The sequence below is a fragment of the Nocardia sp. bgisy134 genome (assembly GCF_057708325.1).
Genome location: NZ_JBYIRW010000002.1, coordinates 402,130 through 459,800 on the forward strand (window position 1 = coordinate 402,130; position 57,671 = coordinate 459,800).

A 57,671-nucleotide genomic window follows, 5' to 3' on the forward strand; every position below is an offset into this window, starting at 1 on the left:
CCTCACCCGCGAATCGGGCTACGACGCCGTCACCAACACCCTGGTGCTGCCCTTCGGCCGTGGCTCCGTCTCCCATGCCGAGCAGTTGGTCGTCGCGGCGCACCTGGCGCAGGCGACGCGCTCGGATGGTGACCCGCTGGTCCTGCTGACCGAGGGCCGTGACAGCTACGTCACGGCGATGCTGGACCTGCGCGCCGAGGCCGAGGCCCGCCGGTTCCACCACCGCCGCGAAGTGCACGGCTACAGCCGCTACACCGGCAGCCCGCTGGCGCAGGCCTACCATGCCGCCTACGACCACGCCGAAAACCTGCTGCGCAACGTCTATTCGGTGGAGTCGAAGTACGACGGCCTCCGCAACGACAACCAGGTGCCGCAGGCGGCGACGCACGCGGTGGCCTACCGGTTCGCAGCCCGTACCGTTCGGGAGCAGCTGGCGGCGCTCGGCCCGGTTGTCGACGGCGTCGACCTGAAAACCTTCTTCGATTCGGAATGGGATCGCGCGCACGCCATTCCGCCGACGGCGGACACGCCCGCACCGGAAACCGTCGCCCCGCCCGCGGAGCAGACGGATGCGCTGCTGGACCTGTACGCCGCCCGCTTCGTCGAGGCTATTCAGGAGCTGCGCGCCCAGCGCGCCCAGGGCGCGTTCGTACCGCTCGGCCCGGCCGAGCAGGCCTACCTGGCCGCCGAGGACAGCGCGGCGGAGCGGCTCGCGGCGGTGCGCGCCTATCTGGCCGGGACCGGTCTGGTGGATGCCCAGATCGCCCTGGATCTCGCCCGTTTCGCCAGCGGGGACCTGAACCGTCGGCTGCCGTGGGACATCGAGGAGGACTCGGCCGCTCAGCCCGCGCTCGACGCCCTGACGGCCGCGATCGAAGCGGCCACCGCCTCCGAGCTGGAGACACCCGGTCTCGACTCCGGTGTGTTCGGCCGGGAGCTCGACCGCGTGCTGGCCGAAAACCCAGGCGCGCAACGGGTTGTCGACGAGGGCCCGCTCGCGGATCGGTTCGCCCTGCTCCCGCCGTATCCGGGCAGCGACAATCCGCGGTTGCTGGTGCTCGCCGAACCGGGCGAGCACGTCGATCTGCTGCGTGATCTCGAGCTGGAGCAGCCCGATTTCGACGGCGTGCTGTGGCGGGGATCGCACGAACTCGAATACCTGTCGGTCACGCGGGGACCCGACGGCGAGGTCGTCGTCGCGGACATGCTGCAAGACGACGCCGAGGGCATGTTCCGCGCGCCGCGCTACGACGAGGTCGCGCCGGTGCTGCTGGATCACTATCTGCGCTATCGGCTGCGCAGCGAGGTGGATCCGGACTTCACCTTCGATCTCGATCTCCGGCAATGGCTCGAGCTGCTCGGGCCGGATGCCTTCATCGCCGCGGGTACCGCCCATGCCGAAGTGACCCACGGGTTCGAGCGCGTCGGCTTCCGGATGGTGCAGGCGGACCCGTCGATCACCGAGCCGCATCCGGCCGCGGTCAGCCACCGGCTGGTCACCCGCCAGATCCCGCTCCCGATCCGGGATTTCAGCGATCGGCCCGCAGGCAAATTCGTCGACACGAACCTGCCCATCGGAGCGGTGTCCTGCACGCTGCGGTTGCACGCCGACGGTGCGGGTGGCTGGCGGGTCGCGCCGCCGAATCACGCCGGTCACCCCACGGATGTGCTGTCCCGGTGGTTCCAGGGCATGACCGGCGCCAGCCCCGACCAGGTGGCCGAGCGTATCGCCCAGCTGCTGCTGGACGGGTCGGCCCGGATCGCGCCGCTCGTCCCGGCCGCGCTCGTCGAGCTGCACACCCCGAATCCGGAGATCGACAGCACGCCCACCGCGGCTGTCGAACCGCAGGCCGAGATCGAGGGCCGCTCAGCGGAACCCGAGAGCCCCGCGGCGAAGCGGAGTTTCCTGCGGCGTTTCGCCGAGCGAATCCGCCGTCCGGGTGCCCCGGCCGCCGGTCCGGAACCGAGCGGCCAGGTACCCGGCCCGCGCGCGGCCTCGGACACTTCGGATGGCGGGACGGGCTTCGACCTACCCGAAGCCGGTGCGCCGCTGCCGAATCCGCGGCCTGCCGAGGACTGCGTCCGGCAAACCATGCGCACCGGCCGCGCGGCCGGGCTGGATGTCACCGTGCCCACCGAGGCGAAACTGTCCGGTCGGACCGCGCTCGAGGTCGAGGAACAGTACGCGCACGGCCGGATGCGACCCGCCGATTCGCGAGACGCGATCGCCGCGCGCCTGACCGACCCCGACGACCCGGCCACCGCGATGCTGATGGTCGAGGAGTACTCGATCGGCGGCATGAATGTCGCGCACCTGACCCTGTGGCGGCTGGTCGACGGCCAGGTCATGGTCAGCGATCCCAATGTCGACGACGGCGCGTGGCGCGAGCACGTGCCCGGCACGGTCACGCCCGGGTCTCGCAAGATCTCCGCGATCGCCTACGGCGCCGATGGAAGGGCGCTGTTGCCGAGCGCCGAGCACGCCGCCGCTACGGAGGCCCACCCCGATGCGCTGATCACCCACCGCGATCTCACCCCGCGGGAAGTCGAAGTGCTGGACCTGGTGGCGGCGGGCCTGACCAACAAGCAGATCGCGGAGCGGTTGACGCTCGCGGACTACACGGTGCACACCCACCTGACCAGCATCGCCGTCAAGCTCGGCACCGGCGATCGGGCCGCGATGGCGGCGATCGGCGTGCGCAGCGGGATCCTGCCGTTCTCGGATCCGGATGTCGCCATGAAGCTCGAGGGCGGGCTGCACCCGGACGCGCTGGACGACATCCAGCTCGAGGTCCTGGCTCTGGTCGCGGACGGGTGGTCGAACAAGGAGATCGGGCTGGCCCTGGACACCACCGAGTCCGTGGTGAAGAACCACCTGGTCCGGATCGGCCGCGCGCTGGGCATCAGCGGCCGGGCAGGCATGGTGACGACCGCGCTGCGGGCGGGCATCCTGCCCATGGACGCCGAGTTCGCCCTGCGGCCGCAGTCCGGCGAGGGGCGTACCGCGTTGAGCCCCCGGGAAACCGAGGTGTACACGCTGCGTACCGCGGGGCGGTCGAACACCGAAATCGCCGCGGCGCTGGAGATTTCCGAGCACACCGTAGCCACCTATCTGGCCAGGATCGCGCACAAGCTCGGGGTCGGCGAGGTGGCCGGGTTGGTCGCGGGGGCCGAGACGATCACCGCGATTCCCACGCCGGGTACACCCACTCCGCCCCGGTCGGTCACGCCTGCGGCGCCGCACGAGCCGACCATGATCGACACGAGCCCCGCCGTCACGGAGCCGTTCGACCAGGCGCCGACCATGATCGGCATCGAGCAGCCGCGCAGCACCGAGTCCGAGGTATCCGCGAACCAGCAGGTGTCGGAGCCGTCCGCCGAGGTGAGCGAATCGAGTCTCGGTGGGCAGAATCGGGCGACGCCGACCCAGATCGTGCCCACCACCGAGGGGCCGGAGTATCTCGGTGACGATCCGTCGCTGCCGGAAGCGCTCGTGCCGGGCCGGGAGGTCGAGGGGCCGGAGTATCTGGGTGGGGACCCGTCGCTGCCGGAAGCGCTCGTGCCGGGCCGGGAGGTCCAGGGGGCGGAGTATCTCGATGGCCAGCCGGAGACCGACGAGCCGGAATACCTCGAGCCGGCGCAACCGCGCACCTCCGCCCTGCCCGACGGCTACAGCGAAATCATCGAGGGCATAGGCAACTTCGACGGCAACGGCCGCATGGTCGACGACGGCGTGCTGACCCCGAAACTGGCCAGGCAGGCGATCGCGAACATGCTCCGGGCGATCCAGCCGGTCGAGACCGGCTGGCACCGCGACGGCCACTTCCTACTGCCCGACGGCCGACAGGTGCACGTGCGGGTCGAGAGCAGTTTCGAGAGCGAAGTCGGCAGCTTCCAGCTGCGTCCCGGCGGTGCCGCGTTCGACGTCATCCTGTCCGACCGACTGCGCACCAGGGACGTGGCCCGTGCCGTCGCGCACATGCTCACCCGGATCCGGCAGCTGACCGACCCCGAATTCCAGCACCCCGGTCCGCGCTTTGCGGAACTGAAAGTGCTTGCCACCCAGCTGGACCAGTCGATCTTCGACCCCGCCCGCAGCAAGCTGACCCCCGAGATCCGGGCCGACTTCGACGACCTGATCGCGCACCTGGGCATGGACGTGGACCCGGCCGGTCCGGCGGCGGAAGCGCTGGCCGCCCACGATCCGGAACTCTCGCGCCGGATCAGGCTGGAATACGGTGGCGCTGTCGCCTTCCGGCCCATCTTCGGGAAGACACTGACCGACCCGGCGTTCCACGAGGCCGCGCTCACCCACCTCGGCCAGCTGTCCCGCTTCCTGACGGGCGAGCACGCCTCCGAAGTGCTGATGGCGGAACAACTTTCGCTCAATGCCAGGATGCGCGAGGAGCAGTGCCGCCGCCTGTTCGAGCCGATCTTCGCCAACCGTGACGTCAGCACCATCCGCAAACAGCTCGAAGCGGCCGAACTGTTCAGCGCCGACGACCTGGTCGCCGCCCTGGCTCCGATCAAACGCGCCTTCAACGATCCGATGCCGCCGGGTTGGCGGGCGGCCGCACTGGACGCCGCGATCACCGAGGTACAGCACACCCCCGGCCACATGCAGCAGATCAATCAGGCCATCGACTTCGACCGGATGCGCCAGGCGGCCCGCGCCTACGCCCAGATGCCCGACCGGGTCGGCGGCCTGCTCGATCGGTCCACCGGTGAGGTGTACTTCCCGGCCACCGCCACCCATCCGGGCGGGCAGACCATGTCCATGCTCGACTTCTTCCACGCCATGGACCGGGCCAACCGTGGCGCCGAAGCGGCCGGCCTGGACATCGAATACGTCGTGGTGATCCATGACGAGGCCAACGGCCGGTCCTCGGTCGACGTGCTCTCCCGTCCGCGCGCGCAGTATCGACTGCCCGCCCAGCAGAGCCATCCGGTGCGGTTCGTGCCGCGCCCGTCGGTGCCCGCGGCGGTCGAGGGCGGCCACACCGTGGACGTGGGTGTCGGGCGCGGTGGGTTCGCGGTCGAATTGACGCCCGCACGGGACACCTCCGGTCGCGGCCTCATCCTGCAAACCGAACTGCCCATGGATTACGCCGACGCAGGCCAGCGCCGCCGCAACCTCGGCATCCTCGACGCCGGTCCGCTGACCCGCCCGGGTTCGCTCATGGTGTGGGCCGACTTGCTGCTGCACGGCGCGGTGCTCAATGTCGGCGGCAACGGCGGCGTGGCGCGCTACTACATCAACAATGTCAGCGCCCACTACGGCGACACCGACTACGACACCCTGGCCCGGCAATTGCCGCACACCCTGGTGCCCGGCGCGCACATCGAAATCCAGTGGGACATGAAGTCGGAACTGGTGGAGGGTGGCGAACCCGGCGACCGCGGGCATATCCAGGGCGACGAGCTCATGCTCGCCATCAGCCGCGTGCTGCCGCCCTCGCTCGCGGCCGCCTTCGAGGTGGTCGAGCACACCGAGTTCGAGGGCGACGGCAGCGACGAATACCTGTTCACCATCGACACCGGAGCCAGCAATGTGATCAACCCGGACGCCATGGCCAAATACTCGCCGCCGCAGCCCACCGACCGTATGGTGATCGTGTACAAGCCCGCCGGTTACCGTCCGGCAACGGCTGGTCTCGAAGGTGGTGCACGGTAATGGCGGAGATCGAGGGCGTGCGCGAGTGGCTGGACCGCTCCGCCGAGTTCCTCCGCGGCCAGATGCGCTGGTTCGGTGCCCAGCTCGTGCCCGGGTCGGCACCGTACGTGGTCATCCCGAAGCATCCCAGCCAGGTGGACTGGGCCGATCCGCCCCGTCACCGGTTCGAGGCCCTCGCCAACCTGTCCGGCCCACCGGATCCGTCCCGCGCCGACCGCGCCGCCCAGGTGCTGCACACCGCGGGCTGGGCCGTCCAGGTCCAGCGTGATCCGCAGGCCCCGACCGTCGTCATCGTCCGCGGCGATCGCGAGGGCTACTGTCTGCAAGCCCGCATCGAGGACGGCTACGGCGGCATCGTCCTGCTCGGTGAAACCCCCAACATCCAGCTCTACCAGCCGGATCCACCCCCCGACCGCCCCGCCCCGGCCGTCACCCCGGACACCGTCAGCGACGGCGCCGTCCTCTGCTACGAATGCGACGGCCAGGGCCTGTGCCCCACCTGCCACGGCACCGGCTGGACCAAGGCGCCCACCGCCACCGGTCGCCACCGCTGCCGCACCTGCCAGGGGTCACGGGTGTGCCCGATCTGCGGGGGAGCGGGCGAACTCCGGATCACCGAGTTGTCCGACGACGACCGCATCCACTATCCGCATATTTCCTAACCGTTCCTTAGGAATTTCCTTGGCGGTCACCATGTTCGGATAGCAACGAACGAGCGATAATGTGCGAACCGCTCGGACCTCTTGCGTTGCTTGGGCTTACGGGTCGTCCGTATATGTTCGGGCAGTGATTCCGTGACAAGATGGACGTAAGACGGCACACGGGCGCACGTGACAGTCCCGGAGTTTCGGAGATAGTCAAGGAGTACGAGGCATGCCACCTAAGGAAGATGACGGCGGGGGCTCGGGACCTTCGATCCCGGAGCTCCCGCTACCCAACAATCCCTGGCCGGACATCAAAAAACGTGCGGGTGACGCGGGTTGGATCAAGTTCGATCCGCAGGCGGCGATCGCTGTGGGGCAGGCGATCTCGGATCTCCAATGGAAGTTGTTCTCCCTGTGGGGGAATGCCACGGCAGTCTCGTCCATGATCGACCTGTCCACGCCCGCCATATCCTCGGGTCCGGAGCTCGCCAAGGTGTTCGGTAAGCAGGGCCAGGAGATGTATCGCATCCTCGGCGCGCACCACAAGATCCTCGATGACATGCTCGACTCCGTCGTTGCGGCGGGCAAGAACATGGCCAAAACCGAGGAGGGCAACGTAGAGGATCTCCTCCGTCAGTTGGACGGGATTACGACCCCACTCCAAGACACGCACTACGCCGACGGAAAGGCTCCGGGTGCCCTCACGCAGCGCGAGGGTGATCACGGCAAATATCGCAAAGGGTGGAATTATGATGAAGACGGGATGCCGACCACCCGAAAAAAGGCGGCTAGTGACTATGAGAGTGGATTTCATGTAAAGGATAACCGGAAGCAGCCGGATATCAAGGGCACTCGGAACGCGGGTATCGGGGAAGTCCAAAATAAACCTTGGGCTACTCTTTATGCGAACCGGCAGTACCTGGAGGGTGGCGTCGTCGCGGATATGGTCGCCGATGATGCTGCTGAATGGGAGCATATCGGAAAAAAAATCCAAGAGTGGAGTGTGGAGTTTGGTAACAAGATTGTCAATCACCTGAACCCGGCTGCGGGGGAAAAGGTCTGGGAGGGTGAAGGTGCACAGGCGATCAAAACTGCCCTGAACAACTATCGCCTCTCCCTCGAACCGCTCGCGACATCCGCCGCACAGCACCATTCCCTGCTCGAGCACGTCTCGCAGTTCCTACAGGATACTCACTATTGGGCCCCGCCCTACAAGACGGAAGATGAAGACCCCACTTACTGGTTGACCGACCGGCAGCAGATGTTCGGCGAAACCTATGTGCGCGGTGTCAATTTCACGTCCAAGAGTATTCCGAACCTTGTTTACCCGACGGATGCGTTCAAGGACGTCCCGCCGATCTACGATCCCCGGGATACGAACAAAGACGGCAAGATCGATGACAAGGAAAAAATCCCGGGGGACACGAACAACGACGGCAAGCTCTCCGAGGAAGAAAAGCAGGCGCTGGCGAAAACCCAAGCCGGCGGTCCTGGCGGCCCCGGTCCCGGTCCTGGCGGCCCCGGTCCTGCCAGAGCCAAGGCAGGCCCCGGCCCCGGTCCCGGTTTGACCGCGGAGCAGAAGAAGGCACAGGCGAACGCAGCGGACGAGCAGCGGAAGGCCGCGCAGTTCGCCGAGCAACAGCGCAAAGACGCGGCCCGGCGCGCGAACGAACAAGAGGCCTACGAGAAGACGCAGCGGGCCGCCAACGAGCGCCGACAGGCCGAGGCCGAGCAGCGCGCCAAGGACGCGGCCGCGGAGCAAGAGGCCTACCAGAAGCAGCAGCGGGCGCAAGCCGCTGCGAAGGAAGCCACGTCGGCGGCGCAGCAGGCCGCTCAGCAAGGTTTGCAGGCCGCGCAGCAGGCTGTGCAGGAAGCCCTCCAGGGTGGCCAGAAGGGTGCGACCGAGGCGCTGGCGGCCGCGCAGCAAGCCGCGCAGAACGCGTTGGCCAACGGGATGCCGAAGGTGGGCGACCTGGCGTCGAAACTCGGCGGCCCCGGGCCTGGCCCCGGCTCCCTGGCAAAGGGATTGGGTCTGACCGAAGCCGCGAAGCTGTTCCCCCGCGCGGGCGCCGCCACGGCGGCGACCGCCGCCGGAACAGGTCTCGGCTCGCTCGGCCGGGCCGGGGCAGCCATGCAGGCGACGCCCGGTTCCCCCGGCCCCGCCGGTGCGGCGGGTCAGGGTGCGGGCCAGGGTCAGCAGAACTACAAGCGCCCTGCCTACCTCGAATCCGACCAGCACCTGGACGAACTGCTCGGTGAGGCGCCGAAGGTGGTCAGGCCGGTGGTCGAACAGTGAGTCGCACTTGGAAATTCACCGACACCGAGTTCATGGCCCTGTGGTCACGGTCCGGGGGCACGATTCTCCCGCATCCGTTCACCTACATCTGTGAAATGCAGACCACCGATGAATACGAACGTGCGTTGCACCTTGTTCGGGAACGGTGGCGGGGCACGGACGATCGGGTGCTCGATGAGATTTCCGAGGCCGTGTTGCAACCGGATATCGCTCTCGAAGTGCGCGGATTCGACGAGCGGGAGTACGAGCGCGCGGAAGGCTGGGTCCGGGTGCTCGCGGTCCGGCGTGGCGACCGCGGGTACGTGCTGAAGCAGGTGACCGGCAAGACCTTCGAGCACGCCGCCGGTTTCACCGTCACCGAATGCGAGCCGCTGGCGCTGGCCGACGCGGTGGTGGCTGAACTGCCGAAGGTCGAACCGGGAAAACAGGGCAGTATCAAGTTGCCGGTGCCCAAGAGTGAAGAAATGGTCGACACGAGTAGTTCCGGCCTGTGGGACGACCCCTACGGCGGCGGCTCCACCCCGGTGTCCGGGGAACGGTTCGAAAAGACGGTCGCGGCGTCGCGCGGGGTGGTGCGCGTGAGCCAGGGTTATTCGGTGTACGGTCCGCGCGGGCGGCTCACCCTCGAGCTCAAATGGCGGGATCTGCCCGATGACGGCAGATATCTGATCGCTCCGGACCTGCCGCCGGTCGCGCAACCCGTCGACGAAAAGAAGTTTGTGATCATGATCAACAAGGAGATCGCGAAGGTCGTCCAGACCATCAAGGACGAGAGACTTTCGCACCGTGCCTGATTCGGCTCGATACGCCTGACCACGTTGATCAACGCCGAGATCGCCGAGGTGGTCCGTGCGATCGAGGACGAACCGGTATGGACCCCGGCGGCGGGAACATACACTGAGCGACAAGCGATGAGGGGTTGATGCGATGTCCACAGCGGCGAACATCAGCGGCACGATTTCGGTGCGGACCACCGAACAGGGCCTGCCGCTGGCTATTTCGGTGGAAGCGGATGAGCTGCGGCGGGATCCGGCCGAGCTGGCGAATCAGATCATGCGGTTGTGCAGGCAGGCGGCGAACCGGGCCGGGCTGGCGCGGCGGGAGGAGTTGCAGGCGGCGGGGTTGACCAATCAACAGCTCGCGCTGACCGGGCTGCCGAAGCCAGAGGATGTCGCGGCGCAGGAGTGGGTCGAGGAAGAAGAGTACGACGAAGAGCCGCAGAGCTGGTTGAGGGAAGCCTGACATGAGCGAACGCAGAGAGCGAATCATGTGCCAGTGTGCGGTACGCATGCTGGAGCCGAGCGTCAGCGAGGTGGAGGCATGAGCGAACGCAGAGAGCGAATCATGTGCCAGTGTGCGGTACGCATGCCGGAGCCGAGCGCCAGCGAGGCGCAGGCATGAGTACCAACCCGGTGATGGACGAGATCGAGGCGCGGGCGCAGCGGGCGCTGAACCGGTTGCGCGATCTCGGCGACGAGATGGCGAAGGTGCGCGCGCAGGAGTCGTCGGAGGACGGTGCGGTGACCGTCGAGGTCGACGGCAGCGGAGCCTTGCGGGACATGCGATTCACCAGTGCGGTGTCGCGAATGTCACCCGGTGAATTCGAGCAGGCGGTGGTTTCCACGGCGCATCGCGCGGCGGCCGAAGCCATGGGGCGGATGGGTGAGCTCATCACCGAGTTCAATGAAGAATCCGCAGCTCAGACCTAGTGGCCGCACCAAATATTTACTCTCCCTTAAGGTTTTCCACCCGAATATTTACTGCGCGACTCATCCTGTGATCCGGTATATTCGGTCTGGACCTTCCAATCATTTTCGCGCAGAGGGTGTTTCCGATGCCTAACGGTTTTGACATCAATCCCTGGCCGCATGTGGCCGCCGAACCTGACGCGATTCGGGCCTACGCGGACACGGCTGCGGCGTGTGCCGCCAGCGTGGCGAGCGCCGGTTCGGTGAACCAGGCGGCCACCATGGCCGCGGCCATCCCGGTGTTCGGTTTGATCGGCCAGGATTTCCTCGCCTCCTTCGCGGTGGCGCAGGCCAATCACCTCACCTCGGTCGCTGAACTGGCCTACGTGCACGGCATGACGGCGCTGACCTGCCAGCAGGCCGCCACCGAATACCAAGTGACGGACGGGCTCTCGGGCTCCGATATCGACGCGGTCGGTCGCGCCTGATGTCGGAGCTGGTCGATCAGTCGGTATTGGACATGCTGCGCCAGAGCGCGGTGGGTCCGATGTTGGACCGGCCGGTGAACGATGTCCTGAAGGACATGGGCCTGCCGCAGCTGCCCGAAATTCCGCTGCTGCCACCGATTCCGGGCCTGCCGCCGCTGCCGGTGATCGACCTGTCCCTGCTGGCAAAGCCGCTGACCGATCTGGCCGCCACCTTCGGCACCGGCCAATTCCCGGCTCCCGCACCGGCCGCCGCGCCGGTGGCCAATGGTGATCCGGCCGCGCAGCCCGCGGCGAATCCGGCCGCCGCGCCCGTCGTCGATCCGACCGAGGTACTGAGTCAGGTCTCCAGCGTCGTCTCGACGGTGGTGCAGCTGGGCAGCACGGCGCTCACCATGGCGATGCAACTGTGGCAGAGTCAGGCCGCGGCCGCCGCCGAGGAAAAAGGCAAAGAGGCGCAGAAGGACGGCGGCAAGATCGCCACCCAGGCCGCGCAGGAGTCGGCAGGCGTCGCCTCAGCCGCGACCTCGGTCGCCATCGGCGGCGCGACGATGGCGGCCATCATCGCCAAGTACATGGCACAGGTCGCCGCCTCCGCGCCGTTCCTCTCGACCCCGGGTGGCCAGGCCTTCCTGGTCGCCTCGACCGTCGAGACGATGGCCGAGGCCACGGCGACGGTGGCGAAGACGCGCGGCGAAATGACCGTGCACAGCGCGGAGATGACGGCCACGGGCCAGAAGGTGCCGGTCACCGATGCCCCCAAGGGCATGGACCAGATGCAGATGCTGAGCATGCTGATGCAGATGATCCCCACGCTGACCACCGCGGTGAAGTCCGGCATGGAATCGGCTGTCTCGCTGCACAAGACATTGAACCCGGTGGCCTCCACCAACCCGGCACTGGAAAAGGACAAGGCCGAGCAGGCGGAGCTGGGCAAGAGTGCCGCCAAGCCCGGTGCGGGCGGCGGCGGTTTCGGTGGTGGCGGCGGTGCCGTGGCCGCCGCGGCGCGCCAGCTCAGCCCGTGGGTCGACGGTCGCACGGTCGGCAATCTGGGCGCGGCAGGCGCGAACGGCGTCGGCAACCCGGCCTCGGCGATGCAGGCCGGCGCCAGTTCGGCGGCCCGCAGCAACACCACGGCGGCCACCTCGCCGGGCGGCATGATGCCGATGTCGCCGGCGGCCGCCGCGGGCATGGGCCGTGGCGCGGAGGACGCCGCGAACGGCTTGCGCGGCGAACTGGTGTCCGCCTCGCACGGCAACGAGGTGGTGGGCGATATCGAAGGCGCCTCGCTGCCCGTCGTCGGCGCGGCCAACGCCGATGGACTCAACGAACCGCCGGACCAGGCACTCACTCTCTGATAGGAGGACGGCATGGAATTCGATCGCGCCGGGGCAATCAAGTCTGCCACCGCACTCGACGCCCTCGCGGACCGGCTGGAAGCCGATCTGAAGGCCAACACGCCCGCCCTGGCCGTGGAAGCCGCTGGGCTGGACGAAGTTTCACAGCGTGCCGCGCAGACCCTGCGCGGGGTGGCCGCCTCCTACGACGAAGCCGCGACCGCAGGCGTTCTCGAACTACGCAAACTGGCCGCCGCGCTGCGCTCGCAGTCGCAGTCGCTAGTGGTGATGGATACCGAGAACGCCGCTGGTCTCGGGGCGTCGGCCTAGCGCGAGGCGGGGGACATATGGTCGAACCGCCGATCCCTGGTTTCACCGGCGTGGTCTGGGAAGCCAGGCCCACGGAGAAACTCGCCCAGGATCTGACTACCGGTCGCGGCGCGGCGCCGATGGCCGAAGCGGCCCAGGCGTGGACTCGCCTTGGCGTGAGTTTCGGCGCCGCCGTGCCCGAATACGACCAGATCGTCAAGGCCATCGGCGAATCGTGGCGTTCGGAGACGAGCCCGGAGATCCTGGACCGGATCACCACACTGCGGGAGTGGCTGCTGGAGGCGGCCGGTTCCGCGGCCCAGAACGCCACCAAGACCGGCTCGCAAGCGCTGGCCTACGAGGTGGCCAGGCTGGCCATGCCGCACGTCGCCGAGATCGCCGCCCTGGAAGAGGCAAAGAAGTCGGTGGAGGCGATCGGCGCCGGGTTGGGTGCGCCCCTGGTGGGCGCGGCCGCCGATATCGACGCCGAACAGGATCTGGCCAAGGTCAACGCGGCCCGGGTCATGCGTGTCTACGAAGAGGCGACCAAGCCGCTGGAGACGCCGTGGACGCAGACCACGCCACCGGTCATCGCCAATAGTGCTGCGCTGGAGGCCGAGCGGGCCGCGTCCGAGGTGCGTCCCACAGCCGTGCCCACGACCGCCTTGCCGACCTCGTTCGCTGCGGCGTTCGCCCGGGCCACACCGCCGCCGCGGGCGAAGACGGCGTTCACCACGCAGGCCGTGGCCGCCGCCGGGACCGCCGAACCGACCCCGCTGCCCGTGGAAACGACTCCGGTGGCCGGAGATTCGTCGTCGGCGAGCCGCATGGGCGCCCCGGCCGCGATGGCGCCCGCAGCCGCCGTGCAGGACGACGACCGTACCCTGCGGGCCGGCGCCGCCTCCGCGCAGCCGGACAAGCCGTTCGAGGTCGACGCCGGATTCGCCGCTGCCCCAGCGGTAATCGGCGGCGCCGCCGAACCCGCACCGAAGGCGACCGCACCGGGGGCGCCATGACGACGATGACCAACGATGGACTCCTGGCGGTGTCCGACCTGCTCGGCGTGCAGACCCTGCCGCTGGTGCTGGGGGTCGGACCGCAGCAGGATTCGGTCGATGCCTGGCAGGCCGCGCGCGACCAGGCGATCGCCGACCTGCGCGCCGCCGGGTTGGTCAACGCCTACGACGATGTCGCCGCCGACCTGACCGACGCGCTGTTCATCCTGGCCAACCCGGAGCGTGAGCTCGCGGCCCGGATCTACACGGAGTCGGGGATTCGACAGGTCTGCGTGGCGCGCAAGGGAGCTCAGCACGCGCTGGCCACCCGCACCGGCGACACCTTCGACGTGGGCACCATCTGGTGCGACGGCGGCGGACAAGCGCTGGCGCGGCCGGTGCTCGAAGCGCTGGGCCGCGCCCCGGCCGCCGATATCCCGAGCATCAGCGCCCCGGTCGAAGATCTGCGCGAAAGACTGGACGAGGCAACGAGATCCAGCGACTACTCCGATATCTTCTACGCCCGCGGTGTGGCCGAACGCGATGCCATCGAGTTCGGGCTGGCCATGTCCAGCTGCCACGCGCACGCCGAGATCGTCGCCTACGCCTACGACGACGGCATCACGACCAGAACGTCCGGAGCGGTAGCGGTTTACGACACCTCGCGGGGTCGTATCGCCGCCAGCCCCGGCGCTGCGCCGGACCTGCGGGTCTGGTCGACCTTCACCCCGGGAACCGATCACCGGATCGCCCAGGCGATCTCGGCGCTGATCGAAACCTTGCCCGGAGGAAGGTGGATGCCCTAGTTAACGCATCGGAACTCACGAACCGACCGAACCACCGCGGCCCCTGCGCAGCGGAAAACCAAGTACCCACCGACATGATGAGGTGAACAATGTCCGGACAGACCAGTTATACAGAGGCCGAAGCTGCTGCGGTCGTCGACGAATACATGCAGGCCGTCGAGGGCATCAAGAAGACCATCTCGGCCGTGCAGGAAACCTTCGACGCGGCCCGCTCGGGCTGGGAGGGTGACGCCGCCGTTGCGGGACAGAAGGCTTCCACCGCTTGGCAGGAGGAGACCACCCGTATCAACACCAAGATCGACGAGATGAATCAGACCATCTCCGAGGGCAACACGACCCTCGGCAACGTCGATCCGGAAAACGTGGACGCCCTGACCAACCTGATCTGACACACCACTCGAAAGGAGACGGCCATGAAGTACACCAAACAGGTCCACGACCAGCTGATCAGCGAAATGGACCAGTACTACAAGGATCTCGACGGCTACAAGGACGCCTTCGTCGCCGCCAAGGACAAGCTGGTCACCAAGGGTTGGGAAGAGAGCGAGGCGCTGGAGTCCTTCACCGTGAAGGCCAACTCCCTGCTCGAGGAGCTCAACGACACCCACACCAAGATGCAGGCCCTGCGCAACGCCATCGACGGCGCGTTCAACAACGCGTTCGCCGCTGACAAGAAGGTCTACAACTCCTTCTGATCCGGGTTGGCAACGAGAAAGCCCCGGTCACCCTTGCGGGTGGCCGGGGCTTTCCGGTACTCGGTTAGCGGGCGGCGGCCAAAGCCGTGTGCAAGTACTGCATCTCGTCCGGTGTCGCCACCATGTGCACGCGGGTGGTCACACCTGCCGTGCGCACGGTGACGAGGTTGGCGGTCTCCGGGTCCTCGGCGAGGGTGACGTCGGGGTCGAAGTGGTCCTCCATGGTCGCCGGGGCATTGCGGAGCAGCACGGTGGTGGCGTCGGAGTGGTGTCCCGTCGGCGGAATGCCGTCGTAGACGATCACAGTGGCGGAGCGGTGCGCGCTGGCCTGCTGCCCGGCCGCGGACCAGGCCGCGATGGTCAGCGACTGGGGCACACCCACGTCGGCGGCCATCTGCCGCCACGCGTCGTGACGGTTGGTGTGCACCACGACCGAGGCGCCGAGCGCGATGGCGCGCAGGATCATCTGCTGGGCGACCAGCAGCGACCCGATCACCTCCACGCGCCGCACCTGGTGCCCGACCAGGGGCAGGGCCACGCCCTGTCCGGAGGTGTCGGCGCCGATCAGCTGCCCGCAGCCTGCGATCGGCATCGGCAGTGTGAGCAGCGAATCCGGCTTGCCCAGATAGGTTTCCGGGGTGAACTGACGGCCACGCTGTGCGATCGGCAGCGTGTACAGCAGGGCGCGGAACTGCTTGCCCGGCAGCGGAACCAGGCCCTCGGCCTTGACTACGGCGGGCTTGTCCGGGGTATCGAAGCGCACCACCGCGGTCACTTCGATGCCCGCGGCACCGGGTGTGGCGGCCTGGTCGCGCGGTGACTGTGCCGCGGCGCGCTGAAGACGCATGGTGACGGTGGTCGCCAGCGTCGGAGTGGACCACACTGCGGCGAAGCCCTGCGGTCCCAAAGCTTCCGGCGCCATCCGGTAGGTGGTGTAGTGCACGCCGTCGCGTTCCACGCTGTGCGGTGTCTCGGTGAACTCCTCCAGCGGCGTGTGCCGGGTGAGCTGGTTGACCGCGGCGGTGATCTCGGCGGCCGACAGCACTACCGTGGAGATGCCGTGGGCGGCAAGCCGATTTGCCACCCGCTGGGTCGCCACGATGGCCGTGCGCAGCGTGCCGGTGGCGCCGCCGCCGCGCCGCGCCACCGCGGGGGCATTGCCCAGCGGGTCCAGCCGCAGCACCACCCACACCGTGCGGTGCGCCACCGCGGGCAGCCGACCCAGGATCTGCTCGTAGAGATGCGAGACCCGGCCGGGCCCGGCGGTGCGGGCGCCGGTGCTGATCACGTCGATGGAGGCCAGCTCGATGTCGAACTGGTCGAGGCAGTGCGCGATCTCGGGCAGCGGCATCATGTCGTCGGAGATCAGCGACTGCGGGCTCAGCAGCGTCACCGTGCGCGGATGCGCCTCCACGCGCAGCATGATGAGCAATCGCGAGCCGTCCCAGCGCATTCCATAGGCGCCGCCTTCGGGTAGCGGTACGTCGAACGGCGCCTGATCAACGGTTGCCGAACGATTGCGGAACGCGCGCCAACGGAAGGTGATTTCTTCGTCCAGCCAGCCTGCCGGCGACTTGCGGCGCGGCAGTGGTGTCAGCCCGAGCACGAGGACACCGGCACATACTCCGGCCGCGACCCACACGGAGGCATCGAAGATCACCGCGACCAGTGAGGCCGCGACCGCGACGAGCGCCACCGGAATCACCCAGCGTAGCGGCAGAATTCGGAACAGCCAGAAGTACGAGGAGCGCAGGGGAGCGGGGGCAGGCTCAGCCGACGGGACGGGTGAACTCTGCGGCGCGGTGTCGCGATTTTCGCCGTCGGCTGTGGTGGAACCCATGCGGACATAATGGACCGAATTCGCTCGGCTTCGCTACCGGGGACGGCAGGCGGCGGAGCTTGCGTAGTCGGCGGGGTGGGTAGGTAGGTACTGTAAGCCGTGCCGGGTGAAATGCTCGGTCCGTTGTACCCCGCGTCAGTTCGGAGGCGTTTCGTGCCCGCACAGTTGACTACAAAGGCGCAAGTCAACGGTTACCGGTTTCTGCTGAAAAGGTACGAGCACGCGCTGATTCGGCGCGATGTCCGGATGCTGCACGATCCGATGCGCTCGCAGTTCCGCTCGCTGGTCGTCGGCGCGGTGCTCGGCATCCTGGTGGTCGCCGGTGCGGCGATCCTGGCGTTCCTGCGCCCCGTGGGCGCGATCGGCGACGCGACCATCGTGATGGGCAAGGAGACCGGCGCGCTCTACGTGATCGTCGACGGCACGCTGCATCCGGCGCTGAACCTGGCTTCCGCCCGCCTGATCGTTGCCAGCAACGAAAAACCCACCTCCGTCAAGGAATCCAAGCTGACGATGCCGCGCGGCCCGATGGTGGGCATTCCCGGCGTTCCGGCCACCCTGCCCGGCGCGGCCTCGCCGGACTCCGTCTGGAGCCTGTGCGATGCGGTGGAGCTGTCCGCGGCAGGCAGCGCCGCCCGCTCCGCAGGCGCCACGTCCACGGTCGTCGCAGGCGCGCTCGACTCGAGCGAGCCGAACACCGCCCGCCCGCTGCGCGACAACGAGGCGCTGCTGGTGACCCGCGGCGGCAAGACCTTCCTGATGTTCGACGGCAAACGCGCCGAAGTGGATCCGAACGATTCGGTGATCTCGCGCTCGCTGGGCATGCGGGAGTACAACCCGCGTCCGGTCAGCGCGGGCATGCTCAACTCCGCCACCCAGGTCCCCGCGATCGTCCCGCCGAAGATCGATCGGCTCGGCGAACCCGGCCCCGGTCGCTTGCAGGGCGTGCCGATCGGCGGCGTGATCCGCGTGCAGCGGGTCGACTCCGAAGAGCTGTACGTGGTGCTCGCCGACGGCGTGCAGCGGCTGACGCCGTTCTCCGCCGAGGTGATCCGCAACGCGAACTCCCAGGAGATGAACGAGATCATCTCGGTGCCGCCGGACCGGTTGGTTGGCGTGCCCGTGGTGAGCCCGCTGCCGGTGGACAAGTTCCCCGGGCCGGTCCCGACCATCCTCACTCCCGAGCAGAACAAGGTCAGCTGCATCCAGTGGGCCAAGAAGGACTCCGATCCGGCCGCCACGATCACGCTGCTCGCCGGACGTGAACTGCCGCTGCCGAAGTCGGCCAAGGTGGTGGATCTGGCCACCGGCGACGGCACCGGCGACCGCATCGACCATGCTTACATCCCTCCGAACTCGGGGGAGTACCTCCAGATGACCGGCATGTCGCCGGACAGCGTCCGCCTGGGCAGCCTGTTCTACATCTCCGACAACGGGATTCGCTACGGCATACCGGATCAGGAGACGGCCACCCTGCTCGGCCTGGCCGACAAGCCGCGGCCCGCACCGTGGCCGATCATCGGCCAGCTGGTGCCTGGGCCGACGCTCTCGCGCGAGGAAGCGCTCGTCAGCTACGACATCCTGCCGACCACCAACTGACGTGCCCCGCACAGCAGTACGGCTGGCGAGAACTCGCGGCCGTACTGCTGTGTCCGGATATCAGCGCAGCGTGGCCAGCACGTTGTCCAGCGCGTTCTGCATATCGTCCGACTCGATCCGCATCAGCACCGATTCGTCGACGGCGCTCAGATCCAGGTTGATGTCATTGGCCAGCCGGAACTCCCGCTCCTCCTCGGCCGCCTCGATCACATTGCGGATGAACCGGCCGTTACCGGCCATGTCGATGCCGCGCCGGATCTCACCGCTCTGATCCGTGGCCTCCTTGCGGTAGAGCTCACCGCAGGCGGCGATCAGCAGCGCCTGTGCGTCGTCGGCCAGTTCCGAATCCCGTTTCCGCGCAATGAAACGGCCGATATCGCCGAGCTCCTCCGGCGAGTAGGAATCGAACTTCACCCGCTTGGCGAAGCGGGACGCCAGACCGTCGTTGGAGGCCAGGAATCGGTCGATCTCGCCGTCGTATCCGGCGATGATCACCACCAGGCGATCGCGGTCGTTCTCCATTCGCGCGAGCAGCGTATCGACGGCTTCGCGACCGAACGCGTCACCGCCGGACAGGCCGGTTTGAATCAGCGTGTAGGCCTCGTCGATGAACAGCACACCGTCCATCGCGCTATCGATCAACTTGTTCGTCTTGATCGCGGTACTGCCCAAATGCTGGCCGACGAAATCGGAACGTTTGGCTTCGATCAACTTGTCGGTCTTGAGAATTCCTAAGCCACAGTAAATTTTTGCCACCACGCGGGCAACGGTGGTCTTACCGGTACCCGGCGGTCCGGTGAATGCCAGATGTTGGCCACGGGATCCGCTCGCCATTCCTTTTTCGGCACGGATCCGCGCTAGCTGAGCGGTTGCCTGCAACTTCGCAACCTGCATTTTCACGCCGGCGAGACCGATCTGCTCGTCGAGTTCGGCGCGCGCCTTCTCCAGGATCAGCTTGGCCTTGTCGTCGCGCTCCTCCTGGCCCATCTGTTCCAGCGTCGGCGCCGAGGCCGGATCCCACTTGTTGGTGCGCGCGTCGATGACCTCCTTGGTGGTCACCGTGATCCGGTACTTGCGGTCGCGCATGGCCATGGTGTTGGCCTCGAAACCCGGTGCCTCGGAGAACACCTTCTCGAACAGCGCCTGCGCCTTCTCCTCCTCGCCTGTCTCGCGCAGGGCGAGTCCGCGGCAGAAGCGGGCAGTGGTCGCCGCGGCCGGAATCGGGCCCTGCTCCGCGGCTTCCATGCGGCGGATCGCCTCGCCGAACAAACCCAGCTGGGCACAGGCGGTGCCGACCATGACGTGGGCGCCCGCGGCCAGGTAGGGATCCTCCCAGTCCGCCGAACCGGCCAGCACGGTCATCACATCGGGCCAGCGCTGCGTGGTGAAGTGCAACACGCCACGGACGTAGGCGCAGATCCGGTCGTCGATCTCGCGATCCGACGAGGAGACCTGTGCGGACCGGTGTTTGGCCAGTTCGTCGAGGACCTTCTCGGCTTCGTCGTAGTCGCCCTCGGTGATCAGCTGCGTGGCCTGCGCGAGCCAGATCTCGGCATAGCTGGCCAGCGGGTAATCGATGTACTGCCCGATGGTGAAGCGGCCCGCCAGCGCTCGCGGTTGCAGGCCGAGCCTGCGCTGCTCCCGGAAGAGCGTCGAGGTGCTGGTCTTGAAGAGGTTGAAGATCACCTCACGGGTGTGCTCGCCCGCGGCCGCGCGCCCGAGCCAAGCGTCGCACATACCGGGATCCCATTCGGTGGCGCGCTGGAAGGCTAGCTGAGCGTATTCCAGATCGCGGGCAGATTCCTGTCCGTCGATCACAATGCCCAAGGACAAGACACCAGCGTCGAATGCGCGTTGTGCCTGGCGGTTGCCGGTCATGTGGGTTTGCCCCTAAAAACGAACGGACGTGCTGTTCCTCGCCAAGCATAGCTGCTGCGAGGGAGGGACTTCTCCGTTAAGTTGAGTACGTTGCATGGCGTTGAAGTGTGTTCTAGGTAGGGAGTCGTCCGAGCTGTGACCGATCCGTCTAGCAGCGCTGTGGCTGCCGTTGCTCCGGAGTTGTGCCGAGTCTCGGTGATCGGCGGCAATACCCAGTTGGACTTGGGTTTGCCTGCCACAGTTCCGATCGCGGCGTTTATCGCCGACGTGGTGGAGCTGATCGAATCGCGCAATCCCGATCTCACCGAGCACGAGGACGGGGCACCGCTGCAAACGCAGCATTGGACACTGGCCCGGATCGGCCGCGACCCCATCCCGGCAAACCAATCGCTCACCGAGGCCGAGGTTTTCGATGGTGAGTTGCTGGTATTGCGCTCGGTGTCCGCCAAGGAGCCACCGGCGCTGTTCGACGACGTGATCGACGCCGTCTCCAAGCTGACCGCGACCTCGTTCCGGCACTGGTCGCCGCTGTCGGCGCGCTGGCTCGGTCTGTCCATGGGCCTGCTCGCGGTGCTGGCCGGGATCTACCTGCTCGCGGTGGCCAAACTCGACGGTGCCGGTGCCGCAGTGGGTTTCATCGGCCTCGGCGCCGGACTGATCGCCGGTGGCGCGGCCGTGCTCGTCGCCCGCCGGTATCAGGCCGAAGCGTCCTTGCCGGTGATCATGCTGTCGCTGTACGCGCTGCTGCTGATCTTCGCGGGCACCGCACTGTTCGTGCCCAACGCCTTCGGCAGTCCGCACGCGATGTTCGCCTGTGTCGCAACGCTGACCGCGGCCGCGGTCCTCTACAGCCTGGCCCGGGTCGGGGCGACCATGTTCACCACGGTCATCACTCTCGCGCTGTTCGGCGGCGTGGCCGCGATGGTGCGGATGGTCTGGGATCCCGCGCTGTCCAAGATCGCCGCCGGCGTGCTGGTCGGTGCGCTCATCGTGATCACCCTGGTGCCGCGCCTGGCCGTGGCGGCCGCACGGCTTCCGGTGCCGCCGGTGCCGACCGCCGGCGCCGCCATCGACCCCGCCGACCACGAACCCCGTCCCACCGTCAAGGACATCGGCGCCATCGGCGCCACTGCGCTACCCTCGGCCGCCGGTCTCGAGCATCGAGCCCGCGCGGCCAACGAATACCAGTCCGGCATGATCATCGGCTGCACCGTCGCCGCCGTGATCGGCGTGGTGCTGGCCGCGGATCCGCTCGGCGCGGCCCGCTGGCAGGGCATCACCCTGGGCGTTGTGGTCTCGATCATCCTGTGCCTGCGCGGGCGCGCGTTCGCCGACCTGGTGCAGGCTTGCACGCTGATCGCCGGTGGCGCGATCGCGTTGATCGCGCTGGGCATCGGTGCCGGGCTCGGTGAGGAGAACTGGCTGCTGCCGATCGCCGGCATGCTGCTCGTCGTGGCCACGGCCGCGGTGGTCTTCGGTGTGATCGGGCCGCACACCGAGATGTCGCCACCCATGCGCCGCACCGGTGAGATCTTCGAATACCTCTTGATCTGCACCATCATTCCGCTGGTGCTGTGGATCATGGACATCTACTCGGCCGCCCGGAACATCTGACATGGCACCGCTCCTACGGCGGCTGCTGCGGGCGGTGACGATGGCGGCGGTGCTCGCGCTCGCCACCGGAACACCCACGCCCGCACTGGCGATCGCGCCGCCGAAGATCGACGACGGCGCACTCGGGGCCGTGCTCGGCCTGGCCGCAGGCGCTAGACCGCCGGACGAGACCGAACAGGCCAAGGTCTGCGCCGAACCCACGCTCCAGGGCGGGGTGCCCCGCGATCCGCCACTGGCGCAGCGGATCCTCGGTTTGGCCGAGGCGTGGCAGTTCAGTCGCGGCGCGGGTCAGAAGGTCGCCGTCATCGATACCGGCGTGAACCGGCACTGGCGCCTGCCCGCGCTCCAGGCGGGCGGCGACTTCGTCTCCACCACCGACGGCACCGTCGACTGCGACGGCCACGGCACCTTCGTGGCCGGGATCATCGCCGCTCAGCCCAGCCTGGAGGACGGATTCTCCGGTGTCGCACCGGAAGCCGAGATCCTGGCCATCCGCCAGCTCAGCTCGGCCTACGAGGCCAAGGACCGCAATCGCCGGGAGGAGCCGGGCGTGATCACGCGCGAAGGCTACGGCACGGTCAACACCCTGGCCGCCGGTATCGTCCGCGCGGTCGACATGGGCGCCACGGTGATCAACATCTCCGAGGTGGCGTGCATGGCTGCGAGCGCGGGCGCTGCCGACGGCGCCTTGGGCGCCGCCGTGAAATACGCCTACGACCGCAATGTGGTCGTTGTCGCCGCGGCCGGAAACATCATGCAGGGCACTGCCTGTGAGAAGCAGAACGACCGCTCGGGCTGGTCGGCGGTGAGCACCGCGGTCACTCCGGCCTGGTTCACGCCCTATGTGCTGTCGGTCGCCTCGGTGGATCCCGCGGGCATGGTCTCACCGTTCTCGCTGCACGGCCCGTGGGTCGGCGTCGCCGCGCCGGGGCGCGAGATCGTCTCCCTGGACAGCAAGCCGGGTGGCGCGGGCCTGGTCAACGCCACCCAGACCGACGAGGGCTACTCCACCATCGACGGCACCAGCTTCTCCAGCGCCTACGTCTCCGGACTGGCCGCGCTGGTCCGGTCGCGCTTCCCGGAACTGACCGCCGCCGAGGTGATCGATCGAATCAAGCTGACCGCGCAGGCACCGGACAACGGACGCAACGACAAGGTCGGGCACGGCCTGATCGATCCACTGGCCGCGCTCACCGCGCAACTGCCGCAGAAGCCGGTCACCGTCGGCTCCGATATACCGCGCAAGATCGCCGGGCCGTCCCCGCCGCCGTACGTCGACCCGGCCCCGCGCCAGGTCGCCACGATCGGCTCGATCACGCTGCTCGCCCTGCTCGGGCTCGGCTACGCCGCTTCGATCCCGTTCCGGCGGGGTAAGCAGGTGAGTGTGGATCCGGGTGCGGAGCAACACACCCGAGAGGGGTTGTAGGACATGGCAACCGAAGGTTTCGTGCGCCGCCCGCGGATCGCGCCGCCACGTCCGCCGGGCGGTGAGGTCGCGTTGTCCGCGCCGCCGGAACTCGATCGTCCCGTCGTCGGCAATCTGCTGATGAAGCTGATGCCGGTGGTCATGGTGGTCGCCGTGGTCGGCATGATCGCGATGATGGTCATGATGGGCCGCAACCTGCTGGCCAACCCGTTCATGATGATGTTCCCGATGATGATGCTGATGTCGATGTTCGGCATGATGGCGGGCATGCGCGGCGGCGGCGGGCCGAAGAAGGCCGCCGAGCTCAACGAGGAACGCAAGGACTACTTCCGCTACCTCGATCAGGTCCGCAAGGATGTGCGCAAGACCGGCAATCAGCAGCTGGCGGCGCTGCGGTGGAGTCATCCCGAACCCAGCGACCTGCAATCGGTGATCGGCAGCCGCCGGATGTGGGAACGCAGGCCCAACGACCCCGATTTCGGGCACGTGCGGGTCGGCGTGGGCAGCCACCGCCTGGCCACCAAGCTGGCCCGGCCCGAGACCGGTCCGCTGGAAGACCTGGAGCCGGTGTCCACCGTCGCCTTGCGCCGGTTCGTGCGCACCCACTCGGTGGTGCACGGCCTGCCCACCGCCATCTCGCTGCGCGCGTTCCCCGCCATCAACGTCGAAGGCGACCGTGCGGCCGCGCTCACGCTGGTGCGCTCGATGCTGATGGAGTTCACCACCTTCCACGGCCCCGACCACACCGCGGTCGCCATCATCTGCGCCGACCCCGACGGCCCGGCTTGGTCCTGGGCGAAATGGCTACCGCACCTGCAACATCCGGTGGACCGCGACGGTGTGGGCTCGGCCCGGATGATGTACCGCTCGCTGGCCGAACTGGAGACCTCCATGTCGGCCGAGCTGGTCGAGCGCGGTCGGTTCATGCGTAACGCGCAGCCGACAGCGGGCCGGATCCATCTGCTGGTGATCATCGACGACGGCTACGTCAGCGGTTCCGAACGCGTCGTCAGCGACGCGGGCCTGGACTCGGTGACCGTGCTCGACCTGACCGCACCGCAGAGCGGTCTTGCGGTGCGCCGCGGTCTGCAACTGGTCGTCACCGACGACGGCATGGTGGCCGCGAAATCCGCAGCGGGCGTGGAGAAATTCGCCACCGCCGACCAGGTGACCCGCGCCGAGGCGACCGCGCTGGCCCGGGATCTGGCGCGCTTCCGCGTCGCGACCGCCGCCCAGATGGTGAGCCTGGGTGACGAGACCCGGGCCGATCCCGGCCTGATGGCGCTGCTGAAGATCACCGACGCCGCCCAGATCGATCCCGGGGTGGTGTGGCGCCCGCGCAGCGACCGGGAACGGCTGCGGGTGCCGATCGGCGTCACCCCCGACGGTACGCCGGTCGAGATCGACATCAAGGAGTCCGCCGAGAACGGCATGGGTCCGCACGGATTGTGCATCGGCGCAACGGGTTCGGGTAAGTCGGAGTTCCTGCGCACGCTGGTGCTGTCCATGGTGACCACGCACTCGCCCGATCTGCTGAACCTGGTCCTGGTCGACTTCAAGGGTGGCGCGACCTTCCTCGGCCTGGACTCGCTGCCGCACGTCTCCGCGGTCATCACCAACCTCGAGGAGGAACTCGCCCTCGTCGACCGCATGAAGGACGCCCTCTCCGGTGAGATGACCCGGCGCCAGGAGCTGCTGCGCGCGGCAGGCAACTTCGCCAATGTCACCGAATACGAGAAGGCTCGCGCCGCGGGCGCCAACCTGGATCCGCTGCCCGCGCTGTTCGTGGTGGTCGACGAGTTCTCCGAACTGCTCTCGCAGAAACCGGATTTCGCGGACCTGTTCGTGATGATCGGCCGCCTGGGCCGCTCGCTGCGTGTGCATCTGCTGCTGGCTTCGCAGCGTCTGGAGGAGAACAAGCTGCGCGGTCTGGACTCGCATCTGTCCTACCGGATCGGCCTGCGTACCTTCTCCGCCAACGAGTCCCGGGCGGTGCTCGGCATCACCGACGCCTACCACCTGCCCAGCGTGCCGGGCTCCGGCTACCTCAAGAGCGACGCCGACGATCCGCTGCGCTTCAACGCCAGTTACGTATCCGGGCCGTATGTTTCGCCGCGCAGTACCCGGCAGGTGGACGGCAAGACCGTCGGCGGGCAGTCGCCTGCGGTGTTCACCGCGGCGCCGGTGGCGCTGCCGGAGATCGTCGAGCCCGCGCGGGGGGCCGTGCCGAGTGGCAGGCCCGAGCTGCCGCCGCCGCCCGGACGGATGGGACTACCCGAATTGCCGCCGCCGCCAGGGCAACTCGTGGGTGAGGAAGAGGGCGAGGAGCGGACCCCGGTGCCGGTTGCCGAGGCCGTTCCCGCGACGCTGCTGACCACCGTCGTCGATCGCCTGCGCGGCCACGGCCGCCCGGCGCACGAGGTATGGCTGCCGCCACTGGACGAGTCGCCGTCGGTCGACATGTTGCTGCCCGACCCGGACTGGCGCTCGCCGGTCAACCGGCACGGTCAGCTGTGGTTGCCGCTGGGTGTCATCGACAAGCCCTACGAGCAGCGCCGCGACGTGCTGATCGTGGATCTGTCCGCAGCGCAGGGCAATGTCGCGGTCGTCGGTGGTCCGCAGTCGGGTAAGTCGACCACCCTGCGCACCATCATCATGGCCGCGGCCGCCACTCATACACCCGAGCAGGTGCAGTTCTACTGTCTCGACTTCGGTGGTGGCACACTCTCCGGTTTGGCGGGGATACCGCATGTCGGTGCCGTCGCGGGTCGCATGGAAGTCGATCGAATCCGCCGCACCATCGCGGAGGTCACCGGCATCCTGCGCCACCGTGAGGAGCTGTTCCGCGAGCTGGGCATCGACTCCATCGTCGAATTCCGCAGGCGGAAAGCGCTGCTGGCGGAGAAGTCGCCGACGGAGCGGCAAGCCGACCCGCTCGCTCAGGATCTGCACGGTGACGTCTTTCTCGTCATCGACGGCTGGCCCACCATCCGCGCCGATTACGACACGCTGGAACCGCAGCTCAATGCCATCGCCGCACAGGGTCTTTCCTATGGTGTCCACCTGATCGTCTCCACCACCCGGTGGCCGGAGATCCGCCCGCAGATCAAGGACCTCATCGGTACCCGCATCGAGCTCCGCCTCGGTGACCCGTCCGACTCCGAGATGGACCGGCGTACCGCGGTGCTCGTGCCCACCGGGCGTCCGGGCCGTGGTCTCACCGCGCAGAAGCTGCATCTGCTGGTCGCGTTGCCGCGCTTGGACTCCGACTCCGATCCGCGCACCCTGTCCGAGGGAATCGGCATCGCCAAGCAGCAGCTCAACGAGCTCTACACCGGCCGGAACGCGCCCGAGGTCCGGATGCTGCCGATGGAGCTCTCGCGCGAGGCCGTGGTCGCGGAGGCAGCGCGGCGGGGCATCCAGCAGAGCAAGACGCTTGCCGTCATCGGCATCGGCGAGACCGACCTGCAGCCGATCGCCATGGATTTCGCGGTGCAGCCGCACTTCTACAGCTTCTGCGATGTGGAGTGCGGTAAGACCACGCTGCTGCGCAATATCGTCGCAGGCGTCACTGAGAACTCCACCTCCGAGGAAGCCCGCGTCATCCTGATCGACTACCGGCGCACCATGCTCGGAGTGCTGGAAGGGGCGCAGCTGGCCGGATACTCGACCTCCGCGCAGACGTCTTTCGGGATGATCAAGGAAGTCGCGAACTACCTCCAGAAGCGGATCCCGGGCAATGACATCACGCCACAGCAGTTGCGCGAACGCAGCTGGTGGACCGGGCCCGAGATCTATGTCGTCGTCGACGATTACGAGATGGTGGTCTCCGGTGGGCGCAACCCGCTGGAGCCGCTGATCGAGTTCCTGCCGCAGGCACGCGACATCGGTTTGCACGTGGTGATCAGCCGCCGCGCCGGCGGCGCCGGCCGGGCCATGTACGACAAGGTGCTCGGCACGCTCAAGGAAATGGGTGTGGACGCGCTGCTGATGAGCGCGCCCAAGGACGAGGGCAAGATCATCGGCGACATCCGCGCCGCCAAGCTGCCGCCCGGTCGTGGCACGCTGGTTACTCGCGGCGGCAACGAGATGATCCAGGTGGCGTACCTGCCGCAGCTGTAGGGCGTACCTTCGGCCGTGCGCGGGCTGAGGGCGGAGTACGTCCGGCTCTGCCGCTTCGCGCGTCGCTCCGGCGCTGCCTGCTCAGTTCGGCAGCGCCGGGGGAGCGAGGATGGCGTCCGTCGGAGGGTCCAGCCTGGGCGCCGCCGACGGCAGACCCGCGGCGGGGATGGCGAGCGTCTGCTCGAAATCCCAGCTGTCGGTGCGTCGTTCGAACAGGGCGCGGGAGGGGCCGCGTGCGATCGGTCCCGCGATGCGCGCCATGTGGAAGCCCGCTCTGCGGTAGTAGTCGTGCAGGTCGGCGTTGGTCGTCCAGGCGTCGAGGCGGACCCAGTCGCGGTCCCGTTTCCTGGCCAGCTGCCCGGCCTGCGCGAGCAGGCGATGGCCGAGACGCTGTCCGGCGAAACGCAGGTCGACGATCATGAAGTGCACGACCACCGCGTCGGCGAGCTCCCATTGCGACCACAGTCCGGGGTCGGCGCGCTCGTTGACGGTGATGGTGCCCGCCGGTTCGCCGTCCACCTCGGCGATCCAGGTCTCGCCCGCGTCGAGCGATCGGCCGACCGCGCGGGCGAAGATCTCGATGGGCAGGCCGCGGCCGGCGACCGTCCACTGATCGGAGCCACGGGCGGTGAGCCAAGCGGTGCGCTGGACGCGCAGGCGGCAGATCAAGCCGAGATCGCCGAGGGTGGCCTCGCGGAGAACGGTAGTCATAGCAACGAGATACCTGGCCTGTACGACTCGCTCAAAATCTGCCGGATCACCGCGGTGCCCTCGGCGTCGCCGAGCTCGTACGCCAAGCGGTTGCGTGTGGCGATGGAGCGCTGTCGCGTCGCCCGGGTTATCCGGCTGTGGTCCGCCCCGATCCGCAGATGGTCGAGCAGGATCGTTCCGGTCGCGACGCCGAGCACGATCGCCTCCTCGGCGCTGGCGGGTCGCGCGACCAGCGTGTCGCGGTGAGCGGTTTCGGGATAGCCGCGGTCGGCCATCCGGCGGGTGGTGCCCTCGGGGATGTCGTGCGGTGAATCGATGCCGGTCGCCTCGGCCAGGTCGCGGGGATAGAAACTGACCTCCCACGACCACGGTTCGTTGTCCAGGTACTGCACGACGGTGCGGGCGAGCACCCAGGTGTCCTCCGCCACGCCGAGCCACTGCGCCACCTGCGCCGTCGCGGGTTCCATCCGCGCGCTGAACTCCTTGGTGGGCACCCGATCCGCGGCGCGGGCGATCTCCTCGAAGATGTCGTGCGGCGACTTGGGCCGGTCGCGACGGATGTGATCGGTCATCACCGACTCGAGCACTTCCTGGTTTCGGACGATCGTGCCGCGGGAAGTAGCTGTATAGACGAGATTTTCGGCGACAAGTACTTGAATGGCATTGCGGGCCGTGGTGATCGAAACCTGCATCTGCTCGGCCAGCTCGGTGTGACTCGGAAGTCGATCGCCCGGTTTCCATTTGCCTGCGCGGATCTCCTCGCGGAGGAGGTCTGCGATCCGGTGATACGTCGGACCGTCCGCCATCTTGCTCCTCGGTTGGTCGTGCAGGTAACGAAGTGTACTCTTCGTGACTCCCTACGGCCGGGTAACGCTTGACAGGTGCCTTCAGAGGTTTATTGTAATGAACGTCCTGATCCGGTGTTGTGCGGCGATGAACGGCGAGGCAACGTGGCAGGTTCGGATTCATCAACGATTGTGATGGCAGTTCCCGGCACACCCCGGTGTGTCGATTCGGCAGTGCAGTCCGTGTCTTCCGGGCTACTGCCCACTTCGGATCTACTTGTTCGGGCGTGTCGCGGGCATCGGGTCGTAGGTGGCCCCCTGCTCTGGTTCGCCCGTGATCTGGCGGTATTACACGAGCGGCGACTTGTCGGTCGTGGTGGATCGGTGAACACCGATCCCACTCATATTCTCGAAAACGAACGGCGCCGAAGCGAATTGGTCATGGCCATCGACGACTGGGTGACGCGCAGCGTGCCCCAGCATCGGCTCGGCGCTACTTTGCACACCGAGACTGTCGGCGCGGTGATCGATCGGCTCGCGGAGTCCTCGGTGCGTGCGCACCACGCACTGATGACGCTCGACGCGCACGACGAGCTATTGCACTGCGCCTGGCACCACCTCGCCGAATTGGCGGACGCCTACGACGACCTGGTCCGCGACGTGCTCGCGGGTCGGAGGCGGCTGCCCGAGTGGTGAGGTGGTTCGTTCGGTCGGGTGTCGTCACCCCTCCTCGGTACCCGACCGGCGAACCTCTTTGGCACACAGTGTTTGTCGAGCTGCGTGGTCGAACTGCTCGGTCCAACCGTTCGGTCGACCGCAGCGCTCAGCTGTGGAAGCGGCGGTGGTCGACGCTGAACTCGTCGGCGACCGTCGCGGCGAGTTCCACGTAGGCGCGCTTGGCCTGCTTGCTGAGCCGGTGCAGATCGATCTCGGCGCCCTCCGAGAGGTGCGCGTCATACGGGATGATGTGCACCGCGCGGCAGCGGGACAGGAAGTACTCGCGCAGCTGCTGCACGCCGACATTCGGTGAACCCTCGCGTGGCAGGTTGATCACCACGACGGCGTTGCGCACCAAGTGATCGTGGCCGTGCAGGGACAGCCAGTCCAGCGTCGCCGCGGCGCTGCGGGCGCCGTCGATCGCCGCCGAGGAAATCAGCACCAGCGAATGCGCCAGGTCCAGGACACCGGCCATCGCCGAGTGCATCAGACCGGTGCCGCAGTCGGTGAGGATGATGTTGTAGTAGCGCTGCAGGATTCGAGCGACCGCCCGGTACTCTTCGTCGTTGAACGCTTCCGACGCCGCCGGATCCCGTTCGCTGGCAAGCACTTCCAGTCGGCTGGTGGCCTGCGAGGTGTGCCTGCGCACGTCCGAGTAGCGCTCGATCGACGGATCGAGCAGCAGGTCGCGCACCGTCGACCGGGTCTGCAGCGGCACGCGCTGGGAGAGCGTGCCGAAGTCCGGGTTGGCGTCGACCGCGATCACCCGGTCGCCGCGGACGGAGGCGAAGATCGATCCCAGACCCATGGTGGTGGTCGTCTTCCCGACGCCGCCCTTCAGCGAGAGCACCGCGATGCGGTAGTCGCCGCGGACCGGCTGCCTGATCCTGGCCACCAGTTCCTGGAGCCGTAGCTCCTCGGCCGACATGCCGGGATTGATCGCGCCGCCGGACATGTGGTGCACGGCCTTGCGCCAACCACTGCCCGGCGACTTCTTCGCGCGGCGCAAGGGAACGTCGTCCAGCGAGGGCTGGCCCTGCTGGGGCTGACGCGGACCGCCCTGCGGCTGCTGGCCCCAGCTCTCACCGGCCGGTCCGTGCTGCGGCCGACCCCAGCTCTCGCCCGTGGGGCCCTGCGGGGGCGCGGGAGGTTGCGCGCCCTGGTTCCACGAAGGCGGTGCGGGTGGCTGCTGATCGGCGGCCGGTGGCGCGACGAAGCCGGGCGGGTTGTTCGCGGGCTCAACCGTTCCCGGCCCGGACTGCGTCGGATATCCCGGCTCGCCGGGCCGGCGATCGCCGGGGATGTGATAGGCGTTCGCGTCGGGGCCGGGGGCCGGAGCGTAACCACCCTGACGCTGGTCGGCATAGCCGTAGCCGGGCTGCGGGCCGTTCGGCGGGGCCGGCGGCTGGGTACCGTATCCGGCCTGCGTCCACGGCATTTCGCCGCCGGGGGCCTGGCCGCCCTGCTGTGCGAAGACGCCGGGATCCCGGCGCACCTCGCCGGGAGCGGGCTGATCGCTGACCGGAGCCCGGTGTCCGCCCTGGGCCGGACCCGGTGCGCCCCACGGACGCTCGCTCGGTTGGGGTTCCGCGGACAGTCGATGCCTGCCGCCTCCCGCGAACTCAGCGTCTTCGGCTGGGCCCGTGGTGTTGCGCGTGGACTCGTCGCCCTGGCCTTGTCCGACCGCCGCCGGTCCGTACACGGAGTCGTCGGGGCGCGAAGGGATTCCGCCTTCGCTCCGCTCGTCCGTGGAGGAGCTCGGAGCCGCCTCGTCGCCGACCGGCCGGGCCTCGGAGTTCGGACGCTCGGCGCCGTTCACCGGATCGACGGCAGCGGACGTGCCGCTCGCGTGCGCGACGGGTGAGGGCTCGCCCGATCGACCGATGTCGCTCGCCGACGCCGGTGTCTGCTGCGCGGCGGGCGAAGTCGCTTGCGCCTCGGACTGTTCGGCGAAATTCGCGGGTGGCGGGGGAAGCTCAGGGCGGGCGCTCGGCTGGTGTTGTTCGGGGCCGTCGAGCCAGGAGGGTGGCGCGTCGCTCGACGGCGTAGCCCCCTCGGGCGTGCGTGGCACGCGGCGTTGCTCCGCGGGAGATCCGACCGGGCCCGGCGACGCGGCCGCGCTCGGACCTGCGAGCCACGGTGGGGCCGCGTCGAATTCGGACGCCGCGCGGTCCGCGTCGGCTGCGGCGGGGTTGTGGTCCTGCACCGTCGATGCGGAGCCCTGACCCGTGTCCGCCTGAGCGGGAGTGTGATTCACCGCTGCCGGAGGGACGACGGGGTCCCCGGCCGGAATGCGGCGCTCGGCAGGCGAGTCGGCCACGTGGTTCTCGGCCGCCCCGCCGGTGACGCTGTGCCCGGCCTGCGGATCGCCGGTCGTTCGGGTGGAGCTGTCCTCGGCGGCCGGAGACGGCCGGACGTGGCTCGGCGGTGGCGGCAGGTCGGGAAGCCTGCGCTCGTAGCGCGTGGTCGCCTCGTCCGACGGAGGCGGCTCGGGGGCGGTCGGTGTGGGGGTGCGCTGACCGAGCGGTTGGAAGCCCTCGGAGGGCTGGCTCGGCTGCCGGGTGGGCAGGCTCGACTGCCCACCCTGTCCTCGCGGTGCCGACGACCTCGGGTCCTCGGGGTGCGGTTGCCCGGCCCATGCCTCGCCCGGTCGCTGCGCGACCTGGCTCGAACCGTCGACCGGCGGCTGATCTGGGCCGCCGATCGGCTGCTGCGGCTGGTGTCCCGGCCCACCCATCGGCTGCTGGTATCCGGGCACGCCGGTCTGCTGGTAGGGCGGTTGTCCTTGGCCGCCGTGCTGTTGCGGCGCTCGACCCGGCCCGCCGAACTGCTCCGGCGCGCCACTCCACTGCGGCCCGCCGTCGCCGATCGGCTGCTGCGGCGTATACCCGGCGCCGCCGGTCTGCTGCTCCGGTCGGCTCGGTCCGCCGATCTGCTCGGGCCGTGCCTGACCGGGACCGCCGATCGGCTGTCCTGGTCCGCCGAACTGCTGCTGTGGGGTCTGGCCGGGACCGCCGCTCGTCTGCGGGGGCTGGCCGTGGGCGTCGAACCGGGGCGGGACCGGGTGATCCGGCGCGCCTATCGGCTGCTGCCGAACCGGCCCCTCGGTCTGCTGCTGCCAGGAATCGTTGCGATCGGCTTGGCCGCGCGCGGCTTGCCGCGGCGAATCATCGGGCCTGCCCGCCTCCGTGTCGGGGCCGGACGACCAACCGGACTGCGGCTGCCCCCAGGAGTCGGCGGGCGGCTCGGGGCGGCGCTGCTCTTCGGCCGGGGGCGCGCTGGGCTGCTCCTCGACCGGCTCGTCCTTGTCGCGGCCGAGCCACCTGCGCTTCTTGTCCTTGCGGCCGGAGCCCTGATTCGCGTCGTTCCGACCATCGGGCGCCTGGGGCTTGCGGCGTCGTTTGCGGTCGGGCGCGTCGTCGATGAGCTCTTCGTGCGGGAGATTCTGTACCGGTGCTTCGTAACCGCCGGTGACCTCGCTGTCGGACAGCCATGGCGGCAGCATCGGGAGGTCGTTGTTACGACTCACCGCATCGCCTCGCTGTCCCACGGCTCCGTCGTGCGCTCGGTTTTCGTGGTGCCCGAGATGGCTCGCCCGCTACCCTCGCGCTCGGCCCTGTCGTGGCCGAGGGGCGCAGTGCCGACGGCTGGCCCGGTACGCTGGCTCACGGCATCCCCCTAAGTCTGCTCGACCGTTTCCTGGACTCGGTCAGTTTACGTGACCGGCCCCACCCGCCGTGGCGCAGGGAGCGGCCGCCCTGCGACTTCCTGGCGGGGCGTTTTTGCCGGATCGGATGCCTCCCGGTAAGCTGGAACGGCGGTGCACCTATGCGCCGCCTGTTTGCATGCCGCCGGTTCGGTTACGCCGTCCGGTACATACAAGCAGACACCAGGCAATCACACCAGGTTCGATCGGCGAAGTCGCTCGATGAACCGGGATCGCGGAGGACATGGCGAAGAAGGACGGGGCCATCGAGGTCGAGGGTCGAGTTGTCGAGCCGCTGCCCAATGCGATGTTCCGTATCGAGCTCGAGAACGGGCACAAGGTTCTCGCGCACATCAGCGGAAAGATGCGGCAGCACTACATTCGCATCCTTCCCGAGGACCGGGTGGTCGTCGAGCTCTCGCCCTACGACCTGTCCCGCGGCCGGATCGTTTACCGCTACAAGTGAATCGAGTCGGCGAACGCTGCTCACGGTGAGCGTTCGCCTAGGTCGATTCACTTGGTGTTTTGTGGGGGTGCAACCCCCACACCCCGCCCGGCGGGCTTCGCCCCCGGACTCCCGAACGGGCGGGTTGGCTTAGGCGCGGACCAACCGTTCGCGCGGGTCGGGCATCTCCGGACCGCCGGATGGGCGGGCTGGTTCGACCCGGACCAAGGCTTTTACCCCAGGTCCCTCCCGGAGGGACGGCCGTTCGCGAGGACGGCACAACAAAAGACTTCCCCAGCCGCCAGGCTGGGGAAAAACTGTGTTCACACCTCTGTGGACCACAACGAGATTGGACGGACGTGAAGGTTCAGCCGAGCGTCAAGAAGATCTGCGAGAAGTGCAAGGTGATCCGCCGCCACGGCCGGGTCATGGTGATCTGCGACAACCTGCGCCACAAGCAGCGCCAGGGCTGATCAAGGGCTCACCGCCAAGCACCGAACGCGGTTCGGATTGGCACAACGAAGAACTCCCAGCTCCAGCCGCACGCTGTGGAAATTCGGGCTTTCGAGAGAAGGCCCGGGGCGTGCGAGCCAACCACCGGTACGGAGGCCGGTGCCCCACACAAGACGGGGGAACGGACAGGGAGCAGACCTCCGCAACGATTAAGGAAACTGCCACATGGCACGTCTCATGGGCGTCGACCTCCCGCGCGAAAAGCGCATGGAGATCGCGCTGACCTACATTTTCGGCATCGGCCGTACCCGCTCCAAGGAGATCCTCGAGGCCACCGGCGTCAGCCCGGACCTGCGTTCGAAGGATCTCAGCGACGACGACCTGACCAAGCTCCGCGACTACATCGAGGCCTCGGAGTTCAAGGTCGAGGGTGACCTGCGCCGTGAGGTGCAGGCCGACATCCGCCGCAAGATCGAGATCGGCTGCTACCAGGGCCTGCGCCACCGCCGTGGCCTGCCCGTGCGTGGCCAGCGGACCAAGACCAACGCGCGCACCCGCAAGGGCCCGAAGCGCACCGTCGCAGGCAAGAAGAAGTAAGGGATACGGATGCCTCCTAAGAGCAGGGCCTCCGGCCCCAAGAAGACCCAGAAGTCGCGCCGCAGGGACAAGAAGAACGTCCCGCACGGCAACGCGCACATCAAGAGCACGTTCAACAACACGATCGTGTCCATCACCGACCCGAACGGCAACGTCATCTCCTGGGCGTCGTCGGGTCACGTCGGCTTCAAGGGTTCGCGTAAGTCGACCCCGTTCGCCGCGCAGCTCGCCGCCGAGAACGCGGCCCGCAAGGCACAGGAGCACGGCGTCAAGAAGGTCGACGTGTTCGTCAAGGGCCCCGGTTCGGGCCGTGAGACCGCGATCCGCTCGCTGCAGGCCGCAGGCCTCGAGGTGGGCACGATCTCCGATGTCACCCCGCAGCCGCACAACGGCTGCCGTCCGCCCAAGCGGCGTCGCGTCTAGCGGGAAAGGAAGGTAGAGCGAAATGGCCCGTTACACCGGACCCATCACCCGCAAGTCGCGTCGTCTGCGCGTCGACCTCGTCGGCGGCGATCAGGCGTTCGAGCGTCGCCCGTACCCGCCCGGCCAGCACGGCCGTGCGCGGATCAAGGAGAGCGAGTACCTGCTCCAGCTGCAGGAGAAGCAGAAGGCTCGCTTCTCCTACGGCGTCATGGAGAAGCAGTTCCGCCGGTACTACGAAGAGGCCAACCGCCTCAAGGGCAAGACCGGTGACAACCTGCTTCGTCTGCTCGAGACCCGTCTCGACAACGTCGTGTACCGCGCCGGTCTGGCGCGCACCCGTCGCCAGGCTCGTCAGCTGGTCAGCCACGGCCACTTCCTGGTCAACGGCGTCAAGGTCGACGTGCCCAGCTACAAGGTGAGCCAGTACGACATCATCGATGTCAAGGAGAAGTCGCTGCCGACCCTGCCTTTCCAGGTCGCGCGCGAAACCCTCGGCGATCGCCCGGTTCCGGGCTGGCTGCAGGTGATCCCTGGCCGTCTGCGGATCCTGGTCCACCAGGAGCCGGAGCGCGCCCAGATCGATGTGCCGCTGCAGGAACAGCTGATCGTCGAGTACTACTCGAAGTAATCAGCGAATGCCGCTGGTGCTCGGTCGTTCGGTTCGCCGGATGGTCGAGCACAACCCCTTAAAACGAGGCGTCAAATAGCGGGCGCCCTAAAAGGAGGATGATCCTCATGCTGATTTCCCAGCGTCCGACCCTGACCGAAGAGGTCGTCGCCGAGAACCGCTCGAAGTTCACCATCGAACCCCTCGAGCCGGGCTTCGGTTACACCCTCGGCAACTCGCTGCGGCGTACCCTGCTGTCCTCGATCCCGGGGGCCGCGGTCACGAGCATCCGCATCGACGGCGTTCTGCACGAGTTCACCACCGTTCCCGGCGTGAAGGAAGATGTCACCGACATCATCCTGAACCTCAAGGGTCTGGTCGTGTCCTCGGAGGAGGACGAGCCGGTGACGATGTACGTGCGCAAGCAGGGACCCGGCACCGTCACCGCCGGTGACATCGTGCCGCCCGCCGGCGTCGTCGTGCACAACCCGGACATGCACATCGCCACCCTGAACGACAAGGGCAAGCTCGAGATCGAGCTCGTCGTCGAGCGCGGTCGCGGTTACGTCCCGGCGGTGCAGAACAAGGCGTCCGGTGCGGAAATCGGCCGGATCCCGGTGGATTCGATCTACTCCCCGGTGCTCAAGGTGACCTACAAGGTCGAGGCCACCCGTGTCGAGCAGCGCACCGACTTCGACCGGCTCATCCTGGACGTGGAGACCAAGAACTCCATCAGCGCGCGGGACGCGCTCGCCTCGGCGGGCAAGACCCTGGTCGAGCTGTTCGGCCTCGCTCGCGAGCTGAACGTCGAAGCCGAAGGCATCGAGATCGGCCCCTCGCCGGCCGAGGCGGATCACATCGCCTCGTTCGGTCTGCCGATCGAGGACCTGGACCTCACCGTCCGGTCCTACAACTGCCTCAAGCGCGAGGGTGTGCACACGGTGGGCGAGCTTGTCGCCCGCACCGAGTCGGATCTGCTGGACATCCGCAACTTCGGCCAGAAGTCCATCGACGAGGTGAAGGTCAAGCTGCACGCGCTCGGCCTCTCGCTGAAGGACAGCCCGGCGTCGTTCGACCCGTCCTCCGTGGTGGGTTACGACGCGAGCACCGGCACGTGGAGCGACAGCGGCACGTTCAGTGACACCGATGGCGGCGAGCAGGACTACGCCGAGACCGAACAGCTCTAGGCCGCTGGGGTAGGCGCCCCGGCCCGGCCGCATACAAGGAGAATCAACAATGCCTAAGCCCAAGAAGGGTGCCCGCTTCGGCGGGTCGGCGTCGCACCAGAAGGCGATCTTCGCCAATCTGGCCACGGCGCTCTTCGAGCACGGCCGGATCACCACCACCGAGGCCAAGGCCAAGGCCGTGCGTCCCTACGCGGAGAAGCTCATCACCAAGGCGAAGGGCGGCACCCTTGCCGACCGTCGCGAGGTGCTGAAGGTGATCCGCAACAAGGACGTCGTCCACTCGCTCTTCGCGGAGATCGGGCCTTCGTTCGATGGTCGCGAGGGTGGCTACACCCGCATCACCAAGACGCTGCCGCGTAAGGGTGACAACGCGCCGATGGCGATCATCGAGCTGGTCCGGGAGAAGACCGTGACCAACGAGGCCGATCGCGCCCGTCGCGTCGCCGCCTCCAAGAAGGCCGAGGAACAGGCTCCCGAGGTCGTCGAGGAGAAGGCCGACGAGGCTGTCGCCGAGGCCGAGGCTCCGGTTGCCGAGGAGCAGGCCGACGAGTCCGCCGAGGACAAGAAGGACGCCTGACCTGGGTCGGGTTTCTCGAATGAGCCCGCCGCCCCTGTGGGTGGCGGGCTCATTCGCGTCGATCGGCCGAACCTGTCTGCGGCCCGTCGTGACTCCGTGGGCTGGTTTGCGTTCGACGAGAAGTTGTTGTGACAGTGGAGGATTCGATGGAATCGGCTAGCGCACAGACCGACTCTGCTGCCCCGGCGGCGTCTCCAGTGTCCCCGACGGCGGCGACCGAGCTCCGGGATGCGGTGCGGGCGCGCCTCGACATCTCCTACGACGGAACGGACTTCATCGGCTGGGCCCGCCAGCCGGGGCTACGGACCGTGCAGGGCGTGCTGGAGGAGTCGCTGAGCAAGGTATTCCGCGAGCCGATCCAGCTGACCGTCGCGGGCCGCACCGACGCCGGGGTGCACGCGGAGGGGCAGGTCGCGCACTTCGACACCACCGCCGAGTTCGACGGTGACAAGCTCGTCCACCGCATGGCTCGCTTCCTTCCGAAAGACGTGCGTATCAAGGCGGCTCGGAGCGCGCCGCCGGAATTCGACGCGCGCTTCTCGGCGATTCGCCGCCACTACGTCTACCGGCTCACCACCGCGCCGTACGGCGCGGAGCCGCTGAGCGCCCGGAGCGTGGTGCCGTGCCGCCCGGGCGTCGATCTGGAGGCGATGCGCGCGGCGTCCCGAAGCCTGTTGGGGTTGCACGATTTCGCGGCGTTCTGCCGTCGCAGGGAGGGCGCGACGACGGTCCGCGAATTGCAGCGCTTCGACTGGGAGCGGGAGGGGGACCTGCTCACCGCGTTCGTCAGCGCCGACGCGTTCTGCTGGTCGATGGTGCGCAGCCTGGTCGGCGGGGTGCTCGCCGTTGGCGAGGGCAGGCGCACCGTGGAATGGATCGCCGGACTGCTGGAGGAGACCGAGCGTGCGAGCGCGGTGACCGTCGCTCCGGCCCACGGCCTGAGCCTGGTCGCGGTCGACTATCCCGCCGACGCGGACCTGGCGGCGCGCAATGCCGAGACCAGGGAGATGCGCGTCGTGCCGACCCGAGGGTGCTGCGGCGGAGAGTGAATAGGGGACCGGTACCGCGGCCGGTCTCAGCGAACCGCGGTACCGGAGTGGTTCAGTCGCCGGTGCTCGCTTCGATGGTCTTGGGCTGTGAGTGGCCGGAGATCTCGATGCGGCGCGGCTTGGCCCTTTCGGCGACGGGGATGGTCACCGAGAGGACACCGTTGTTGTAGGTGGCGCTGATCTTGTCGGCGTCGACGTTGTCACCGAGGGACAGCTGGCGCATGTAGGTTCCCGCGAAGCGTTCCGAGGCGATCCACTGGACGCCTTCGTCGCTAGGCAGGCTGCGCTGGGCGCGCAGGGTGAGGGTGCCGTTGTCGACACTCACATCCACCGAGCCGGGATCGACGCCGGGCAGATCGGCATTGAGCACATAGTGGTCGCCCGCCTTGAACAGATCCATCGGCATGAATCGCGGTGCGCGTGCCGTTCCGACGTTCTCGCCGAGCAGCTGGCGAGCGACAGTGTCGATGTCATGGAATGGATCGAATCGCAGCACAGCAATCACCTCCATCTCAGTACGTCGGCGACCGCCACGGCGGCGACCGCCGGGAGCTGTGCACCCTCCAAGTTAGCACTCTCATGTCCTGAGTGCTAATGCCCAGGGGGCCTCGCTCCGCGGCGCGGAATAGGAACGGGGACAGCGGAGGTTCGTTTCCCACATGACAATCGACGGTCTCGGACGATTCGGTGTATGGCGCGGCTACCAGGGGGTGACTCCGGAGGAGGCGCACGAGCTGGAGGAGCTCGGCTACGGAACGGTATGGCTCGGCAGCTCCCCGCCCGCGGAGCTGCCCGTCGTGGAATCGCTGCTCGCCGCGACGGATTCGCTCACGGTGGCCACCAGCATCGTGAACATCTGGGCGGCCCCGGCGAAGATCGTGGCCGATTCGTTCCACCGCATCGAGGAGCGCTTCCCAGGCCGCTTCCTGCTCGGCGTCGGCGCCGGGCATCCGGAATTCAACGGTCCCTACCGCAAGCCCTACGACGCGCTGGTCGAGTACCTCGACGAGCTGGACGCGGCCGGAGTGCCGAAGCAGCGGCGGGCCCTCGCCGCGCTCGGCCCGCGGGTGCTGGAGCTGGCGCGCGATCGGACCGCGGGCGCGCTGCCGTACTTGGTGACCCCCGAGCACACCCGGCGCGCCCGTGTGGTGCTCGGCGCGGACGCGCTACTGGCCACCGAGCAGAAGTTCGTCATCGACGAAAACCCGGAGCGGGCGCGCGAAGTCGGACGCACGATCGTGCCCATGTACCTCGGGCTCGGCAACTACGTCGCAAATCTGCGCAGGCTCGGTTTCGACGACGCCGATGTCACCACGCCCGGTAGCGACCGGCTGATCGACCAGCTGGCGGTGCACGGCAGCGCGGAGCAGGTGGCCGTGCAGCTCAGGGCCCACCTCGAGGCGGGCGCCGACCACGTCGCCCTGCAGGCGCTCGGGTCCGACTACCTCGGCCCGCTGCGCGCTCTGGCCCCCTTGTTGCGCTCCTGACCTGCGCGAGCGTGCGGTGGCCATCGTACTAAGAGACAGTTAGGAAACCCGCCGCACGCTTCCGAATCCCTTGTGACTGCCGACACACTCTCTTCCAGTTGACGCGAAGAAGCGTCGAAGGAGGAGATTCGGTGACTACGACACAGTCCGGTGGCGAACGCCGCGTCGTCGCGAACGTGCTGCGCGGATCGATCGGCAACCTGGTCGAGTGGTACGACTGGTACGTGTACGCGGCGTTCAGCGTGTACTTCGCGAAAGCGTTCTTCCCCGAAGGGGATTCGACCGCTCAGCTGCTGTCCACCGCGGCCGTGTTCGCGGTCGGGTTCCTGATGCGCCCGCTGGGCGGCTGGGCGCTCGGCCGTTACGCGGACCGGTTCGGCAGGCGCGCCGCGCTGACGCTGTCGGTGACCGTGATGGCGGCCGGTTCGCTGCTCATCGCGATTACGCCGGGCTACCAGAGCATCGGCATCGCCGCCCCGGTGCTGTTGCTGCTCGCGCGACTGCTGCAGGGTCTCTCCGTCGGCGGTGAGTACGCCACCAGCGCGACGTATCTGTCCGAGGTCGCTTCGGCGGGCCGTCGTGGGTTCTACTCGAGCTTCCAGTACGTGACCCTGGTCGCCGGTCAGCTCACCGCGCTCGGCGTGCAGATCGTGTTGCTGCAGGTGCTCACCTCCGCGCAGATGCACTCCTGGGGTTGGCGAATCCCGTTCGTGATCGGCGCGGGCGGCGCGATCGTCGTCATGCTGCTGCGCCGCGGGATGGACGAGTCCGCGTCCTTCGAGGCGGAGGCCTCCGGCTCGAAGGAGCCCAGCGGTTCCTCGCGCGGTTCGCTGCGGGTCCTGCTGAAGTACCCGAGGGAGTGCCTGCTCGTTGTCGGTCTGACGCTCGGCGGCACGGTGGCGTTCTACACCTACACCACCTATATGCAGAAGTTCATGATCAACACCTCCGGCATCTCCAAGGGCACGGTGGCCTGGATCAACTTCGTCGCGCTGCTGGTGTTCGTGGTGATCCAGCCGCTGGCGGGCGGGCTGTCCGACAAGATCGGGCGGCGCAAGCTGCTGATCTTCTTCGGCGTGAGCGGCACCTTGCTGACCGTGCCGCTCATGACCGTGCTCGCGCACACCTCGAACCCGGTCGCCGCCTGGGGCCTGATGATGGTCGCCCTGCTGATCATCACCGGCTACACCTCGATCAACGCCATCGTGAAGGCGGAGCTCTTCCCGACCAAGATCCGGGCGCTCGGCGTCGGCCTGCCTTACGCACTGACGGTCGCGATCTTCGGCGGCACCGCGGAGATGATCGCGCTCGCACTGAAGAAGGCGGGCATGGAGTCGGTGTACTTCTACTACGTGGCGGGCTGCATCGCGGTTTCGCTGGTGACCTACTACTTCATGCGGGAGACCTCGGCGGAGTCCACCATCGACGCCGACGACAAGGCGCGGGCCGACGCGGTGAGCGCCGGAAGCGATGACGAACGCCCCATGGCCGCCGTGCGTGGCTGAGCGACTCGTGACCGCGCCGATCCAGCCCATGTGGCAGGATCGGCGCGTGCGGCTTGCGGTGGTCGAAGATGACGACGGTGTGGGCGACGCGCTCGTCGAGGCGCTCAATGCCCGCGGTTATTCCGCCGAGCGCAAGCGTCGTGGCAGCGAGCTGCTGCTCGACCACCGCGGCTACGACGCCGTCATCCTCGATCTCGGTCTGCCCGACGGCGACGGCCTGCAGGTGTTGCGGCAGCTGCGCGAGGTGAGTTCGGTGCCGGTGCTGATCCTGACGGCGCGCAGCGACGAACGCTCCATCGTGCGTGGATTGCGTGGCGGCGCGGACGATTATCTGGTGAAGCCGCCGCGGATCGCGGAGCTGATGGCGCGGCTGGAAACCGTGATGCGCCGGGCGGCCGCGGTCGCGCATTCGGAGCGCACCGAGGTGATCACCGGCGATGTGCGCGTCGATCTGGCGGCTCGGGTCGTCGAGGTCGGCGGGGTGCCGGTCGCGTTGACGCAGAAGGAATTCGAGCTGGTCGAGGCGCTCGTGGAACGGCCGGGTGCGGCGGTGAGCCGCCAGCAGCTGATGGACCGGATCTGGGGCGACGCGTTCATCGCGGTCTCGCGTTCGCTGGACGTGCACATGACCGGTCTGCGCGCCAAGCTCAACCGGCCGGGGCTGATCACCACGATCCGCGGCTACGGGTACCGGTGGGGGCAGTGAGCGGGGAGGGCCAAATGTCATGCGGCGCAGACTTCTTGCCGCGCTGACGGTGTTCGCGGCGATCGCCGTCCTCGCGTTCGCGGTGCCGCTCTCGCTGACCTATGCCACCAGCAGGACCCAGGAGTTGGTGCTCGGCCGCTCCGGCGACGCGGATCGGTTCGCCACTCTCGCCGACGCTTTGGCGGTGGAGGGCAACTACGCCGCGCTGGCCGAGGAGGTCGCGCGCTACCACGAGTTGTACGGCGAGAACGTGCTTGTGGTCGACGCGCGCGGGGCGACCGCGGTCAACGCGGGCGTCACCATCATCGATCCGGCCGTTGTCGCCGCGGTTGCCGACGCGCGGCGCAATCAGCGACCGCATCCGATCGACCGGCTCATGCCGTGGAGCGATCCGATGATGCTCGTCGCGCGACCGGTCGGGACCGGGGTGCAGGTCAACGGGGCCGTCGTCATCGAGGCGTCCACCGCGCAGGCGCGCCGCGACATCACCCGCGCGTGGCTGATCATCGGCGTCGGCGGGGTGGGGGCCATGGTGCTCTTCACGATGCTCGCGTTGACGCTGAGCCGCTGGGTGCTGCGTCCGCTCGCGGCCCTCTCCCGGGCCGTCGCCGAGTTGACCGCGACGCTGCCGAAGGCGCGGTCCGCGCCGCAGGCCGCCGACGACGCACCGCCTGCGTCGATCGCCCGCCACTACGGCGGTCCGCCCGAAATGCGCGCTGTCGCGGAATCTTTCGATACCATGGCGCTGGCGGTGGCGGACTCGACGGAGGCGCAGCGCCAGTTGGTCGCCGACACCGCGCACGCGATGCGCAATCCGTTGGCCGCCCTGACCATCCGGCTGGATTCGCTGGAGTACGCGATTCCGCAGAACGCCGCGGACACCTTCCGCGGGGCGAGCGCGGAGGTGGAGCGGCTCACCACATTGCTCGACGGTCTGCTCACCCTCGCGGTCGCGGAGACGCCGGACGCGTTCGCGCCCGCGGCGGTTACGGCCGAACAGCGTTGCGACGCGGGCCAAGTCGTCGCCGACCGCATCGACGCCTGGCATTCCGCGTTCGCCGCCTCCGGGCAGTCGCTGCGCGCCGAGCAACCGGGGCGGCCTGCCGAGGTCGCCGTGACCGCGGATGTGCTCGCGCAGATTCTCGATGTGCCGCTGAGCAATTCGAACCGTTACGCCGGATCCGGCGCGGACACCGTGGTGTCCGTCGGGATCGAGCCGGAATGGGTCACGGTGACGGTGCGCGACGACGGCCGCGGCGTCCCCTCCGACGAGATCCGCAAGCTCACCACCCGGTTCTTCCGCGGTTCCTCCGCGCAGGCAGGCGGTTCCGGCCTCGGCCTGCCGATCGCCGCGGCTCTCGCCCAGGCGCGCGGCGGTACGCTCTCGGTCTCCGCGGTGGCACCGCACGGACTCGCGATCTCCGTCCGTCTTCCCGTGGCGGTGGTGTCGTGACGGGTCGGCTGAACCGGCGAAAGTTCCTGGCGCTCGCGGCCATCGGCGCCGCGGGCGTCGGCGCTTCCGGCGTCATGGGGTGCGGGAGCGGGAACGATCCGGTGGTCCGGTTGGCTTCGGGTGAGGTGGGCGGTTTCTATCACGCGTTCGCGCGCCTGCTCGCGTCGGCGGCCGCCGACGCGGGGACGGTGCGGATCGAGCCGATCACCACCTCCGGATCACAGGACAATCTCGCCATGCTGGCCAGGGGTGAGGCGGAAGCCGGTCTGGCGCTGGCGGATTCGAGCAGGGGCGCGCCGGGCGGCGTGCTCGCGCTCGGGCGGGTCTACGAGAACTATCTCCAGCTCGCCGTGCGGGCGGACAGCGATGTCCGCCGGGTGGTCGAATTGCGCGGCAAGCGAGTGAATCTGGGCGCCCAGGGTTCCGGCGCGGCGCTGACGGGGGAGCGGATCCTGCTCGCCGCGGGGCTGGATCCGGCGACCGATGTCATCGTGGAGCATCGCCCGCTGCGCGACGCCGCGGCGGCCCTTCGCTCCGGTGCGGTCGACGCGCTGCTGTGGGCGGGCGGCGTGCCGACCGCGGCGCTGGAGGTGCCGCTGCGGATGCGCCTGGTGGATCTCGATGAGCTGGCCGCCCCGCTGCGCCAGCGCTACGGGCACATCTACGACCGCGTCGAGATCCCGGGCGATGCCTATCCGGGAGCCTCCGCGATCCAGACCGTGGGCGTGGCGAACCTGCTGCTCGCGGCGCCCGCCCTGGCGGACGAGGCCGCCGCCGCGATCGTCGATCTACTGGTCGGGCGCCCGAACCTGCTGGTCCCGGCGGAGGCCGCGGGCACCCAATTCCTGGACGCGCGTTCGTTGATCGGCACGGGCCCGATCCCGCTTCATCCCGGCGCGGCCGCGGCCTATCGGCTGCGCCACGGGTGAACGTCGATCAGGAACGCACCAAGCGGGCGATCGCGTCGGTCGCTTCCTTGATCTTGGCCTCGGCCTCGGGGCCGCCCGCGACGGCCGCGTCCACCACGCAGTGACTGATGTGGTCCTCCAGCAGGCCCATCGCCACGGCCTGTAGCGCTTTCGTCATCGCGGAGACCTGGGTGAGGATATCGATGCAGTACTTCTCTTCTTCGACCATCCGCTGCAACCCGCGGGCCTGCCCCTCGATGCGGCGCAGGCGCTTGAGGTAGTCGTCCTTGGCGGTGATGTAGCCGTGTGCCGAGTGGTCGTGGCCCGGCTGGTCCTGGGTGGTCTTCGTGTCCGGGGTGGTCACCGACTGTCTCCTTGCTGCCTGCCGGAAGAATCGATCATCGATTAATACCCCCCTAGGGTACATTTGTTCCGGCGTGTTGTCAGGTCCGCGCGCGGCCCGGCGCGGGCTGCGTCCGCCGTGTCGCGCGCTGATCGGCACCGTACCTGGCCAGCGCGATTCCGCCTATTACGAGCATCGCGCCGAACAACTGGACCGGCGCCACCGCCTCGCCGAGCAGCAGCCAGGAGAGCGCGACCGCGAACAGCACCTCGCTCAACAGGATCAGCGACATGAGCGTCGCCCCGATGCGCGCCGCGCCCGCCACGCCGCAGAGGTAGGCCACCACGGTACTGAGCAGGATCAGCAATGCCAGGGCCACCCAGGCCGGGAGGCGGCGCTCGGCCATGACGGCGGTGGCGCTGCCGATGTGGATCGGCAGCACGGTGAGCGCGCCGAGCGCCCAGCTGGTCGCCGCGGCCACGGTCAGGCCGGTGCCGAGCAGCACCACCGGGCGCAGGCTGTCCGAGGTGCGCGCGGAGAGCAGGAAGAACGCGGCGTTGCACAGCATGGACAGCGCGGCCCAGCCCAAGCCGGCCGGGCTCAGCCCGCCCGCGTCGAAGACATCGATCACCAGCGCGGCGCCGGCGAGCGCCACGATCGCGCCGAGCAGGGTGGCGTCGGACGGCCTGCGTCCGCGCACTGCCCAATCCCAGCCGATCACCGCGATCGGCGCGAGGAACTGGATCATCAGCGATACCCCCACCTGGAGGTATTCCAGCGACAGGAAGAACGTCGCCTGCACACCCGCCAGCGCGATCACGCCGAACGCGCCGATGGTGCGCAGATGACGCACGCTGCCACGCAGGCCATCGGGTTCGGCGAGCGCGGCAAGCGCCAGCATGACCGCCGCCGCCCCGGTCAGCCGCACGGCCAGCACCGCCCCGGGCGACCACTCCGCGGCGAGCACGGATTTCGCGAGCGGTCCGGAACTGGCGAACGCCAAACCGCTTGCCACGGTCAGCCAAACGCCCGCGCTCGACACAGCCACCTCCAGCTAGAAACGATGAATCGTCCCATCATTGCCCACGCACCCGAGTGGTGTCGCTCACGCATCGGTTCGCCGGACCGGTACCGGTTGCGCGGGAGCAGCGGGTGGGCGGAAGAATCGAGCCCATGAGTTCGCTTCCCCGGCCCGCCCTCGCCGTCATCGGCGGCAGTGGTTTCTACGACTTCTTCGACAACGACGCCACCCAGGTCGAAGTCGACACCCCGTACGGCAAGCCCAGTGCCCCGATCGCGGTGGGCGAGGTCGAGGGACGGCCGGTGGCCTTCGTGCCCCGGCACGGCAAGCGGCACGAATACGCCCCGCACACGCTGCCGTACCAGGCCAACATGTGGGCGCTGCGCGCGCTCGGCGTGCGCCGGATCCTGGCGCCGTGCGCGGTGGGCAGCCTGCGCGCCGACTGGGGACCGGGCACCGTCGCAGTGCCGGACCAGCTGGTCGATCGCACCTCGGGTCGTCCGCAGACCTACTTCGACGGCGGCGGCGTGCACGTCTCCTTCGCCGACCCGTACTGCGAGGAACTGCGCGTCGCGGTGACGAAGTCCGAGGTGGAAGCCCTGCCGCTGAAAGCAGGCGGCACCATGGTCGTGGTGCAGGGCCCGCGCTTCTCCACCCGCGCCGAGAGCCGCTGGTTCGCCGGTCAGGGCTGGGACCTGGTGAACATGACCGGTCACCCGGAGGCCGTGCTCGCCCGTGAGCTGGAGATGTGCTACGCCGCGGTCGCTCTGGTGACCGACCTGGACGCGGGTCTGGAAGAGGGCGACGGTGTGCACGCCATCGACGTCTTCGCCGAGTTCAAGCGCAACCTGGCCCCGTTCAAGGAGCTCATCCGGGCCTCGGTGGCGGCGATCGGCGAAACCGACACGTGCGATCGGTGCCGTGTCCATACCGGCGTGTCGCTGCCTTTCGCACTACCGTAACCGTATGGGACGGTGCGACGTTCGTGCCGCCATCGGCTCGGAGTCGGCCGGGGGCGGCGGGGTGTGGTTGCGATGAAAGTACTGCTCACCGGAGCTGCCGGATTCCTCGGATCACATGTGCGCGGCGCGCTGACGGCCGCCGGGCACGAGGTGATCGCACTCGATCTGATGCACGGCGACGTGCACGGGCCCGACGCCGAGCCACCCGAGGGCGTCGCCAGGGTGGACGTCAGAGACGCCGACGGGCTCGCGCCGCTGCTGCGCGGCGCGGAGGTGGTCTGTCACCTGGCGGCCGTCACCGCGCCGAACGGGGAATCGGATTCCGGCATCGCCGCGTTCGCCGCGCACAACGACCACGGCACGGCGGTCCTGCTCGCCGCCATGAGCCAGGCGGGCGTCCGGCGACTGGTGCTGGCGTCCTCCATCTCCGTGTACGGCGAAGGCCGCTATCGCAGCGTGCGCGGCGGGCCGTTCTTCCCCGGCCTGCGCTCGCGCGCCGATTTGGATCGCGGCATGTTCGACCACCGCGCGCCGCGCACCGGCGAGGTGCTCACCTGGGAGGCCGTCGGCGAGGATGCGCCACTGCGCCCGCGCGGCTTCTATGCCGCGAGCAAGGCGGCGCAAGAGCAGTACGCGCTGGCCTGGGGTCTGAGCACCGGGGCGGCGGTGACCGTGTTGCGCTACCACAACGTGTACGGCGAGGGCGCGCGCTCGGGTCTGGCCACCCGGTTTCGCGAGGAGCTGCTCGCGGGTCAGGCGCCGCGGGTGTTCGAGGACGGCGGGCAGGTGCGGGATTTCCTGCACGTCCGCGATGCCGCCGCCGCGACCCGTGCCGCGATCGAACGACAGCTGTCCGGTTTCGTGCCGCTCAACATCGCCTCCGGCCACCCGATCACGCTGTGGGAGGTGGCGTCGATCATGGCCAAGGCCCGCGGCGGGACGTCGCCGATCGTGACCGGTCAATACCGGATCGGCGACGTGCGGCATTTCGTCGCCGATCCCGAACGGGCCAGGCGTGCACTGGATTTCAGCGCATCCGTGGTTCCGGTCGACGGGCTCGCCGAATTCGCGAGGAGCGCCGCGGAAGTCGCCGCAGCGGGCTGACGTGCGCGACTGCGCTCGCCGAATCGGTTCGCGATCGCGGATTGTCAGGAGGCCGCGGTCCGGAAGGCGTCGGCATGCGCTTCGGCCCACTGCCGGAAGGTACGCGGCGGTCGGCCGGTCACCTCGCGCACGGTCGGGTGGACCTCGGATTCGTCCAGTGTGCCGTCGATGAAGAAGCTCGTGAACGCCTCGGCGTAGGCGCGGGGCATGGTCGCCGCCAGTTCGGCGCGGGTCTCCTCCTCGTCGAGCTCGCGGCACACGAGCGGTCGGTCGAGAACCTCGGCCAGCACCGCGACCTGCTCGGCGGGCAGCAGCGCCTCCGGGCCGGTGAGATCGAGGATCCGGCCGTCGAGATCGCCGCCGGTCAGTGCCCGCGCCGCCACCGCGGCGATATCGGCGGGGTCGACGGCCGCGACCCGCACCCACGAGAACTGGGCTCGCACCACGTCGCCCGTAGTCAGTTGGGGAAGCCAGCGCAGCGCGTTGGACATGAACGAGCGCGGCCGCAGAAAGGTCCACGGCAGACCGGATTCGCGCACGGTTTGTTCGGACAGGGTCATGTACCGGGAGACCGCGTTGCCGAGATCCGCCAGCGCCGCGGAGCCGCCCGAGAGCAGCACCACCCGCGCCAGCCCGGCCTTGCCCGCCAGCGCGAGCAACTCCTCGAGGTTCTCGTAGCCCGGCATCAGATACATCCCGTGCGCGCCGTCGAGCGCGTCGGCCAGGGTCTCGGGTCGGTTCAGGTCGCCGGTGACGGCCTCGACGCCCGCCGGTAGCGACGCGCGCGCCGGATCACGCACCACCGCCCGGACCGGCTGCCCGCCCTCGGCGAGCGCGCGCACGAGTTCGGCGCCGATGTTGCCGGTCGCCCCGGTCACCACGTACATGGCGTCTCCTTCGGCTTCGTTGCAAAACATCGCCCCCGCAACGTCTTTCGGTGTCGCCCGTCCAATGTACGTGCCGTCCGCGCGGAGTGCCGGAATCTCGCGCTCGGCGTAACTCCGCTTGTCACGTGGACGTTCGCGGACTGCTTCCGGCAGCGTCTTCTATGCTCGCCGGATGGACACCCCGCTACGGCTCGAGGTCATCGTGGCAAGCGTGCGCCCGGAGCGGTTCGCTCCGGTGGTCGCCGATTGGTTCCTGCGCGTGGTCCGGACGCGGCCCGAATTCGACACCGGCGTCATCGATCTCATCGGGACGCCGCTGCCGACGGACCTCACCGACACGCCGGAGGCTCAGGCTTATCGGGCCAGGCTGGCGGCCGCGGACGCGTTCGTCGCGATCACCTCCGAGTACAACCACGGCTACCCGGCCTCCCTCAAAACCGCGTTCGACACCGCGAAGCGGGAGTGGCGCGCCAAGCCCATCGGCTTCGTCTCGTACGGCGGACTCTCCGGCGGCCTGCGCGCGGTGGAACAGCTTCGCCAGGTGGTCGCCGAGATCCACATGGTCTCGATACGGGAGACCGTCAGCATCCACCAGGCCAAGCGGCAGTTCGATGCCACCGGCACGCCGACCGACGGCGCGGCGATCGATGCGAGCGAGCGGCTGCTTCGCCAATTGGACTGGTGGGGACGGCATTTGCGGACCGCGCGGACGGCCGATCCCTATCCCGGCTGACGCCGGACCGTCAGTGCGCGGCGTTCGCGACGGGCCTGCGCCCGCGCGGATGCCCGATGTAGGTGGCCTCGCGCGGAATCGAGACGAGGGTGAGATCCACCTGCGCGGTTCCGGTGCGCAGCACCACGCGGTTGCCGATCGCGCCCGGCTGGTGGATGGACAGGTCCGGCCTCGTCGCGGGCCAGCCCATCGGGTCACCGGTCACATAGATCGTCGTGACACCGGCGTGCGGTGCGGGCGCGAGCACACCGTCCACCACCGTCGCGGTGAAACCCGCGTCGGACTGGTGGGTTTCGACGGCGATGGCGAGTCGTTCCGGGTTGCCGATGGTCTGCACCAGGTTCTCCCACGCGTGCGCCCGGTCGGTGCGGATCAGGATGCGCTCCCCGACGGCCAGCGCGCGGAACACCAACTGCTGCGCCAGGTAGAGCTCGCCCGCCACGTACACCGTCGAGATGCCGGTGCCGATGATGCGGACGGCCACACCTTGGTTGTTCTCGTCGGAGCCGATGAGCTGACCGCACCCGGAGGAGGGCAGGTGCAGTGCGCCGATGACGTCGATCGGGTACTCGGTCATCGGCACGGTGTCGTCGAGTCCCGGTACGGCCAAAGGCAAGTGCGCGAGCAGGCTGTCGCGGTGGCGTCCGTTCATCGACACCATGCCCTTGAGCTTGCCGTTCTCGGGCAGTTCGCGGGCGGTCAGTCGCCAGGCCGCGCCGATGCTCACCGATTCGGCGGAACTGCCTGGGCGCAGCCGCACGGTGACGGTGGTGCCGCGCGAGGGCGCGACCCACAGCTGCGCGAGCAGATCCGAGCCGAGCTGCTTCGGATCGACCGCGCTGCCGACGTTGACGGCGTTGCCGATCTCGGCGTAGCGCCAGCGATGAGTCAGGGTGCGCGGGTCGAAGCCCGAGGTGATCTGCAGGACCGCCTTGCGGATCTCGGGGGCGGTCAGGATGCGCGCGCTGCAGTCGGCGTCCTCCAGCGCGCGCATGATGCGTTGCGTCGCAATGGTTACCGCGCGTGACGCGCCTTCGCTGCCGCCGCCGCGGCGCGCCGCGGCCTCCGGGCAGGCGATCGCGTCGAAGCCGATCGCCAGCCAGACGGCGCGGTGCGCGGTGGCGGGCAGCGGGCCGAGCAGCGTTTCATAGATCTTGCCCGCCGGGGTGCCAGCGCGGCTGCGGTGTCCGTGGCTGATGATGTCGATGCCGCTGAGCAGGATGTCGTGCTGGTTGAGGCAGGCGGCGAGTTCCGGCAGCGGGAGCAGGTGCGAGGCGTGCACGGTGCTGCTGGAGATGCGGGTCAGCCCACCCTTGGGCGGCAGCACCTCGACCACCGTCACCACGCGGGTACCGTCCCAGTACAGGCCGAGCGAGCGGTCGTCGGGGCCGCGGAAGTCGACGGTGTCGCCGATCTCGTACTCGCGGTGGGTGACATAGCGCCACCAGGTCGCGATCCAGTCCAGCACGGTGCGTTTGGCGATCGGGATCAGCGGCAGCAGGCCGACGACAACGGCGACGCCGAGCGCGATCCACCCGCCGAGGCCTGCCACCAGCGCGATCACCGCCACGATCAAGCCGATCACCTGTGCGATCAACAGATTCGGCAGCGAGATGCGACCAAGCAGCGGGCGCGGTCCCACCCCTGTGGCTTCGGCCATCAGCGTCCCCCAAAGTACCCGGTATCGACCGTTTTCCACCGGCCGAGCTGAACAAGAGTCCCAGCGAACTGTACTGTGTTCCGCGAACGTGAGCACTGTTCGGGGGAGGAACCATGCCTTCAAAACCCACCACTCGCTGGCAGGTGAGCGGTTACCGCTTTCTGGTTCGGCGGATGGAGCACGCACTGGTGCGCCGGGATGTCCGCATGTTGCACGATCCGATGCGCTCGCAGTCCCGCGCCTATGCGGCGGGACTGGTGCTGGCCTGCGTCGTGCTCGCCGGCTGCGGCATTCTCGCGTTGCTCCGCCCGCAGGACAAGATCGGCACCAACACGCTGCTGATCGGCAAGGAGTCCGGCGGCGTCTACGTGATGATCGACGGCGTGGTGCACCCGGCGCTGAACCTGGCCTCGGCCCGGCTCGCCTCCGGTGAATCGGGCAAGGCGGTGATCGTCAAGGAGTCCGAGCTCGGCAAGAAGCCGCGCGGCCAGCTGATCGGAATCCCCGGCGCGCCCGCGGCTTTGCGCTTCGACAAGGACGGCAAGGGCCGGGCGTGGACCGTCTGCGACGTGATGAAGGTCGACGGTTCCAAGGACCTCACCACCACCGTGCTGGCAGGTGATCTGGAGCTGGGTGAGAAGGCCTCGGAGGTGCCCGCGGACCAGGCGCTGCTGGTGAAGGTCAAAGAGCAGGCGTACCTGGTCTACAACGAGACCCGCGCCCGCGTCGACATGACCGACCGCAGGGTGACGGACGCGCTCGGCATCACCGGCGCCATCCCGCGTCCCGTCAGCGAGGGTCTGATCAACGCGATTCCCGAAGTGCCACAGATCATTCCGCCGAAGATCAACGACCCGGGCGCGGCCGTGAGCTATCAGATCGGCGGGCACCGCGTCGGCGACGTGGTGCAGGTGTCCAGCGAGCCGGACGTGGATTACGTGGTGCTCCAGGACGGTCTGCAGCAGGTGTCCGAGCTGACCGCCGATATCATCGGCAACACCCACCGCCCGTCGTCCAGCAACACCGTCATCGCCCAGACCGACAAGGTGAGCGCGCCGCCCGCCAGGTCGCTTGCGGTGGATACCTATCCGCGGGCACGGCCGAGCATCGTCGAGGTCAAGGACCGTCCGATCAGCTGCCTTTCCTGGAAGCCGAACCCGGCTGCCGCCGACAACAAGGACGGCGGTAAGCGCGCCGACCTCTCGGTGATCGCGGGCGTCGCACTGCCGATGCCGGACAAGGCGAAGGCGGTGCCGCTGGCCCAGGCCGACGGCTCGGGTCCGAACGCGGACTCGGTGTACGTGCCCCCGGGCACCGGCGCGTTCGTCCAGACCACCGGCATCGAACCCGACAGCAGGCGCAAGGACTCCCTCTTCTACGTCGCCGACACCGGCGTGCGCTACGGCATCAAGAACCCCGACGCGCAGAAGGCCCTCGGCATGGACGCCCAAGCCGGAGTGAAGCCAGAGCCGGCGCCGTGGCCGATCATCGGTCTCCTCGCCAACGGTCCCACCCTGGGTCGCGAGGAAGCGATGGTGGCCCACGACGGTGTCGCGCCCGACCCGTCACCGGCCGCGAAGCCCGTGGGCAATCAGCAGAAGTAGCCGTTCGCCGAGTCAGCGGCGGTCGGCGTCGGCTTCGCGCAGCGAGGCGACTTCGCTGCGGAGCGCGCGGACTTCGTCGAGCAGCACGGAGATCTCGCGATCGGTGCGCTCGGCGCTGGCCTCGACGGACTTCAGCTGGTCGATCACCCAGCTCGTCGTGGTGCCGATCGCGAAGCTGATCAGGCCGATGCCGAAGGTCATCAGGATCAAGGAGATCAAGCGGCCCTCGGTGGTCACCGGATAGATGTCGCCGTAGCCGACGGTGGTCACCGAGACCGCCGACCACCACAGCGCGTCACCGAAATCGGTGACCTTGCTGTCGGCCACGCCGTACTCGGCATCGAAGAACGCCAGGCTGCACAGCAGCAGGATCAGTACCGAACTGGCGCCGACGAACACCGCGAGCCGGGCGCGCGTGACGGTGTTGCGATTCAGCGTGTCCAACAACAGCAGTGCCGCCCGCAACAGCCGCAGCGGGCGGAACGGCGGCAGCACCACGATCAGCAACTCCAGCGGATGACGCCGCACGAACCGAAGCCGGTCCGTCGACAGCCACAGCCGCACCGCGAAGTCGCCCGCGAACAGCGCCCAGATCAGGATGTCCACGCCGGTCAGCCAGGAGTCCAGCCTGGGCGAGGCCCCGGTGTCGAGCACGTGCCACGCGTACACCCCGAGAAACGTCACCGCCAACGCCATCATCGGAACGTTGGTAGCGCGCTCCCACGCCTGCCTGCGGGTCGGTTGTTGCGAGTCGATCATGGAAACTGCCTACGTGCCTGGTGGAAAGGTCCGCCGCGCCTTCGGGCGCGAACTTTCGCAGACACTACGCGACGCGTGGGGCGCGGCGGGCGGTGATCAAGTCCGGGAACATCTGAAGCGGTACCGGATCGACTGACAGGTGGGGCTCGAGCATCCGCGGGATGTTCGAGCCCCACCTGCGTTGTCACTCGATGCCGGTCGACTTTCGCTGCGGAAAGTCGATCTTCACCGCGACCTCATAGATCGTCGGAGGCAACACCGAACCGTCGCCTTATCGGAAATGACGCGAGATAGCCGAGGAGTAGTAGGCCGGCGATCGTGCCGGAGCCGATCAGCGCGACATCGCGTGCTCGATTATCCGGCGGCGGTGGCGGCGCGGGCACCGCCAGCTGCTGGTTCTGAGCGGGACTCGGCCGCTTGGGAGGGAGCTGGTTCGGCACCGCATTCGTCAATGCCGCGATCGGGTCGACCGCGCCGTACCCGAGGAAAGGGTTCCAACCCTCGGCGGGCGCGTGGGCCGTCGCCTGCAGACGTTTGATCACCTCGAGGGCCGACAACTCGGGAAAGCGAGCGCGCACGAGTGCGGCAACCCCCGAGACGTACGGCGCCGCGAAGCTCGTACCTTGCATGGGGCTCGGCTGATTCTGCTTTCCGATCGTCCCATTGGCGGTGCCATTGCTGTTCGTGTCCAGTGAGACGATGTTCTCGCCCGGCGCGGCGATGTCGACCCACGGGCCCGGCACCGTGAACTGTGAAGGCTGACCATTCTGGTCGATGGAACCCACCGCGAGCACATAATCGTCGAACCGCGCGGGTGTCACATTGGTGGACAGCTTTTGCCAGAGATCACCCCCCGGGTCGAGCGGGTTCACGTCAGGGTTCCCTGCTTGACATTTGTCTTCTTTGTTCCCGGCGGCAACTACTACCACGACATCTCGCTCGATCGCGGCGTACTGAAGCGCCGCGCCGAGGGGGCCGTCGTTCGGACTCGTCGAGCCTGCCACGCAAGCGACAAGCGAGATATTGATGACCGTTGCCCCCATATCCGCCGCGCGCCGCACAGCCGAGGCCAGCGCTTCGATGCGGCCGTACCCCTCCGGCGGATCCTCCGGACGCTGCTCTTGCGATCGACCAGCGACCTGGAACAGTTTGCTGGTTTGCCTGATCGACAGGATTCGCGCGTCGGGGGCTACGCCGGAGAATCCTTGACCGTCGATCTGTTCGGCCGCGATGATGCCGGCCACCGCAGTGCCGTGGGCATCGCAATCGCTGGTGCCGTCGCCGCCTTCGGCGACGTAGTCACCACCCGGTTCGAGGCCAGGAAGGCGGGGGTGTCGCGCGACACCGGTGTCGATGACGGCGACGACTTGACCTGAGCCGCGGGAGAATTCCCAGGCGCGGGGCAAGTCGAGCGAACGCTGCGGCAGCGGGATGAGAGGACCGTCCCCACCCGATTGCGTACTGACGCACGGGTTGTTCGCCTTCTGCTCGGTCTTCTCCGGCGGGACGGCGGGGTCGCCAGGTGGGAGCAGAGCAGGATTGATCGGAGGCGGTCGATCGGCGTAAGCGGTGCCTTGTCCGAGACCGATCGATGCGCTCAAGCCGAGTGCCACCGCGACGATGAGCACTCGGGGACTCGCGTTCACAGCCCGCGGACGAGCGAGTAGAGCGAGGCCACCCAGAACACCAGCGGCAGCACCGCCGCGACGAACGCGTACTCGAGCAGCTCGACGCCGCGCCGCATCGGCGGCGTCGCCGTCTGGTTCGGGATGATGATGCCGAGAATCAGCGCCGCCACCAGAATCAGCATTGCGGCACCGAAGACGGCCAGCGGCATGTCCATCGCGAAACCGGCGCCGACCAACATGATCAGCACGATCGATGCGCCACCGGCGATCAGCACGACGGCCTGTTCGGCGCCCGCGTAGGTGCGGCTGCGGAACATCAGCACCGCCGCGCAGACCAGCGCCAGCGCGATGCCCTGCCAGTACGGGTCGCCTGACTCGGGATCGGTGGCGGCGAGCGCGCCCGCGACGGTGACCAGCGTGGTGGCGGAGACCAGACCCGCAAGGTACATCCGGGCCCGTTCCGACTTCACCCGCAGCGCCTCCATGGTGGGCAGCGCGCGGTGGTCGTCAGGGTCGTCTTCGGTGGGGTCGATCGGGGTGCCCGGCGAAGGCACCGGCGGCAGCGGCAGCTTGGCCAGCAGCATCGAAACCCGCGGCGACAGCGAAAGACCCGCGAGGCCGAGCGCCGCGGCCACCGCGCCGATGGCCTTCAGCGGCTGATCGGTGAGCAGCCCGACCAGGGCGGCGGGCACCGCGTACACCGCGAGCGTGGCCGCGCCGATGAACAGCGCGAGACCGACGCCGGTGACGCGCCACGCCAGGATCGCGGTGGCCCCCACCAGAACCGATCCGAGAAGGATGTGCGCCCAGCCGTAATGATCGGGCACATAGAGCATTCCGGCCGTCAACGCGGCGGGAAGCGCGCAGCCGCCGAGGACGAGCGCGGTCGCGGTGTCGCCGTACATCCGGCTCAGCACCATGCCCGCGACGACGAGCAGGATCGCCACCGCCAGCGCGATCGAACCGCTCACCCACTCCGGTAGCTCGTCCGGCGCGAGCAACAGTCCGAGGCAGCCGACGATCATCGTCAGCGCGGCCAGGATGGAGCCGGTGATCCGCGCGACCTTTGGGGTCCAGCTGCGGTAGTGGTCGGTGTCCGCGATCGCGACGTTGTACATGATGTCGTCGAACAGCGGCGTCGGCGCGGTGTGCGAAGCGCTTTCCAGCATCAGGAGTTCGCCGTCGCGCACGCCGTGCTCGCCGAGGCTGAGCGAGTTGGAGAACGGCGGGTGGCCGATTCTGGCCAGCACCCACTCGGCGGGCTCGAAGCGCTCGCCGTCGTTGTCGAAGTCGTTGGTACGGCTGTGCTGGGCGACCATGTCGACGACGCTCGGGATGACCAGCGCGACCGGCACGTCGACCGGAATCGCCATGTCCACCTGGGTGTGCTTGGCCAGGATCGTCACCCGAGCCAGGTCCGGCGCACGGACGATACCGCGCGAGGAGTCTTCGTCGATATGGTCAAGTCGCGCGTGCGTCAAACTTCCCCCAACCTGGTGTTCTACCTCGATTTTCCGCTGACCCGTCGCGCTGGGGGGCGAGCTTGCGACCCTGGCGTCGGGGCAGCAGAATGCAGGTCGAACTGTACGACATGTCGGCGGTGGCCTCTACACTGAGCCCGAAGTCGCAGCATGTGAAGAGGGGGAATTCTCGTACGATGAGCGAACGCAGTGAGCGATTCATGTGCCAGCGCGCATCGCGCATGCCGGAGCCGAGCGTTAGCGAGGCGCAGCCATGAGCGAACGCAGTGAGCTAGTCATGTGCCTGTGCGCATCGCGTATGGCGGAGCCGAGCGAGGCGCGCGCATGAGCACCGTCCGGTTCCAGCGCCGTGCTCGTCGGGAGATGCCGCGTACGCCGGGTGGCGAGGTCACCCTGCAGCCGCCGCCCGAGATCCCAAGGGTGACACCGGGAAATCTGCTGATGAAGCTGATGCCCGTCGTCATGGTCATCGGCATGGTCGGCATGATGGCGCTGATGTTCACGCAGGGCGGCGGCATCGCGTCGAACCCGATGAGCATGATGTTCCCGGTCATGATGCTGTTCTCCATGGTCGGCATGTTCGCGGGCCAGGGCGGCGGCAAGGGCCAGAAGGCCGCCGAGGCCAACGAGGACCGCAAGGACTACCTGCGATACCTGGACCAGGTGCGCAAGGACGTCGACGACACCGCCAAACAGCAACGCGCCTCGGTGGAATGGAGCCACCCTGAGCCCGGGCTGATCTGGATGCTCGCGGGTACCAGCCGC

At 68.4% G+C, this 57,671-nt stretch carries 49 protein-coding genes (2 of these 49 only partly in view); 36 read left to right on the plus strand and 13 right to left on the minus strand.

All coding sequences use genetic code 11. The features are described from left to right. The 13 genes from AC3ERS_RS05390 to AC3ERS_RS05450 all read left to right on the plus strand — a co-directional run. A protein-coding gene (locus AC3ERS_RS05390) for a sigma factor-like helix-turn-helix DNA-binding protein (protein WP_431964088.1) crosses the window boundary here: on the plus strand, positions 1 to 5,674 show its 3' end. The gene continues 47,396 nt to the left of window position 1, outside the view; the window shows 5,674 of its 53,070 coding nt (coding positions 47,397-53,070); its start codon lies beyond the left edge, outside the window; it ends in the stop codon at positions 5,672 to 5,674. Beyond that, positions 5,674 to 6,336: a hypothetical protein gene (locus AC3ERS_RS05395; RefSeq protein WP_431964090.1), complete on the plus strand. Its 663-nt coding sequence runs from the start codon at positions 5,674 to 5,676 to the stop codon at positions 6,334 to 6,336. Before AC3ERS_RS05390 ends, AC3ERS_RS05395 begins: the two co-directional genes overlap by 1 nt. A 211-nt stretch (positions 6,337 to 6,547) precedes the next feature. Beyond that, positions 6,548 to 8,614, plus strand: coding sequence for a cell envelope integrity TolA family protein (locus tag AC3ERS_RS05400; RefSeq protein ID WP_431964092.1), 2,067 nt, complete (start codon positions 6,548 to 6,550; stop codon positions 8,612 to 8,614). A 32-nt stretch (positions 8,615 to 8,646) separates the two neighbouring features. After that, positions 8,647 to 9,408: an ESX secretion-associated protein EspG gene (locus AC3ERS_RS05405; protein WP_431964527.1), complete on the plus strand. Its 762-nt coding sequence runs from the start codon at positions 8,647 to 8,649 to the stop codon at positions 9,406 to 9,408. Positions 9,409 to 9,541: 133 nt separating this feature from the next. Further along, positions 9,542 to 9,856, plus strand: a complete 315-nt coding sequence (locus tag AC3ERS_RS05410) for a hypothetical protein (RefSeq protein ID WP_431964094.1) — start codon at positions 9,542 to 9,544, stop codon at positions 9,854 to 9,856. Positions 9,857 to 10,011: 155 nt separating this feature from the next. Next, positions 10,012 to 10,323: a YbaB/EbfC family nucleoid-associated protein gene (locus AC3ERS_RS05415; protein WP_431964096.1), complete on the plus strand. Its 312-nt coding sequence runs from the start codon at positions 10,012 to 10,014 to the stop codon at positions 10,321 to 10,323. 125 nt (positions 10,324 to 10,448) lie between these two features. Then, the gene (locus AC3ERS_RS05420; protein WP_357456008.1) at positions 10,449 to 10,790 is read left to right on the plus strand and encodes a type VII secretion target; all 342 of its coding nucleotides are present in this window, start codon (positions 10,449 to 10,451) and stop codon (positions 10,788 to 10,790) included. After that, on the plus strand, positions 10,790 to 12,145 hold the full coding sequence (locus AC3ERS_RS05425; protein ID WP_431964098.1) for a hypothetical protein: 1,356 nt from the start codon (positions 10,790 to 10,792) through the stop codon (positions 12,143 to 12,145). Before AC3ERS_RS05420 ends, AC3ERS_RS05425 begins: the two co-directional genes overlap by 1 nt. A gap of 12 nt (positions 12,146 to 12,157) precedes the next feature. Continuing rightward, positions 12,158 to 12,454: a PE domain-containing protein gene (locus AC3ERS_RS05430; RefSeq protein WP_067785091.1), complete on the plus strand. Its 297-nt coding sequence runs from the start codon at positions 12,158 to 12,160 to the stop codon at positions 12,452 to 12,454. Positions 12,455 to 12,471: 17 nt separating this feature from the next. Continuing rightward, positions 12,472 to 13,449 carry a PPE domain-containing protein gene (locus AC3ERS_RS05435; protein ID WP_431964101.1) on the plus strand — a complete coding sequence of 326 codons (978 nt, stop codon included), beginning with the start codon at positions 12,472 to 12,474 and terminating at the stop codon, positions 13,447 to 13,449. Positions 13,450 to 13,454: 5 nt separating this feature from the next. Continuing rightward, positions 13,455 to 14,234 carry an ESX secretion-associated protein EspG gene (locus AC3ERS_RS05440; RefSeq protein WP_431964103.1) on the plus strand — a complete coding sequence of 260 codons (780 nt, stop codon included), beginning with the start codon at positions 13,455 to 13,457 and terminating at the stop codon, positions 14,232 to 14,234. Positions 14,235 to 14,323: 89 nt separating this feature from the next. Then, positions 14,324 to 14,623, plus strand: coding sequence for a WXG100 family type VII secretion target (locus tag AC3ERS_RS05445; RefSeq protein WP_068056992.1), 300 nt, complete (start codon positions 14,324 to 14,326; stop codon positions 14,621 to 14,623). A gap of 24 nt (positions 14,624 to 14,647) precedes the next feature. Beyond that, a complete protein-coding gene (locus AC3ERS_RS05450; RefSeq protein ID WP_068056994.1) occupies positions 14,648 to 14,929 on the plus strand; it encodes a hypothetical protein in 282 nt (93 codons plus the stop codon). Between the two features lie 64 nt (positions 14,930 to 14,993). On the opposite strand, the gene eccE (AC3ERS_RS05455) is transcribed toward AC3ERS_RS05450, so the two are convergent. Then, positions 14,994 to 16,769, minus strand: coding sequence for a type VII secretion protein EccE (gene eccE / locus AC3ERS_RS05455; RefSeq protein WP_431964106.1), 1,776 nt, complete (start codon positions 16,767 to 16,769; stop codon positions 14,994 to 14,996). Positions 16,770 to 16,922: 153 nt separating this feature from the next. Here eccE (AC3ERS_RS05455) and eccB (AC3ERS_RS05460) point away from each other — a divergent pair, with 153 nt between their 5' ends. After that, positions 16,923 to 18,368 carry a type VII secretion protein EccB gene (gene eccB / locus AC3ERS_RS05460; RefSeq protein WP_431964108.1) on the plus strand — a complete coding sequence of 482 codons (1,446 nt, stop codon included), beginning with the start codon at positions 16,923 to 16,925 and terminating at the stop codon, positions 18,366 to 18,368. A gap of 60 nt (positions 18,369 to 18,428) precedes the next feature. On the opposite strand, the gene eccA is transcribed toward eccB (AC3ERS_RS05460), so the two are convergent. Continuing rightward, positions 18,429 to 20,246 carry a type VII secretion AAA-ATPase EccA gene (eccA, locus tag AC3ERS_RS05465; protein ID WP_431964110.1) on the minus strand — a complete coding sequence of 606 codons (1,818 nt, stop codon included), beginning with the start codon at positions 20,244 to 20,246 and terminating at the stop codon, positions 18,429 to 18,431. Positions 20,247 to 20,381: 135 nt separating this feature from the next. On the opposite strand from eccA, the gene eccD (AC3ERS_RS05470) reads away from it, so the two are divergent. Genes eccD (AC3ERS_RS05470) through eccCa (AC3ERS_RS05480) form a run of 3 tightly spaced genes read left to right on the plus strand, consistent with a single transcriptional unit; the run spans position 20,382 to position 27,408 of the window. Then, entirely contained in the window at positions 20,382 to 21,860 is a 1,479-nt protein-coding gene (gene eccD / locus AC3ERS_RS05470; protein ID WP_431964112.1) for a type VII secretion integral membrane protein EccD, read from the plus strand. Position 21,861: 1 nt separating this feature from the next. Next, on the plus strand, positions 21,862 to 23,286 hold the full coding sequence (gene mycP, locus AC3ERS_RS05475) for a type VII secretion-associated serine protease mycosin (RefSeq protein WP_431964114.1): 1,425 nt from the start codon (positions 21,862 to 21,864) through the stop codon (positions 23,284 to 23,286). 3 nt (positions 23,287 to 23,289) lie between these two features. After that, positions 23,290 to 27,408, plus strand: coding sequence for a type VII secretion protein EccCa (gene eccCa, locus AC3ERS_RS05480; protein ID WP_431964116.1), 4,119 nt, complete (start codon positions 23,290 to 23,292; stop codon positions 27,406 to 27,408). A gap of 81 nt (positions 27,409 to 27,489) precedes the next feature. Here eccCa (AC3ERS_RS05480) and AC3ERS_RS05485 read toward each other — a convergent pair whose 3' ends face one another. Next, a complete protein-coding gene (locus tag AC3ERS_RS05485; protein WP_431964118.1) occupies positions 27,490 to 28,119 on the minus strand; it encodes a GNAT family N-acetyltransferase in 630 nt (209 codons plus the stop codon). Continuing rightward, positions 28,116 to 28,925, minus strand: a complete 810-nt coding sequence (locus AC3ERS_RS05490; RefSeq protein ID WP_431964120.1) for a GntR family transcriptional regulator — start codon at positions 28,923 to 28,925, stop codon at positions 28,116 to 28,118. The genes AC3ERS_RS05485 and AC3ERS_RS05490 overlap by 4 nt, the downstream gene beginning before the upstream one ends. A 363-nt stretch (positions 28,926 to 29,288) precedes the next feature. Between AC3ERS_RS05490 and AC3ERS_RS05495 the strand changes: the two genes are divergently transcribed. Next, entirely contained in the window at positions 29,289 to 29,600 is a 312-nt protein-coding gene (locus AC3ERS_RS05495) for a DUF4254 domain-containing protein (RefSeq protein ID WP_245668422.1), read from the plus strand. Positions 29,601 to 29,727: 127 nt separating this feature from the next. Here the strand turns inward: AC3ERS_RS05495 and AC3ERS_RS05500 are convergent, their stop codons facing one another. Further along, entirely contained in the window at positions 29,728 to 31,218 is a 1,491-nt protein-coding gene (locus tag AC3ERS_RS05500; protein WP_431964529.1) for a MinD/ParA family ATP-binding protein, read from the minus strand. A 2,353-nt stretch (positions 31,219 to 33,571) separates the two neighbouring features. Here AC3ERS_RS05500 and infA point away from each other — a divergent pair. The 8 genes from infA (at position 33,572) to truA (ending at position 38,665) form a co-directional block, all read left to right on the plus strand. After that, entirely contained in the window at positions 33,572 to 33,793 is a 222-nt protein-coding gene (gene infA / locus AC3ERS_RS05505; protein ID WP_003418601.1) for a translation initiation factor IF-1, read from the plus strand. Between the two features lie 338 nt (positions 33,794 to 34,131). Next, positions 34,132 to 34,245 (plus strand): 50S ribosomal protein L36, encoded by a 114-nt coding sequence (gene rpmJ / locus AC3ERS_RS05510; RefSeq protein ID WP_011207363.1) that lies wholly within the window; start codon positions 34,132 to 34,134, stop codon positions 34,243 to 34,245. A 205-nt stretch (positions 34,246 to 34,450) separates the two neighbouring features. Further along, entirely contained in the window at positions 34,451 to 34,822 is a 372-nt protein-coding gene (gene rpsM, locus AC3ERS_RS05515) for a 30S ribosomal protein S13 (RefSeq protein ID WP_039795645.1), read from the plus strand. Between the two features lie 9 nt (positions 34,823 to 34,831). After that, positions 34,832 to 35,245 carry a 30S ribosomal protein S11 gene (gene rpsK / locus AC3ERS_RS05520; RefSeq protein ID WP_011207365.1) on the plus strand — a complete coding sequence of 138 codons (414 nt, stop codon included), beginning with the start codon at positions 34,832 to 34,834 and terminating at the stop codon, positions 35,243 to 35,245. Positions 35,246 to 35,267: 22 nt separating this feature from the next. Further along, positions 35,268 to 35,873: a 30S ribosomal protein S4 gene (gene rpsD, locus AC3ERS_RS05525; protein ID WP_067785061.1), complete on the plus strand. Its 606-nt coding sequence runs from the start codon at positions 35,268 to 35,270 to the stop codon at positions 35,871 to 35,873. Positions 35,874 to 35,980: 107 nt separating this feature from the next. After that, a complete protein-coding gene (locus AC3ERS_RS05530; RefSeq protein ID WP_067785162.1) occupies positions 35,981 to 37,039 on the plus strand; it encodes a DNA-directed RNA polymerase subunit alpha in 1,059 nt (352 codons plus the stop codon). 49 nt (positions 37,040 to 37,088) lie between these two features. After that, positions 37,089 to 37,616, plus strand: a complete 528-nt coding sequence (gene rplQ, locus AC3ERS_RS05535; RefSeq protein ID WP_431964125.1) for a 50S ribosomal protein L17 — start codon at positions 37,089 to 37,091, stop codon at positions 37,614 to 37,616. A 146-nt stretch (positions 37,617 to 37,762) separates the two neighbouring features. Next, positions 37,763 to 38,665 carry a tRNA pseudouridine(38-40) synthase TruA gene (truA, locus tag AC3ERS_RS05540; RefSeq protein ID WP_431964127.1) on the plus strand — a complete coding sequence of 301 codons (903 nt, stop codon included), beginning with the start codon at positions 37,763 to 37,765 and terminating at the stop codon, positions 38,663 to 38,665. 52 nt (positions 38,666 to 38,717) lie between these two features. Here truA and AC3ERS_RS05545 read toward each other — a convergent pair whose 3' ends face one another. Continuing rightward, a complete protein-coding gene (locus tag AC3ERS_RS05545; RefSeq protein ID WP_431964531.1) occupies positions 38,718 to 39,161 on the minus strand; it encodes an Hsp20/alpha crystallin family protein in 444 nt (147 codons plus the stop codon). Between the two features lie 163 nt (positions 39,162 to 39,324). Between AC3ERS_RS05545 and AC3ERS_RS05550 the strand changes: the two genes are divergently transcribed. The 5 genes from AC3ERS_RS05550 to AC3ERS_RS05570 all read left to right on the plus strand — a co-directional run bounded on the left by AC3ERS_RS05550 (position 39,325) and on the right by AC3ERS_RS05570 (position 44,745). Continuing rightward, entirely contained in the window at positions 39,325 to 40,152 is an 828-nt protein-coding gene (locus AC3ERS_RS05550; RefSeq protein WP_431964129.1) for an LLM class F420-dependent oxidoreductase, read from the plus strand. A 131-nt stretch (positions 40,153 to 40,283) separates the two neighbouring features. Beyond that, positions 40,284 to 41,657 (plus strand): MFS transporter, encoded by a 1,374-nt coding sequence (locus tag AC3ERS_RS05555; RefSeq protein WP_431964131.1) that lies wholly within the window; start codon positions 40,284 to 40,286, stop codon positions 41,655 to 41,657. A gap of 46 nt (positions 41,658 to 41,703) precedes the next feature. Next, the gene (locus tag AC3ERS_RS05560; protein WP_431964533.1) at positions 41,704 to 42,363 is read left to right on the plus strand and encodes a response regulator transcription factor; all 660 of its coding nucleotides are present in this window, start codon (positions 41,704 to 41,706) and stop codon (positions 42,361 to 42,363) included. Positions 42,364 to 42,382: 19 nt separating this feature from the next. After that, positions 42,383 to 43,816, plus strand: a complete 1,434-nt coding sequence (locus AC3ERS_RS05565) for a sensor histidine kinase (RefSeq protein WP_431964133.1) — start codon at positions 42,383 to 42,385, stop codon at positions 43,814 to 43,816. After that, on the plus strand, positions 43,813 to 44,745 hold the full coding sequence (locus tag AC3ERS_RS05570; RefSeq protein WP_431964135.1) for a TAXI family TRAP transporter solute-binding subunit: 933 nt from the start codon (positions 43,813 to 43,815) through the stop codon (positions 44,743 to 44,745). Before AC3ERS_RS05565 ends, AC3ERS_RS05570 begins: the two co-directional genes overlap by 4 nt. Positions 44,746 to 44,752: 7 nt before the next feature. On the opposite strand, the gene AC3ERS_RS05575 is transcribed toward AC3ERS_RS05570, so the two are convergent. Next, on the minus strand, positions 44,753 to 45,088 hold the full coding sequence (locus tag AC3ERS_RS05575) for a metal-sensitive transcriptional regulator (RefSeq protein WP_068057015.1): 336 nt from the start codon (positions 45,086 to 45,088) through the stop codon (positions 44,753 to 44,755). Positions 45,089 to 45,167: 79 nt separating this feature from the next. After that, the gene (locus tag AC3ERS_RS05580; protein WP_431964137.1) at positions 45,168 to 46,109 is read right to left on the minus strand and encodes an EamA family transporter; all 942 of its coding nucleotides are present in this window, start codon (positions 46,107 to 46,109) and stop codon (positions 45,168 to 45,170) included. Between the two features lie 131 nt (positions 46,110 to 46,240). On the opposite strand from AC3ERS_RS05580, the gene AC3ERS_RS05585 reads away from it, so the two are divergent. Further along, positions 46,241 to 47,050 carry an S-methyl-5'-thioadenosine phosphorylase gene (locus AC3ERS_RS05585; RefSeq protein WP_431964139.1) on the plus strand — a complete coding sequence of 270 codons (810 nt, stop codon included), beginning with the start codon at positions 46,241 to 46,243 and terminating at the stop codon, positions 47,048 to 47,050. Between the two features lie 72 nt (positions 47,051 to 47,122). Then, positions 47,123 to 48,154 (plus strand): NAD-dependent epimerase/dehydratase family protein, encoded by a 1,032-nt coding sequence (locus AC3ERS_RS05590; RefSeq protein ID WP_431964141.1) that lies wholly within the window; start codon positions 47,123 to 47,125, stop codon positions 48,152 to 48,154. Between the two features lie 44 nt (positions 48,155 to 48,198). Here the strand turns inward: AC3ERS_RS05590 and AC3ERS_RS05595 are convergent, their stop codons facing one another. Then, positions 48,199 to 49,041: an NAD(P)H-binding protein gene (locus AC3ERS_RS05595; RefSeq protein ID WP_431964143.1), complete on the minus strand. Its 843-nt coding sequence runs from the start codon at positions 49,039 to 49,041 to the stop codon at positions 48,199 to 48,201. A gap of 172 nt (positions 49,042 to 49,213) precedes the next feature. Between AC3ERS_RS05595 and AC3ERS_RS05600 the strand changes: the two genes are divergently transcribed. Beyond that, positions 49,214 to 49,774, plus strand: coding sequence for an NADPH-dependent FMN reductase (locus AC3ERS_RS05600; protein WP_431964145.1), 561 nt, complete (start codon positions 49,214 to 49,216; stop codon positions 49,772 to 49,774). A gap of 10 nt (positions 49,775 to 49,784) precedes the next feature. Here the strand turns inward: AC3ERS_RS05600 and eccE (AC3ERS_RS05605) are convergent, their stop codons facing one another. After that, positions 49,785 to 51,434 carry a type VII secretion protein EccE gene (gene eccE / locus AC3ERS_RS05605; protein WP_431964147.1) on the minus strand — a complete coding sequence of 550 codons (1,650 nt, stop codon included), beginning with the start codon at positions 51,432 to 51,434 and terminating at the stop codon, positions 49,785 to 49,787. Positions 51,435 to 51,547: 113 nt separating this feature from the next. On the opposite strand from eccE (AC3ERS_RS05605), the gene eccB (AC3ERS_RS05610) reads away from it, so the two are divergent. After that, complete coding sequence (gene eccB / locus AC3ERS_RS05610) at positions 51,548 to 53,038, plus strand: type VII secretion protein EccB (protein ID WP_431964149.1); 1,491 nt, start codon at positions 51,548 to 51,550, stop codon at positions 53,036 to 53,038. 12 nt (positions 53,039 to 53,050) lie between these two features. Here eccB (AC3ERS_RS05610) and AC3ERS_RS05615 read toward each other — a convergent pair whose 3' ends face one another. From AC3ERS_RS05615 to eccD (AC3ERS_RS05625), 3 genes are all read right to left on the minus strand, one after another. Beyond that, positions 53,051 to 53,797 carry a potassium channel family protein gene (locus tag AC3ERS_RS05615; RefSeq protein WP_431964151.1) on the minus strand — a complete coding sequence of 249 codons (747 nt, stop codon included), beginning with the start codon at positions 53,795 to 53,797 and terminating at the stop codon, positions 53,051 to 53,053. Between the two features lie 236 nt (positions 53,798 to 54,033). Continuing rightward, positions 54,034 to 55,425, minus strand: a complete 1,392-nt coding sequence (mycP, locus tag AC3ERS_RS05620) for a type VII secretion-associated serine protease mycosin (RefSeq protein ID WP_431964153.1) — start codon at positions 55,423 to 55,425, stop codon at positions 54,034 to 54,036. 14 nt (positions 55,426 to 55,439) lie between these two features. After that, positions 55,440 to 56,906, minus strand: coding sequence for a type VII secretion integral membrane protein EccD (eccD, locus tag AC3ERS_RS05625; RefSeq protein WP_431964155.1), 1,467 nt, complete (start codon positions 56,904 to 56,906; stop codon positions 55,440 to 55,442). 324 nt (positions 56,907 to 57,230) lie between these two features. On the opposite strand from eccD (AC3ERS_RS05625), the gene eccCa (AC3ERS_RS05630) reads away from it, so the two are divergent. After that, on the plus strand, positions 57,231 to 57,671 hold the 5' portion of the coding sequence (eccCa, locus tag AC3ERS_RS05630; RefSeq protein ID WP_431964157.1) for a type VII secretion protein EccCa. Its footprint extends 3,603 nt past the window's final position; 441 of the gene's 4,044 nt are visible here — the first part of the coding sequence; its start codon is at positions 57,231 to 57,233; its stop codon lies beyond the right edge, outside the window.

Coding starts and splice junctions, on each gene's coding strand:
- AC3ERS_RS05395 (WP_431964090.1), top strand. CDS start 5,674: ATGGCGGAGATCGAGGGCGTGCGCGAGTGGCTGGACCGCTCCGCCGAG.
- AC3ERS_RS05400 (WP_431964092.1), top strand. CDS start 6,548: ATGCCACCTAAGGAAGATGACGGCGGGGGCTCGGGACCTTCGATCCCG.
- AC3ERS_RS05405 (WP_431964527.1), top strand. CDS start 8,647: ATGGCCCTGTGGTCACGGTCCGGGGGCACGATTCTCCCGCATCCGTTC.
- AC3ERS_RS05410 (WP_431964094.1), top strand. CDS start 9,542: ATGTCCACAGCGGCGAACATCAGCGGCACGATTTCGGTGCGGACCACC.
- AC3ERS_RS05415 (WP_431964096.1), top strand. CDS start 10,012: ATGAGTACCAACCCGGTGATGGACGAGATCGAGGCGCGGGCGCAGCGG.
- AC3ERS_RS05420 (WP_357456008.1), top strand. CDS start 10,449: ATGCCTAACGGTTTTGACATCAATCCCTGGCCGCATGTGGCCGCCGAA.
- AC3ERS_RS05425 (WP_431964098.1), top strand. CDS start 10,790: ATGTCGGAGCTGGTCGATCAGTCGGTATTGGACATGCTGCGCCAGAGC.
- AC3ERS_RS05430 (WP_067785091.1), top strand. CDS start 12,158: ATGGAATTCGATCGCGCCGGGGCAATCAAGTCTGCCACCGCACTCGAC.
- AC3ERS_RS05435 (WP_431964101.1), top strand. CDS start 12,472: ATGGTCGAACCGCCGATCCCTGGTTTCACCGGCGTGGTCTGGGAAGCC.
- AC3ERS_RS05440 (WP_431964103.1), top strand. CDS start 13,455: ATGACCAACGATGGACTCCTGGCGGTGTCCGACCTGCTCGGCGTGCAG.
- AC3ERS_RS05445 (WP_068056992.1), top strand. CDS start 14,324: ATGTCCGGACAGACCAGTTATACAGAGGCCGAAGCTGCTGCGGTCGTC.
- AC3ERS_RS05450 (WP_068056994.1), top strand. CDS start 14,648: ATGAAGTACACCAAACAGGTCCACGACCAGCTGATCAGCGAAATGGAC.
- eccE (WP_431964106.1), bottom strand. CDS start 16,769: ATGGGTTCCACCACAGCCGACGGCGAAAATCGCGACACCGCGCCGCAG.
- eccA (WP_431964110.1), bottom strand. CDS start 20,246: ATGACCGGCAACCGCCAGGCACAACGCGCATTCGACGCTGGTGTCTTG.
- mycP (WP_431964114.1), top strand. CDS start 21,862: ATGGCACCGCTCCTACGGCGGCTGCTGCGGGCGGTGACGATGGCGGCG.
- eccCa (WP_431964116.1), top strand. CDS start 23,290: ATGGCAACCGAAGGTTTCGTGCGCCGCCCGCGGATCGCGCCGCCACGT.
- AC3ERS_RS05485 (WP_431964118.1), bottom strand. CDS start 28,119: ATGACTACCGTTCTCCGCGAGGCCACCCTCGGCGATCTCGGCTTGATC.
- AC3ERS_RS05490 (WP_431964120.1), bottom strand. CDS start 28,925: ATGGCGGACGGTCCGACGTATCACCGGATCGCAGACCTCCTCCGCGAG.
- infA (WP_003418601.1), top strand. CDS start 33,572: ATGGCGAAGAAGGACGGGGCCATCGAGGTCGAGGGTCGAGTTGTCGAG.
- rpsM (WP_039795645.1), top strand. CDS start 34,451: ATGGCACGTCTCATGGGCGTCGACCTCCCGCGCGAAAAGCGCATGGAG.
- rpsK (WP_011207365.1), top strand. CDS start 34,832: ATGCCTCCTAAGAGCAGGGCCTCCGGCCCCAAGAAGACCCAGAAGTCG.
- rpsD (WP_067785061.1), top strand. CDS start 35,268: ATGGCCCGTTACACCGGACCCATCACCCGCAAGTCGCGTCGTCTGCGC.
- AC3ERS_RS05530 (WP_067785162.1), top strand. CDS start 35,981: ATGCTGATTTCCCAGCGTCCGACCCTGACCGAAGAGGTCGTCGCCGAG.
- rplQ (WP_431964125.1), top strand. CDS start 37,089: ATGCCTAAGCCCAAGAAGGGTGCCCGCTTCGGCGGGTCGGCGTCGCAC.
- truA (WP_431964127.1), top strand. CDS start 37,763: ATGGAATCGGCTAGCGCACAGACCGACTCTGCTGCCCCGGCGGCGTCT.
- AC3ERS_RS05550 (WP_431964129.1), top strand. CDS start 39,325: ATGACAATCGACGGTCTCGGACGATTCGGTGTATGGCGCGGCTACCAG.
- AC3ERS_RS05565 (WP_431964133.1), top strand. CDS start 42,383: ATGCGGCGCAGACTTCTTGCCGCGCTGACGGTGTTCGCGGCGATCGCC.
- AC3ERS_RS05585 (WP_431964139.1), top strand. CDS start 46,241: ATGAGTTCGCTTCCCCGGCCCGCCCTCGCCGTCATCGGCGGCAGTGGT.
- AC3ERS_RS05590 (WP_431964141.1), top strand. CDS start 47,123: ATGAAAGTACTGCTCACCGGAGCTGCCGGATTCCTCGGATCACATGTG.
- AC3ERS_RS05595 (WP_431964143.1), bottom strand. CDS start 49,041: ATGTACGTGGTGACCGGGGCGACCGGCAACATCGGCGCCGAACTCGTG.
- AC3ERS_RS05600 (WP_431964145.1), top strand. CDS start 49,214: ATGGACACCCCGCTACGGCTCGAGGTCATCGTGGCAAGCGTGCGCCCG.
- eccE (WP_431964147.1), bottom strand. CDS start 51,434: ATGGCCGAAGCCACAGGGGTGGGACCGCGCCCGCTGCTTGGTCGCATC.
- eccB (WP_431964149.1), top strand. CDS start 51,548: ATGCCTTCAAAACCCACCACTCGCTGGCAGGTGAGCGGTTACCGCTTT.
- AC3ERS_RS05615 (WP_431964151.1), bottom strand. CDS start 53,797: ATGATCGACTCGCAACAACCGACCCGCAGGCAGGCGTGGGAGCGCGCT.